Source organism: Vibrio sp. Y51_MX_L26 (assembly GCF_024181935.1).
GTDB lineage: Bacteria > Pseudomonadota > Gammaproteobacteria > Enterobacterales > Vibrionaceae > Vibrio > Vibrio diabolicus.
On sequence record NZ_JAMZAS010000002.1, the window covers coordinates 50,241 to 107,911 of the forward strand.

Below are 57,671 nucleotides of genomic sequence, written 5' to 3' on the forward strand. Positions count from 1 at the left end.
GTTCTTATGTTTAAAGGAAAAACACAAGAAAGAATATGGTGGAGGGGGACGGATTCGAACCATCGAAGGCAGTGCCGGCAGATTTACAGTCTGCTCCCTTTGGCCACTCGGGAACCCCTCCAGGGTGTTTTATACTTAAAAGATAGTTTCCCAACCTAGCTTCCAAGTTATTCTCATGTTTAAAGGAAAAACACAAGAAAGAATATGGTGGAGGGGGACGGATTCGAACCATCGAAGGCAGTGCCGGCAGATTTACAGTCTGCTCCCTTTGGCCACTCGGGAACCCCTCCAGAGGATTTTTATACTTAGCAAGATGTTTTCCCAACTCATCTCCCAAGTGCGGAGCGAATCATAGCAAACTCGCTCAGGCTGTAAAGCGTTTTTCTTGCGTTTTTACGTTGAATGCTGTCTTTTTGGGCAAAGATGGTAGAAAGTCAGCGTTTTGTGTGTCCTTTGAACAGAAGAGAAACGCTCTTTTTACTTGAATTTACACTACTTGACGTTAAACCACGTATCTACTGATAAAATGTAAGCAGTTTAATGACATAAGTTTATTCGTTTAGAAGTCAATATCATGAGCATGAAAGCCACGTTATCGTTATCTGTTTTAACGCTTTCTATATTAATGAGTTCTCCATCAGCTTTCGCAGCTATGCGAGGCTCAGCAGTTACCGTCGTAACTGAACAAGTAGAAACGCACGAGATCAATCAATCCTTATCGCTTATCGGTAAACTAGAAGCGGCGGAGTCTGTGGTTGTTGCATCGGAAGTCGCCGGCAAAGTGAATCAAATCGCTGTTAAAGCGAATCAAAATGTCCAACAAGGTCAGCTGTTAATCAAGTTGGATGATGATAAGGCTCAAGCCGCTTTGATTGAGGCAAAGGCGTACCTTAAAGATGAACAACGTAAGCTAAAAGAGTTTCAACGTTTGGTTAAGCGAAATGCTATCACCCAAACTGAGATCGACGCACAAAAAGCAAGCGTTGAAATCGCACAAGCAAGGCTGGACGCCGCTCAAGCAAATTTGGCCGATCTTCATATTACGGCTCCATTCTCTGGCACTGTTGGTTTCATTGACTTTAGTCGCGGTAAAATGGTTAGCGCGGGTACAGAGCTGTTGACCTTGGATGACCTTTCCGTCATGGAGCTGGATTTACAAGTACCGGAGCGCTATTTATCGATGCTTTCTATTGGTATGGAAGTCATTGCCAAAACCAGTGCATGGGGTGAACAGACGTTTACTGGTCAAGTCACAGGCATTGATACGCGGATTAGCTCAGAAACGCTGAACCTGCGTGTACGTATTGAGTTTGAGAACCCTGAAAACCGCTTAAAGCCGGGCATGTTAATGAATGCATCATTGGCCTTCCCTGCGATTGAAGCGCCAATTATCCCGGTTCAAGCACTAGAATACTCTGGCACCAAGCGTTACGTATACGTCATCGATGGCAACAATAAAGCGACTCGACAAGAAGTCATTCTCGGTGCTCGTGTCGATAACGAAGTCGTTATTGAATCAGGCGTTGAAGTTGGCGACAAAATTGTTGTACAGGGCATCGTTAATATGCGAGATGGTGTTGAAGTTAAGGAAATTGTCGCACCAGGAAAGTCAGAAACAGCTAACGCAACTGGTAATCAAGGTGTTCAAAGTACGCAAGACGAAGCGGCTAAGGAAGCAAACTAATGTTACTTTCTGACGTTTCTGTAAAACGCCCAGTCGCAGCGTTGGTATTGAGTATGCTGCTGTGTGTATTTGGCTTTGTATCCTTTACGAAACTAGCGGTGCGAGAAATGCCGGACATTGAAAGTCCGGTCGTTTCCATTAGTACGCGTTACGAGGGCGCTTCCGCGACGATCATCGAGAGTCAAATTACGTCTGTATTAGAAGATCAGCTTTCAGGCATCAGCGGAATCGATGAGATCAGTTCGACGACGCGAAACAGCAGTTCGCGTATTACGATCACTTTTGAGCTAGGTTACGATCTCAATACGGGTGTTAGTGATGTTCGCGACGCGGTGGCTCGCGCTCAACGTGCGCTACCTGATGAAGCGGACGATCCAATTGTCTACAAGAATAACGGTTCAGGTCAGGCCTCCCTCTATATTAACCTCAGCTCTGCAGAGATGGACCGCACTCAATTGACGGATTATGCCGAACGTGTATTGATGGATCGCTTTAGCTTGATCTCTGGGGTGAGCTCCATTGATCTCTCTGGTGGTTTGTACAAGGTGATGTACGTGAAGCTTAAGCCAGAGCTGATGGCGGGGCGCTCAGTCACGGCTTCGGACATTACATCGGCACTGCGAAGTGAAAACTTAGAAAGTCCGGGTGGTGAAGTTCGTAATGATTCGACAGTCATGTCGGTACGGACAGCGCGTAGCTATAACACGCCGGAAGATTTTCAGTACCTCGTGATTAAAAGAGCAAGCGACAACACGCCTATCTATTTGAAAGATGTCGCTGATGTTTTTATCGGTGCAGAAAACGAAAACTCGACCTTTAAAAGCGATGGCGTTGTCAATGTTAGTTTGGGGGTTGTTCCTCAGTCTGATGCGAACCCGTTAGAAGTAGCAAAATTAGTTCGAGCTGAAGTTGATAACATCCAGAAGTTCTTGCCGGAAGGAACGCGGCTTGCTATCGACTACGATGCGACGGTGTTTATCGAGCGTTCGATAGAAGAGGTATATAGCACGCTATTTATTACGGGCGGTTTGGTTATTTTGGTGTTGTACATCTTCATTGGTCAAGCTCGTGCAACCTTGATCCCAGCTGTTACGGTTCCGGTATCGCTGATTTCCTCATTCATTGCCGCTTATTACTTTGGCTTTTCTATCAATTTAATCACCTTGATGGCGTTGATCCTGTCTATCGGATTGGTAGTGGATGACGCGATTGTGGTTGTTGAAAACATCTTCCACCATATCGAACGTGGTGAATCGCCTTTGCTTGCGGCCTATAAAGGCACGCGGGAAGTAGGCTTTGCCGTTATCGCGACAACGCTAGTGCTGGTGATGGTATTCCTGCCGATTTCCTTTATGGATGGCATGGTAGGTCTGCTATTTACTGAGTTTTCTGTCTTGTTGGCGATGTCTGTGATTTTCTCGTCTTTGATCGCTCTAACATTAACTCCTGTATTGGGTAGTCAGATTTTGAAGGCGAATGTAAAACCAAATCGATTTAATCAAGTGGTCGATCGCCTATTTAGTAAACTGGAGAGTGGTTACCGCTCATTATTGAAAGGCGCTTTGAAAATGCGTTGGGCTGCACCGCTGGTGATTCTGGCGTGTTTGGGCGGCAGTTACTTCTTGATGAACCAAGTGCCAGCCCAGTTGACCCCTCAAGAAGATCGTGGCGTGATGTTTGCGTTTGTACGCGGGGCTGATGCCACGTCATACAATCGTATGTCAGCCAATATGGACATTGTTGAAGACCGATTGATGCCATTACTCGGGCAAGGGTATCTGAAGTCGTTTAGTATCCAAACGCCTGCATTTGGTGGACAGGCAGGCGACCAAACCGGCTTTGTTATCATGATTCTAGAAGACTGGAATGAGCGAGATGTAACAGCTCAGGAAGCGCTTAACAAAGTGCGTGGCGCACTGGCTGGCATACCTGATGTTCGAGTGTTCCCATTCATGCCTGGTTTCCAAGGTGGTTCGAGTGAGCCTGTTCAGTTTGTATTAGGTGGCTCTGATTACGATGAACTTCTCGTCTGGGCTGAAATGTTGAAAAACAAAGCAGAAGAATCGCCAATGATGGAAGGCGCAGAGATCGATTACTCAGAGAAAACGCCAGAGCTATTGGTTACGGTCGACAGACAGCGCGCCGCAGAACTAGGGGTCAGTGTCAAAGACATTTCTGATACGCTAGAAATCATGCTTGGTGGTAAAAGTGAGACGACTTATGTTGAGCGTGGCGAAGAGTATGATGTGTATCTTCGTGGTGATGAAAACAGCTTTAATAATGCTGCGGATTTAAGCCAGATTTATCTGCGAACCAATAGTGGGCAGTTAGTGACGTTAGACGCGGTCACTAAAATTGAAGAAGTGGCAGCTTCTATTCGTCTATCTCACTACAACAAACAGAAATCCATCACTATTACGGCTAATCTGTCAGAAGGCTACACATTAGGAGACGCGCTGAATTACCTTGATCAACAAGCGATAGACAACTTACCAGGTGACATCTCGGTGAGTTATTCTGGCGAGTCAAAAGACTTTAAAGAGAACCAAGCGAGTGTTGCTGTCGTGTTTGCGTTGGCATTGCTTGTGGCGTATCTCGTGTTGGCGGCTCAGTTTGAAAGCTTCGTGAACCCGTTAGTGGTGATGTTTACGGTGCCGATGGGCGTATTTGGTGGCTTCCTTGGCTTGGTTGTGATGGGGCAAGGCATGAACATTTACAGCCAGATTGGCATGATCATGTTGATCGGCATGGTGACGAAAAACGGCATTTTGATTGTCGAATTTGCCAACCAGTTGCGAGACCGTGGTGTTGAATTCGAAAAAGCGGTTATTGATGCAGCTGCGCGACGTCTACGCCCGATCTTGATGACAGCATTTACCACGCTTGCTGGTGCCATCCCACTGATCGTTTCGACAGGGGCAGGTTATGAGAGTCGTATTGCTGTGGGTACCGTGATCTTTTTCGGGATGGGATTTGCGACATTGGTGACCTTGTTTGTCATCCCGGCTATGTACCGATTGATTTCGGCGAAAACACAGGCGCCAGGTCATGTAGAAGCAGAATTGAACAAAGCACTCAGCCACGATACAAAAGGCCGTATTGCTCATCCTTAGCCGCTGTACGTAAAGCTTTGATTGAAAACACCGAACAAAAGTTGTTCGGTGTTTTTTTATATTGAGAGTGATTACTTATAGATCTAATGATTATTTTTGTTTATTATTTCGCCACTTCTTCGAGGGGCACAGGACTCGCTCATCGTATTGACTGAATGTCGGGTCTTGTTAGGTGTCATGCCGGGAAAGCAGCATATACCTATTATTATTTGAGGTGTTCTCTTGAAAAAAGTACGTGGTAGTTACATGGTAGAAATGGTTTTAGTTGCGGGTGTTATGGCGTTGTTAGCGACCACTGCACTTCCGACGTTAACGAATGCACTAAAGGATCGTCAAGATGGCATTTTACACTCTCTCGATGCCGGGCAACCAAGTAGCCATGTGAATCAAGAGACAACAGAAAAGTTCTCCGCTCAGTAACTGATGACACACCGTAGATTGTAAAACAAGCCGAGGTAAAAACCTCGGCTTGTTTGTATTTCAATTCTGGTAACTTGGTGCTACCTAATGTTAGAAGCGTTTCCCTAAGCTAACTTGCACACCTTCGTAGCTGTCGTAAAAATCTTCAAAGCCCATATCTGCGACATTATAGATGTACTCTGCGCGCAACCAGATGTCTTTGCTCATATCCCAATGGACACCAGCACCGATATTGAATAGTGCTCCTGAATCATCTGTGACTTTTTGTTGGTTTGGAACGTACATTTCTGCCTGAGTCCCTAACGCGGTCACGCGGCCGAACAAAGAAAGTGGCGTATCGCCAAGGTTATCACTGGTCAATACAGCTGACATACCCGCTTGGTAATAGTGCAAATCCAAATCTGTTTTCAGTTTGTCGTTCTTAAGTTCGTTTTGGGAATAGCGAAGCACACCTTCAAACGCAAGGTATTGATTGACATGATAGCCCCAACCAACAGTGATATGTGGTGTGGACCACTCATTGTCTCTGTCTGAGCCAAAATAGGGCGTATCAAAACCGACGTTACCAGTACCCAGATAAAAATAAGATTGATGAGTTTGTTCTTGAGCAGCAAAAGTCGGCACACTGATGGTCAAGGCAGACAATAATAGAATGGCGTTTTTCATAACTTGACGATAACCTTTGTAAAAGACCGTTGTAATGAGTTGTGTTAATATTAATTTAATCAATAAGATAGATGGCGTTTATCATATCAGCTTTTACGCAAAGGTAGTCATTTAGACTGGGAATTGTTGCGCTAAAGCAGACTTCCTAGGCTGGAGAACTTACTATTCGGTATGGTGACTAACGTCAATCAAATAAGAGAGAAGGAAAGTGGCTGAATTCAAATATAAAAATCTGACTCAAGAAGAACAAGATAAGTTAGACGCGGCGACATTTCGTCGTTTATTGGCGCATTTAGACGCGAATAAAGACGTGCAGAACATCGACCTCATGATCCTTGCGGGCTTCTGTCGCAACTGCTTTAGCAAATGGTACAAAGCTGAAGCGGAAAATCTCGGTGTGGATTTAGATATTGATGACGCTCGCGAACGTGTTTACGGCATGACTTACGATGAATGGAAACAAAATCATCAGCCAGCGGCAACGCCAGAACAATTGGCGGCGTTTGAAGCGCGTCAGAAAAAGTAATACTCATTTCCAAAAAAACAGCCCGCACATCAGCGGGCTGTTTTTTTACATTCGAATTTACATATTAAGCGGTAATTGGACCGCAACATGCAGGTTCGACACAGCCTTTCGCTTGAATGACTTCAAGTTGCGCGAGGTAAGGTTGAATATCGCCGATGTTCTCTTTTACCCATGTTAAGTCATAATACGTATCTAGGTAACGCTCTCCAGAATCACATAGAAGCGTCACGATAGAACCCTTCTCACCGCGTTGTTTCATCTCACAAGCCAATTGCAGCACACCGTAAAGGTTCGTGCCTGTCGATGCGCCGACTTTACGCCCAATCAGCTGAGATACCCAATGGGCGGTTGCCACACTGGCTGCGTCTGGAATTTTGCGCATTTCATCAATGACACCTGCAATAAAGCTTGGCTCGACACGTGGTCGACCAATGCCTTCAATTTTGCTGCCGGTCTCACCTTTTAATGAGTGATTACCTGACTGGAAAGCGTCGTAAAACACCGAGTTTTCAGGGTCTACGACACAAAGTTTGGTGTCGTATTTTTGGTAACGAATAAAACGGCCAATGGTTGCAGACGTGCCACCAGTGCCTGGGCTCATTACTACCCAATTAGGAATTGGGTGATCTTCTAGTTCCATTTGGCTAAAGATAGAGTTCGCAATGTTGTTGTTGCCGCGCCAGTCAGTCGCACGTTCAGCATAAGTAAACTGATCCATGTAGTGGCCATTTAACTCTTGAGCCAAACGTCGAGACTCGTCATAAATCTGATCTGAGCGCTCTACAAGATGCGCTTTACCACCGTAAAACTCAATTTGTTCAATCTTTTTACGTGCGGTGGTTTTCGGCATAACAGCAATGAACGGTAAGCCAAGCAAGCGAGCAAAATACGCTTCTGAAACGGCAGTGCTGCCTGAGGACGCTTCAATCACTGTGGTTTCAGGACCAATCCATCCGTTACAAATCGCATAAAGAAACAACGAGCGTGCCAATCGGTGTTTCAGAGAGCCTGTTGGGTGCGTGCTCTCATCTTTTAGGTAGATATCGATACCATCAAGAGAAGGCAGTTCGAGTTTAAATAAATGAGTATCAGCAGAACGTTGAAAGTCTGCTTCAATTTTACGCACTGCATTGTTGATCCAGTTGTGGTCAGTACACATGGCGTCTCTCCTTGGAAATCGATAGATAAGCATTAGATGGGAATAATTTACCTATAATATGAGAGAAAAACTTTGCTATAGTTGCTGGTAATGACTATTTTGATAGAAAAGTTTTCTACATTTTGTGGGTTTTATAGTATGAGTTTGGATCGAGTCGATAAGCAGCTGCTTGCGTTGTTACAAACCGACAGCACCTTGTCATTAAATGAGTTAGCAGAGCAGGTTAATCTGACAACAACGCCATGTTGGAAGCGTTTGAAAAGGTTGGAAGAAGAAGGCTACATCGAAAAGCGCGTGGCGTTACTGAGTGCAGAAAAACTCGACCTGTCTTTTATCGCTTTTGTTCAGCTAAAAACCATCGATCACTCTGAAGATTGGTATCACCACTTTGTCACAACAGTGAGTGATTTCCCTGAGGTGATGGAGTTTTATCGTATGGCCGGCGAGTATGACTACATGATGAAAGTGCTAGTCAAAGATATGAAGTGTTTTGACGAGTTTTATAAGCGCTTAGTTAATAGTGTAAAGGGACTGTCTAATGTGACTTCAACATTTGCTATGGAATCCATTAAATATACGACTGAGTTACCACTTCTCAACTAAATAGCTTTATACGAATTTTATTTAATGGTTACTCTATCTGTTAGCATTTTAAATGTTAACAGGTAGCAGGGTTATTCTAACTAAGTTACTTTTTACTGGGTTGGAATAAATATAAACGATATTTATTCTCTCTTCTATTTCCGCATTAACTGTTTGTTTTTTATCCTCCACCAAGCGCTAATACAGCAAAATGCATGAAAAAATAACGCAATTTTTTCTCTTTATTTTTCGTGTTTTATTTTTGTTGAATATTCATTCTTACTAAATTAATTAATTGGTTTAATTTAAACGTTTGTTTTGTGTTGTTTTGTGTATTTTAGTCACCACTTCTGAACATTTATTTTTATGCGTAATACAGTAGCAAATACTTAAGTAACAAAGTACTCAAAAATGGATATAGTGATTAATAAAACATCGTATTATTATCGCTAGCACTTATTTGTGACAAAGTGTTTCTAAAAATGAACAGAAAATATTATTTGCTTTTTCTTGCGGCTTTACTCGCTGGTTGTGGTGGTGGAGGTGACTCTAAAACGAACAATACAAAGACACCAACTACGATAACAAAGCAGAGTCGTCCACAGTTAAAAGCTGAAGACACGTTATTGAAGTTTGAGGGCGTGGGAACCGTTACAGAGGCAAAATTGAGCAATGTACATGGCTCGGTGTCTTATCAAGTCATTGACTCTAATCCGCTAAATGTTGTGAAAATTAATGACTCTGGAATGCTACAAATTTTGCGTCCAGGAACGGCAACAATTCTGGCTACGGATAGCAGTTCTGCTTATGAATCCTCTGAAGCACGATTTTCTATCACTGTGGAACGAGGTATTAACACAGACCTTTCGGTTAGTGATCTAAACTTCAATGCAATCGAATCTGAAGGGAAAGCGCTGACCGTTCGTGGCCAAAAAGGTGAATTGAGTTATGAAGTAGAAAGTGGTCATAACTTGATTCGGGTTGATCAGAACGGTTCGGTATATTCATTAGGCTCAATTGGTCAGGCGTCGGTACTGATTACTGACTCAGGTAACGAGCTTTATCTGCCGAAGCAAGTTCGCGCGACGGTGAAGCTTCATGGAGTAGCATCCGGGCAACTTCAATTCGCCTTGCTGGAAGACGAATATAGAAAAGGGCTAACGTTAGAACCTGCACGTTTAGATAAAGCTCAAACGCAAAGCATCACATACAAAATCATTCGCAGCGAACCAGACAACAAAGTTGCCGAGTTACTCAACCCTGAGTCAGGTGTGCTCCTTGTTCATAATGTTGGGCAGTTAACCGTTGAAGCGACAGCAACTTACAGCGATGCCTTTTTAGATAAGCAGCAAACGGCGCAATTTGTTGTGGATGTAAAACAAGGTCAACGCGAAGCAATCAGCGTAGCGGATGTTGTGAAAACTTATGAGGAAGGTGGCCGAATTTTCCCTAAGGTGACGAACGCTCGCGGCGACTATTCACTGCGAATTATTAGCGGCACAGATGTTATCGCTAAATCTATGAGCAGTGAAGCACTGCTGATCAAAGGTGTAGGTACGGCTGAAGTTGAAATCTACGAGCATGAAATGCGTAATTATCCTGCAAGCAAAGCTCGCTTCAATGTTGAAGTTAATCGCGCGCCTCATCCAGTGATGAACGACATTGAAATGTCGCTTATTTATCAGCCTAGCCTCTCAATTCCTTTGGCATTTTCAGGACAAAAAGGCAACGTAAGCCTAGTCGGTAGTTTACCGGACGGTTTAAGAATGACCGATGGCAAATTAGAAGTAGAGACGGCTGGTGAATATAGTCTTAAGTTTGAAGATGATGGTGGGGATTTATATCAACCAATTCAGTTTAATGTAGTCATCAAAGTAGCGAAAGCTGCGGGACAAGCCATGGTGACACAAGATTATGAAATGGTGTATAGCAAAGACTATAGCTTTGATCTTCGTCGTGACTTTGGTTTAAGTACAAGTAACGATCATGTAGAACTCGTTGATAACACTGCTACAGATGTTATAGAGGTTACTGCGGATGGACGTGCCTATGTTTACAAAGCGGGTAAAGCGACGTTAACAGTTCGCAGACAGGAGAGCGCGAATTATACTGCGGGTCCAGATCAGAAAGTGTACGTTAATATTCTGAGTGCGCCGAGTCGGATTGATGTGCAATCCGAAGTGGAAGAGACTTGGAAAACCAGCCAGCCTTATGTTCAAAAACCGACCATCTCTGGTACGGTTGGCGAAGTTTCGTATCGATTTGCAGAAAATGCAGCAACGGATGTGGTTTCCCTAGACAGCAAAACGGGCGAGATGCGCATCCTCAATGCTGGCAGCACAAGAGTTGTTGTATCGGATGCAGGGGACGATAAATTTACTCCGGGTGAAAGCAGTTTCTCTGTCACGATCAAACAGGGCACAAACCCTGTATCGATTGCTTATCCAACGGTAGACTTTTCAGCGGGTACTATTATCTCACCAGTGATGAGTGGAGGAGAGGCGAAAGCCAGCTATCGTCTTATTAACCAAAAAGATCCTGTGGTTGAGTTAGTCTCTTCTGAAACGGGGCGTTTGAAGATTTTGCACGCAGGCGAGTACCAATTAGAAGTGACGCTAACTGCACGTAACTATACAACTAAAACCGTATTGGTTAACGGCACCATTAATAAAGCGAAGCACCCTGGTTTAAGTACTTCTACAATGAAGGTGGAATTTGAACCATTTAAAAAGGTTAAGCTAGACTTTGGTACACCATTAGGAAAACGCAGCTATCAAATATCCGGCTCAACAACTAACGGTGTCGCTTCATTAGATGTTGATAAGGAAGAGCTGACATTACTTGACCTCCCACCGGTAAAAAGACGTTGGATTTCTCTTGACGTTTCGGAAGGGGAATCTCGAGATTACGAAGCGTTGGAAAGTCAGAAAGTCGAGGTATATCTAAGCTTTGCAGATGAAGGTGTGGCGGATCAATATAAATTGCTTGAGACTGAACAAACGGTGTTGATTAGTACTCTGAATAAGCTTGAATTTTCCAACTTAGAAGAAACTGAGTTTGGTTTGATGAACGTTCGTTCGGTGCGTGAGCCAACGGACGAAGAACTGAGATTATACGGCAAAGGTAAGGTTGCGAATCTTATATTTAAGCCGGTGGGTAATGATGACCAAACTCTAATAAAAGCTGCATGGGTACATTTGGCTCGATTTGATGGATGTACATCAGAACTGTTCGAAGATGATCTCAAGCCTTTTGAAGCAATTGACTATGATGACCCAGGGTACTGCACCAGCGGCAGCACGATTCGTATGACTCGGTTCTTAATAATTGATGACTCGAGGATGGAAAACGTAGAGTATGAGTTAGTAGCGCCAGTGATTATTTATCGCCGCGGCCAACGCGAATTTTTGCCAAGTGATAAAGGATCGTTTTTAGAGAGTAAGCCTGGTGGCTTTTATTTGGAACCTGGTATGATTCATAACGGAAACGAATTTGGACAGCCGAGAACATTGTATGAATGGTCGGTTGTTAACATGAAGTATCAACCAAATTAATTATCGTTTGATACCCACAAAAAAGGAGTGCTGAGCACTCCTTTTGTCGTTTAGGGTTTAGCGGTTACTTGGTATAGCGCATTACACCTTCTTGCACTGCGGTTGCCACTAAATGACCTTGCTGGTTATAGATTTCGCCACGCACTAACCCGCGAGTATTACTCGCCGTTGGGCTTTCTATCGCGTACAACAACCATTCATCCATTTTGAACGGACGGTGGAACCAGATTGAATGGTCAATGGTGGCAACTTGGAAGTTTGGCGTCATTAATGACACTTCATGTGGGTGCATTGCTGTCACGAGGAATCCCCAATCTGATGCGTAGGCCAACAGGTACTGATGTATAAGCAGGTTCTCTGGCATTTCACCATTGGCACGAATCCAAAGATACTGTTTAGGCTCTGCTTTTTTGGGCTTTAGGGGGTTGATGACCGTAACAGGACGGGTTTCAATTGGCTTTTCACCACAAAATGTTTTGCGTAGTCGCTCTGGCAGGAATTCGGCTATATGGCTAGCAAGCTCACTCTCAGAGGCGAAGTTTTCTGGGCCAGGAATGTCTGGCATCTCCTTTTGATGATCAAACCCAGGTTGATCGCCATGGTAAGACGCCGTTAAGTAGAAAATAGGGCGTCCATTTTGAATCGCCTTAACGCGTCTGGTGCTGAAGCTGCGGCCATCCCTTAGGTTTTCTACATCATAAATAATGGGCTTTTCTGGATCACCAGGGTACAAAAAATAACTATGGAAGGAGTGCACCGCGCGTGTTTCTTCAACGGTGTAGCGCGCAGCAGAAAGCGCTTGCCCAATCACTTGGCCACCATACACTTGAGGCAAACCTAGGTTTTCACTTTGGCCACGAAACAAGCCTTCTTCTAATTTTTCGAGTTGTAGTAGGCTGAGCAATTCTCGTAATGGTTTACTCATTGTGTCTCCTCACCGTTGTCTTTCACTCCAACTTACCTCAACAGTCTCACTCTTGTGAAGTGCCATAGTTAAGAACTATTGAGTAACTTAGAAATAGTATTGTTCCGATTATGAAACAAAATCAATTGTTTGATAAATTCTAACTCAGTCAAACTATTGTCAAATAAACTGACAGGAAGCAGACAGTTTTATATTCCACACCTATAATTGCTCCGGTTTAATACTCTTTTCGAGGAAGATATGAAAAAAACACTACTGCTTGTTACTTCTTTACTCTTTGGGGCTGCGTTAGTGGGTTGCCAAACTTCTCAAAATACAGAAATGGAATCTGCAGAGGCGTCAATGAAGACGATTACAGGTACAGTGGCTTACCGAGAGCGTATTGCTCTGCCGCCAAACGCAGTGGTTACCGTCGCGTTAGAAGATGTGTCTTTGGCTGACGCGCCAGCAAAAGTACTAGCAAAACAGACATTCGAAACGGAAGGTAAACAAGTTCCTCTTTCTTTTGAGCTGAACTACGATAACAATGAAATCAAACCAAACCATCGTTACAGCGTTCGTGCGCGTATTGAAGTGGATGGTAAATTGCGTTTTATCAGCGATACACATAACGGTGTAATCACAGATGAAGCACAAACTCACCAGTTGGATATTCGTCTAGTTGGTACGCGTTAATATCAAACTCAGCGAACAAAAAATGGCAGCCTAAGGCTGCCATTTGTATTTTCTTAGCGAAATTTTTCCAATCTCAGATACTTCAATTCCTTCGGCTTCTAATTTCTTTGTTTGTCGTTCTAAATTACTGCCTTTTAAGGATATTTTTCCTTGACTATTTATCACTCTAAACCACGGGAGTTTGCTGTCCTCTGGCAAATTACCAAGCGCCTTACCAACATGTCTTGCGTAGCCCGGGTAACCTGCCATTTTTGCGATTTCCCCGTAGGTGGAGACTTTTCCTTTTGGAATTTGGTGAATTACAGCAAAGATTTGCGCTAAAAATTGGTCCATACTCAAAAGTGTCTATTGTGGATTACTAAGGAATGGTAAACCATCGGACTTGTATATTGCTAACTGTTCTTAACGTTTATATTACCCGCGATTGACTTTTGTTGATCACATTTTCTCTTCAGTCGTGCCGTATGTTAATGAGCGTTAAAAAGCATAAAACAAACACAAGCTAAGCTTGAATCTAGACCCTCTCAACGACTTTTAATCCCAGTTTTTGCCGTTGAGTTACCAAGTAGGTGGGGAAGCCAGGAGGCGCTATGATTTTATCGACACTTCAATTTTTCATTACGACTTTACTCGCAGTGGTGTGCGTTCGAGCGATGAGTTTGAGCGAGGGAGATATTCCCGTTCTTGCACTCATGATCCCGGCGTTGTGGATCTTGCCACAAGGCGGGTTTGCAGGCTTGGTGTTGCTGGGCGCAATGATGGCTTTTGGCGCTACGCTCTCAATGCAGCCAATCGCGCTATCGATTGGTATTTTGATCCTTTTCCCACTTTTAATGGTAGTGTTCTCTCGTAGAAGTTCGTTGGGCGTCCTGCTCACCGCAGGCCTAATCGTACTTACTCTACAAGTCGGTATTATGGTCACGCAACAAGGTGGGAAGCTGGATGGATCCGCTTGGGTTACAGTGGTTCAAACTGTCGCTGTCATGGCGATGTGGTGGTCTGCTGTACATTGGACCCCATCCAATAAGCACAGCTGGTGGCCGATGCTGTTGTTGTTCCCATTATGGATTGCTGGCTTGCCATATGCCGTTCTTGTGGCATTGAGCGTGACAGGAATGCTGGCTTCAATGGAAACCCTCGCGAAGCTTAAACACTCCATTCGTTGGAGTAAACTATTGTGCTGGACATTACCGACCGTTGGCTTTGCTGCCTTAGTGGTAAGTCCGACTACAGATGTACCAAACCCTGTTTTTGTTGTTTGGATCTGTTTGTTAGGAACGGCTTGGATGACGGACTATATCTTACGTAGCAGCGATGAACAGGCAGAATTATGAGTATTTCGTCAGGTAAAAAGTGACACGTGCGGCAGACTATCGAATTGGTTGTGGAACAAAATGAAGATTAGTATATGGTCTTCATTTCATATTTACTAAACTTCCAATAATAATAACCACATTATAAGTGGTTGATTTAAGATAAGTTTGTCATGACTACCTTTGCTCGAACACTGTTGCTTTTTACTTGTTGCCTACTGAGTTTGAATGTAAAAGCTGAATCACCTTTAATTGCTCATTATAAAGTTGCGACAGAAGCGGATGATGTCGTCACCCGTGTTCTTTTTAATGCTGCATCGAAAGAGTTCGGCTTTACCGTTCAATATGTGAACTATTCCAGCTTTGATGCCATTCTAAATTCCGTCGCGAATGGGGAAGCGGACTTTGCTGCGAATATCACTTACACAGAAGAGCGTGCTCAACGCTTTAGTTACTCCCGTCCAACTAATATCGAATATACCTACCTTTTTGGTTTAAAAGACTCGACGTTGAGTGACATTTCACGAGTTGGCGTCCCTAAAGATACGGTTTACGCTGAATTACTTAAACAATACTACCCGGAGCTAAAACAGGTCTCTTATCAAGGTCATGACCAAGCGGTAACGTTACTGAGATCAGGCGTTGTTGAAGGCGTAGTCGATGCCATCAATCAGCTTAAGCCGATGCTGCTGGAGGGCTTTGACGCTAAGATGTTGAATGATCAGATTTCGATAAAGCCAGTATCGATCATCAGTAAAAAAGATCATCATCTCGAAGAGTTGGATACGTTCGCTACGTTTATTCATGGGGAAGGAGTGCAAAAGCAACTTCGTGAAGAGATCTCCCAGTATCAATTTGAACTAAGGCGAGCGGCATTGCGAGAATCTATTCGCTTATTACCTCTCGATTTTAGTGAGCCTATACGGATTAAGCTCGAATCTATCTTTCCATATGTTGTTTACAACGAAGACGGCAGTATCGAAGGGATGACGGCAGATGTCGTCCTGAGAAGCTGTGAAATCTTGGCATTAAACTGCGTGATCATTAGTGAGCCAAATGAAAGTTGGGGTTCCATGTATCATGAGTTTATGCAGGGGAATTTCGAAATTTTAGCGCCGTTAACGGTCAGTCGCGAGCGGCATGAATTTAGTTACTTTCCCAAGCCCCATTACTCACCAGCATCCGTTATGGTCAAGCGTTTAGGTTACAAGCCGAACACTTACTCTCATGTGTCACAGTTGATCTCTGAGCGGATTGGTGTGGTTGAGGACGACTTTTTCGACCAAATGATGACGCAACTTTTACCGCTAAAAGAGCTGAAACGTTATCGTACCCAACAAGAACTCATTCAGGGTTTATTGAATGAAGAGGTCGATTATATTCCGATGGATACCGCGATGCTCAACCACTTTTTACGTCTGAGCGAGTTGGTTCCGATAGAGCAGGACACGGCGATTGGTGAGTTTTACCAGTCACAACTTTCTGTTGGATTGGTGGCGAACGAGAAAGGTGCCATGCTTGCTCCTTTTTTCAGTCGAGCGATAGCAATATTGGAAGTTGATAAGATCATTGCCCAGTACGATCTGCGCCCAGATTGGCGTACCGCGCTTGAATATGAGGTTCGGCTGGCAACGCAAACGCAGGCTGTGTTTTTCTTTGTATTGTTGTTTGCGATTTGCGTTTCGCTTTATCTTTACCGTCAATCGAATACCGACAATTTAACGGGGTTGAGAAATCGCCGCGCGTTGCAGGTAAAACATCGAAAAGGCGTAAACAAAGAGCTATCCATACTTTACTTGGATATTAACCACTTCAAACGAATCAATGATACGTACGGTCATCGTGCTGGTGATGAGGTGTTGCAATTATTGGCGCTAAAAATTCATTATGTATGGTCAGGGAAAAGTTACCGGATAGGGGGAGATGAGTTCATCTTGTTGGGCTACCCGACTCAAGCAGAATTAAATAGGGCAATGAAAGAGCTCAGCAGAATTGATGTAAAAGGCAAACTGTGTAGTGAGTTAGAGTCTGTGGGTATCTCTATCGGTGTCTCTGCAAAAAGAGAACAGCACATGAGCTTAGAGCAAGCCATGCATTTAGCTGATGAAGATATGTATTCAAGTAAGCAGTCAACACGCCGTTATCCTTCTTCGCATCGTTACGTGGCTCAATCATAGAGGAATGAATTGATCGAGTTTTGTCCAAACGGTAATGAAATGACGAAATTCAAGGCTTTTGCTCTTGCATTATGAGGGCTGATACTGAATAATCGCCCCATCGATTGAGGCAAGTCCTCTCGAAAAGAATTATGGGGCTCTGGTCCTCTCGCAACAATAGCTCGTGAACTCGGTCAGGTCCGGAAGGAAGCAGCCGCAGCGGGTGACTTGTGTGCCGGGATGTGGCTGGGGTCCCACCCTTTAAAAGCCCTGCGTATATCGCAGGGCTTTTTTCGTTTTTGAACCCTCTTTTACTGCGTTTGCTCTTCAAAGTCTTCTGATGAATCAAGTTTCTTGAGGTTATTTAGGTATAATTTATAATCTCACGCGCTTGATACCGAACTGTCGTGAAGATTGTTTCGAGTACATTCGCCGAATAACCATTTTCACCTGGGATACTTTAATGATTTCAAAAAACCAATTAAAACTGCTTCGTGCTTTAGGTCAAAAGAAACAGCGTAAAGCGCATGGCTTATTCCTAGTTCAGGGTGAAAAGAACGTTTTAGAGCTGGCAAGCAGTTCATTAAAGGTGAAGCATGTCTTCGCAACCGAGGCATTTCTCGAACAAAACGCTAGTGCGCTAAGTGGTTTTGATTGCATTGAAGCATCGCTTGACGACCTGACCAAAGCGAGCACTCTCGTGAGCAATAACGCGGCCATTGCCGTGGTTGAAATCCCGAGTGTAAAAGTGCCTCAAGCAAAAGGCTTGATGATTGCGCTAGATGGTGTATCTGACCCAGGTAATCTAGGAACGATTATTCGTGTCGCAGACTGGTATGGCATCAAGCACATTATTGCGAGTACAGATTGTGCTGATCCGTATAACCCTAAGACGATCAGCGCGACCATGGGCAGTTTTGGCCGCGTACAAGTGAGTCTGGTGGATTTGCCAAGTTACTTAGAAGAAGCCAATTTGCCAGTTTATGGCGCGTTTCTGGAAGGGGAGAGCGTTCATAAAACGGAATTCGCTGCTGAAGGTATTTTGTTGATGGGCAGCGAGTCCCACGGCGTACGTGAAGACGCTGCTAAGCTCGTGACAAATAAGATCACGATTCCGGCATTTGGTGGTGCTGAGTCGCTGAATGTCGCAATGGCAACCGGTATTATTTTAGACAATATGCGTCGACATCATTGTTAATGTAACTATGCGCCAATAATGAAGCCAGTCAATTTGACTGGCTTTGTTGTATTTACCACCTGTTAAAAATGAGCCCATTTGCAAGTTGTACTCAATTAAACAACAGTGAATGCCGATGATGACTTAATTTTGATTCAGATCAATAGGCTGCACCTATAAATAAAATTACTCATTTCCATTTAGTAAATTCAGGAAATTAGGCGACACTTATCTAAAGGCCGCAATAAAATGCCCTTAAGGAGATAAGAATGCATTCATTAAAAGTAAAAGATTACATGACGTTGCAAGCGGTGACCTTCACTAAAGATATGTCACTTTCGGCTGCTTTGAATAAAGTCATGCAAAGCGTCACATTAGGTGGCCCCGTCATTGATGAGAATGAAAAGGTAGTTGGATTCTTATCAGAACAAGACTTGTTAGATAAATTGGTGAAAGCGAGTTATCACTGCCAAGACACGCATACCGTTCAAGAGTGTATGCATGACGATGTTTTATCTGTGTCTCCAGACATGTCAGTGATTGAGTTGGCTGACATGATGAAGATTGGTAAGCCAAAAATGTATCCAGTGGTTGACGGTAAAGGTAAATTGGTTGGCGTTATCACTAGGCGAGATGTGCTGCGCGCCATCGGGATGACTTTAAATGAGTGTTTTAAGCATCCAGTTTAACCTTTTTGATCAAATATCATAGGTGCTTGATTTTAAATAAGTCATTTGGAAAGACGCTTCGGCGTCTTTTTTATTTTCAATCGACGAGTTTTTAAAAAATCACCTTGACCTTGGAGCTAGCTCTAAGGTTTATCCTTAGTCATAGGCAAAGAGCCTACACCAATAAGGAAAATAAATTATGTGTACGAAACATCAAGGTTGCCAATCTAGCAAAATCAAAACTGCGGTGCCGCTTGGCGCGAGCGAGTCGTGCTGCGCACCAGTAAAATCTTCACTCAACATTTCTCAAGCTGGCGTAGAAGTGTCTGAAAGTTCATGTTGCAGCGGAGGGAGTTGTAGCGCCGACCCAGGTGAGGAAGAAGAGCCCTCAAGGGAGAATGATTCCTCAATTCGAAACTCGTGGCTTGTGTCAGGTATGGATTGCCCTTCATGTGCACAAAAGCTTGAGAAGGCTATTACGTCTTTGGAAGGTGTTAGCCAAGCAAAAGTCTTGTTTGCAACAGAAAAACTGGTTGTCGATTTTGACGATCGCGAGCTGACCTCTACGATAGAGCATACAGCCCAACAAACAGGTTTTCCGCTTTCTTCACTCGATGCTCCAAAACCAAATACCGCAACGAAGGGCTGGCGTGGGGTAGTAAAAGACAACATTCAAATTATCTCTATTGCTAGTGCGATGGTTGTCGCGGCAATAATTTCTAAGATCGACCCTCAAATAAGCACTTGGTTATTCACGTTGACCTGTTTACTGGGTTTATACCCAATTGCGCTCAAAGCGTTCAAGTTGGCGCGTAGCGGTACGCCTTTTGCGATTGAAACGTTAATGAGTGTGGCAGCGCTCGGCGCTTTATATTTAGGTGAAACCGCTGAAGCGGCAATGGTGTTATTGCTTTTCCTTATTGGTGAAAAGTTAGAAGCATATGCATCATCCCGAGCTCGAAGTGGTGTCCAAGCGCTAATGGACTTAGTCCCAGAAAATTCAATTTTAATTATTGATGGTGATCGTAAAGAGGTGCCTGCAGCTCAGCTTAAGCCGGGGGATATTATAGAAGTTGCACCCGGTGGTCGTTTGCCAGCGGATGGTGTGTTGCAAGATGCGCTTGCAAGTTTTGACGAAAGCGCGTTAACGGGAGAACCCGTTCCCGTTGAGCACCAAACGGGTGGCAAAGTGATGGCCGGGGCTGTAGTTGTCGATAAAGTCGTTCGTTTACAGGTGACTTCTCGCCAAGGCGAGAATGCGATTGACCGAATTCTCCATTTGATTGAAGAAGCAGAATCTCGTAAGGCACCATTAGAACGTTTTCTGGATAAGTTCAGCCGTTGGTATACGCCGCTGATGATGTTGGTGTCCCTGATGGTTATCGTCACGCCACCACTGTTGTTTGCTCAACCGTGGGAAACGTGGATTTATCGAGGACTTGCCCTGTTACTGATCGCCTGTCCTTGTGCGTTGGTTATTTCAACGCCTGCAGCGATTACTTCTGGCTTGGCGGCTGCGGCGAAGCGGGGGGCATTAATCAAAGGTGGTGCGGCGCTTGAGTTGCTTGGTAAGGTTGAGTCCGTCGCATTTGATAAAACAGGTACATTGACGCAAGGTAAACCACAGGTGACCGACGTCTTTGCTTTTGATCTAGATGAAGACAAGTTACTTAGCCTGACAGCCTCAATCGAAGTTGGCTCAAGCCATCCTCTCGCGGTTTCTTTAGTTAATAAAGTGCAACAGCAGGGGCTTCCTATTCCTGAAGCGCTAGATAAAACCGCGCAAGTGGGCTCTGGTGTCACAGGTTACGTCGATGGGAAAATAGTCCAAGTAGTCACGCCTTCTAAGGCCGATTTCCCACTTTCTCAAGAAACCGAAGAGCGAGTGGTGACGTTGGAACAACAAGGTAAAACGGTTGTTATTGTGCGTTACGATTACGAGGTCATTGGCGTGATCGCATGGCAAGATACATTGCGCCCAGATGCCCAAGAAGCTATCGCTACGTTGAAGGAGCTTGGGATAACGTCGGTGATGCTAACCGGTGACAACCCGAGAAGTGCTGAAGCAATGGCGACCAGAATAGGCTTGGATTATAAAGCAAGCTTATTACCAGCAGATAAAGTGCATTACGTCGAGAAACTATCACAGCAACACACCGTTGCAATGGTGGGAGATGGTATTAATGATGCGCCAGCGATGAAAGCTTCGAGTATCGGTATTGCGATGGGAGGCGGTACGGATGTTGCGCTGGAAACGGCCGACGCGGCATTAACGCACAATCGTCTGATTGAGTTACCTGCCATGATAGAACTATCGCGTGCGACGTTAAGTAATATTCGTCAGAATGTTGCGTTAGCGCTTGGTTTGAAAGGTGTTTTCTTGGTGACAAGTTTATTGGGCATTACGGGTCTATGGGTGGCAGTATTAGCCGACAGCGGCGCAACTGCACTGGTTACGTTAAATGCGTTGAGATTGCTCCGTTTTGAGTCCAAGCAGGCCAAGTGACCTACCTAACTAGCTAATAAAAAGCCCGAGGCATTCGTGTCTCGGGCTTTTTTAACCGTATCGACGAAATCTAATAATATGTTTTAGTTTGTTTTTGAAATCACGCATCGCTATGCAACAAAATGAGCCAAACTCCCCAAAAGTGTGATCATTGCTTGTTTTGGGTGAAATTATAGTTTCATTACATTCTCTCATTGTGATTGTGATCACTCTATGTTGGTGAAAGGTTCGCTACAGTGCATTTGTACCCAATAACTGATTAATGAGCTTATTGTTCATAAAATAAGCCACAATAAGGAGCGACTTATGTCTCAAGCTGTATTTCATTTAGGTGTTACTGAAGCTGATCTTAATGGTGCGACTCTAGCCATCATTCCTGGTGATCCAGCGCGCGTTCAAAAAATCGCAGAACAAATGGAAAACCCAGTATTTCTAGCAAGTCACCGTGAATACACGCTATACCGTGCCGAATTAGACGGTAAACCTGTTGTGGTTTGTTCTACAGGTATTGGTGGCCCTTCTACCTCTATCGCAGTTGAGGAACTCGCGCAGCTTGGTGTTCGTACTTTCCTACGTGTTGGTACAACTGGCGCAATTCAACCGCATGTAAACGTAGGTGACATGATCGTAACGACGGGGTCAGTTCGCCTTGACGGTGCGAGCCTGCACTTTGCGCCAATGGAATTTCCAGCAGTTGCTGACTTTGAAGTAGCAACTGCAATGAAAGCGGCAGTAGAAGAGTCTGGCGCTGCGGTTCACATGGGTGTGACAGCTTCAAGTGATACGTTCTACCCAGGTCAAGAGCGCTACGACACGTTCTCTGGTCGCGTTGTTAAGCGTTTCCAAGGTTCTATGCAAGAATGGCAAGACATGGGCGTACTTAACTTTGAGATGGAGTCTGCAACATTGCTAACAATGTGTGCGAGCTCTGGTCTAAAAGCAGGTTGTGTAGCGGGTGTAATCATCAACCGTACACAAAAAGAGATTCCAGATCATTCAACTCTGAAAGAGACGGAAGCTCGTTCAATTAAGGTGGTAGTAGAAGCAGCGCGTAAAATGCTGTAAGCCGCGATAATTGGCATTTTAAACAAACGTAAAAACCAGAGGCACGCCTCTGGTTTTTTTCTACCTACTAAACCCACACTTAAAAATTAGGTATGAAAAAAGCAGCCTGTAACGCTGCTTTTGATCATTTTGAATTCTAGCTTTTATCGCTGATACTAGATCTCGTCCGAGCCACCTGCGTCTTTAAACCAAGCCGTTAGGTGCGTTCTTAAGTCTTTAAGCTCATCAGGGCCAATCAGAGCTAGCCCCAAATCTTCTGCACGAGTAATGTCATTGTGACGAAGCGGTCGGAAGCTCACCAGCATTGCACGTGCTTGTAAACCACCTAGCAGATCTCTGAGGGACTCTAGCTTGTACAAGGTGTCATCGCCGTCATCTCGCATGCCTTTGGTTTTACACTCAATGATGTGGAGCTTGTTGTTTACCACTGTTGCAACATCCAACTCATTGCGTACTTCACTTTCACCAAGTTTGCGATAAACCTGAACATTCAAAGAGCGATCTTGAATCGTCGGCATCGTATCTTGAATTTGCTTGACCGTACTGTGTACCAGAGTCTCTAACCATTCACCGTTTGAAAAGCGGCGTGCATCTTCATCTGCAAACGTTAGAACGCCATTCTCATAAGTGGCGATTTGCGCTTCCACTAAGTCCGAAAGCAGCATGTTGAGCTCACGGTAGCCTTGTTGCTTTTCAGAAAGCTCCACATCAAGTTTTTGCTCTTTGCGGCATGTGGTTGCAAGGTAGTTAAGAGTCGCTAAGCCTGGACCAAGCTCAAGCGCATTTGAGGCCCAGCGTTCACCAAGTTCATACAGTTTTTTATCAAGAAGAGGAGGTAAATCAACGTGGTGGAACTCGCCGCGTGCGCCGAAGATGGTGAGGTAGTCAGCAATCGTAATGTGGTCTTCGACTTGAGTATCTTCTTTGCCATCTGGGTATAACCAGCAAAGCTTATCGCTACTTGGCTCAACCACAAAAATTGGCCAGCGATAGGTACGGAAAACCTCGTACACAGACAATAAGCGATGACGAAGACCGCAACTGGCGTTCAATTTCACATCTTCGCCGCGTTCATGGAGATCTTTTGCCAGTTTTTGAATAGCTTGTTTGATCAGCGAAGTATTGACGGCGGATGGGATTTCAAAAAATTCGGAAGTAATGTCTCGTTGCTCTAAAACGGCACTCAGTCGGTCAAATATATCTAACTGGCTCTTGTCTCCGATGAAGACGATATGTGTGCTTAGCGTACGATTATCTAATAGAGGAGTGACCAATCTCACTGGGTCTTGGTCGATAATACCAACATGAACAGCCATAGATTTTCCTTTTTATGAGGCCGCTCGAAAAGAGATGTGCAAGGGGATGAGCTGGCCATATTAATCATATGTAGACATGGCTGATAAAAAACAAGGGCGACTTAACAAAAAGTCGCCCTTATACAGTTGATTGCACTGATTAATGCTCAAATTTATAAATTATTTATAACTTAAAGCGGTGAACCAATTCATTCTGTTGATGAGCCAAGTGAGTCAGGGATTCACTGGTCTGTGCGATGCTCGACATAGCTTGGAAGCTTTCATCGGCGATACTATTGATATCTTCAATACTGCGTGCAATGTCTGCTGAGGTTTCACTTTGCTCTGCTGCCGCTTGCGAAATATGCGTACTCATTTGGCTGATTTCGATGATTAGCGCTTGAATCTCTTCCATTGAGCTGTTCGCTTTTGATGCTTGCTCAACAGACATCTCCATATCGCTCATACAGCTTTGTATTACTTGATTTGCTGACTGAGAGCTGGATTGCAGATTACTGATCATCGATTCAATTTCAGTGGTGGACTGAGTGGTTCTGGATGCAAGCACACGCACCTCATCGGCCACTACCGCAAAGCCGCGACCTTGCTCGCCAGCGCGAGCCGCTTCAATTGCTGCATTCAATGCCAATAGGTTAGTTTGTTCAGCAATGTTGCGAATCACATCGAGGATAGAACCAATTTGACCACTCATTTTTTGCAATTCAGAGACAGCGGAAACGGATTCGTTCAAACGCGTTTCCAGTTGATTTATGGTCGAGATATTGCTGCTCATGACATTTCTGCCTTCTTCAGAGGCAGATTCGACACGCTGCACCATTTCTAGTGAGCCTTGTGCACTTTGAGCGACTTCTTGCACTGAGTGAGACATTTCCGTCATTGCGGTCGCAACGTTTGCTGTTTGCTCGCGTTGTGAACTTAATTTGCTTTGCGCTTGCGAAGACGTGCTTTCGTTTGTTGCTGCGGTCGAAGATAGGTTCTCTGACGCTTCGTTGAGTTTCACTAAGATCTCGTGAAGACTGTCGGCGAGTGAGTTAATGTGTCCACTTACTCGGCTGAACTCGTTGTTATAGCGAATATCGATACGTTGTGTCATGTCACCTTCAGTCAGGCTTTCAAGCACTTTTAGAATACGAGTCAATGGCTCGCGAACGCTGTGCGCGATGTGGTAGCCAATCGCTGTGGCAAGTAGCACGACAACAACGCCAATGATGATGGCTTTCGTCACACCCGCAGAATAAATGTCACCAGCGTCTGCTAACGACTCATTAAGTTTATCCGTTGCGGTTGTCGTAAATTGCTCAAGAATCGCCATGGTTGAATCAACTTTATTCGCTAGGTTGGCGATGTTGTTGTATAGCGCTGCACGAGCATTTAGGTAATTATTGTGCTGGTCTAACACCCCTCCACGCATTCCCACGTCGCGTGTGAATTGTTCTACCGACTCACCAAACGCTGTTTTTAGTTCAGGCAATTGAGTAACTAAACCACGGAAAGCATAGTTCAAATGAGTCACTGCTTTGCGGTTTTTGGTCACGGCTTGCGTAACAAACTCAGGATCAGAGCTGGCGAGGGCATCAGAGGTTATAACTTCGGCATCTTTTAGCTTAATGAAGTAACTCTTCGCCATGACTTTGACAGAAATGCTGGTTTGATCTGCCACATATTCTTTAAGGCCGACCGACAACTCGGTATTCAGCTTTTGGAAGCGACGTGACGATTTTTGCACTTTTTCTTGCGCAGCGAACATCGCTTCGTAGTTGTCCATGGCTTCAAGAGCTTCAGTAAAATAGCTCTGCTCTAACGTTTTTAATTGTGAAAACGGTTCGGCAAGAGAGGGGTAGATTTGGCTTGCAGTTTCCAGTTGAGCCAAAGTGGATTCGAAACGTTGTTGAGATCTAGCAAATTCCTGACGCATTTCATCCATGCGTTGTTTATTCTCTGTCGTCAGAAAATCTTTAAACGATTTGTCGGCAGAAAGCAGTTCAACACTGGTTTGGTTAGATAACGATACCAGTGGTAGGGATGATTTAGACACGGTGCCAAACTTCCCGTGAATATCACTCATTCCTCCCATCATAATGGCAATTGTGACGGCAAATAGGATGATGATCAGAGCAAAGCCCGCATACATCCTTTTAATAACTGAACCTCGCATAAGTGAGCTTCCTCTCCCAAAATAGACAAGCTACCCAAGAGTTTTGAGCTTACTTGGGTATAAAAATAATAATTGTCTTAAAAAAGTAACAAAATTCATTGGATTGTATTGAGTTTGTGACGCGCATTTTATGACGCACACGACAAAAAAAGCTTCGTTAATTAGCGTTTGATTAATAATGTTAAGTGAACACTGTTTTTATTGAGCTCCGCTTTTGGTTGGCGCATACTAATCGGGGTCTAATTACCTTTATAAAATGGAGTCCTCATGGCGGAAGAAACGATCTTTAGTAAAATTATTCGTAAGGAAATCCCTGCCGATATTCTTTATCAAGATGAGTTGGTGACTGCGTTTCGCGATATTAACCCGCGCACACCGAGCCATATTCTCATTATTCCGAATAAATTGATCCCAACAACGAATGATGTTGAAGCTGAAGATGAAGCAATGATGGGGCGTTTGTTCACTGTTGCTAAAAAACTGGCGAAAGAGGAAGGCATTGCGGAAGACGGCTATCGCCTGATCGTTAATTGTAACCCGCACGGTGGCCAAGAGGTTTACCATATTCACATGCACCTATTAGGCGGTCGTCCTCTAGGTCCAATGGTATTGAGCTAAGCTTTAAAAAGTGGGTGGCGCAGTTCACCCACTTCTTTTTCCTGTCGAATGACACATTTGTGGAGATAAATGTGAAACTAGGTGTAAAGCTGTTAGGGCTGATGAGCTGGGCTTTAATGGCCTCTGGCTGCGCGAATTTGTCTGCGGGCAACCTGTTTAGTCACTACAGCAACCAGAATCAAGAAGTTTATCAAGCCGTTGTTGCAGGGGAATATGCGAAAGCGAAACAACTTCAATCGAGCGAAGTGGGTGGCGAGATACTTGGCAACTTTGAAAAGGGCCGTATTTCTTTTCTTGCTGAAGATTACCCGACAAGTTTGAAAGCGCTGGAAAATGGTGATCGTGCCGTTCGTGTTCAGCAAGATCGCGCGACTATTTCTGTGTCAGAAACGGCAACGAGCGTCGGCTCTCTCGCAGTGAACGACAATCTCCAAGATTATCATCCCGCCGATTATGAACTTGGCTTTCTGCACCTTTATCTCGGGCTAAACTATTTACAGAAAAATGATTTGGAAGGGGCGCTTGTTGAAGTGCGTCGAGCCAATCAAGTTCAGGAAGCGGCCAGAAAGGCGCGTGAAAAAGAACTAAAAGCAGCAGAAAAAGACCTGAAAAAGCAAGGCATGTCTGCCAATTTAGGCAGTGTGTTGGCGAGCTACCCTGATGCTGGTAAAAAACTAAGCGCAGTACAAAACGGCTATTTGTTCTATCTTTCTGGCTTGTTATATGAAGCGTCACGAGATTTAAACAGTGCTTATGTTGATTACCGACGAGCACTCGCTGTGATGCCAGACAACAAACAAGTTGTTGAAAGCACGTTGTACGCCGCTAAGAAACTAGGCATGCGTGAAGACTTACGCATGCTAGAGAAACGGTATGGTAAAGCACCTTCTGGGTTAACTCAGTCTCAAGGTCGAGTCATCGTTATTGATGAACAAGGCGTTGTGGAGGCTTTGAAAGGTTGGCGTATTGATCTACCGATTTACGACAGTCGCGATAATGGGGCCATTTATTCGTTGGCGCTTCCTTATTATCCGAATCGGGGTGCTCAACGTTTTAGCGATGTGGTTTTAAATGGTCAGGTATTGCCTTCTAGCACGCTGACTGATGTTAATGCGATGGCACAAAACGATCTTAATGAACGTCTGACTACAATGGTGATCCGTCAAGCTCTTCGCGTTTGGGCAAAAGATCGAATCCGAAAAGAGGCGGCGAAAAAAGGCGATGATGTGGGTAACATACTTTTCAATGTATGGAACACATTGACCGAGCAGCCGGATACGAGAAGTTGGCAAACATTACCAGCGCAAGTGAAAACGGCATCAAAAGTCGTGAAACCGGGAACACAAAGTTTAAACTTGGGTGATCAAACCTATCAGTTTGAAGTGCCTGCACAGCAGACTACATTGGTATGGGTATCTCGTCAGGGAACACACTCAACCGTGTGGCATAAACAGCTAGGGAGACTGTAATGAAAGCATGGCTTATTTGTTTAGCAATGGCTATTGGTTTAGTTGGATGCGCCGAAAACACGGCTGGTATTCGAATTGATGGTCAAACGCAAAAAGTATTTTTTAATGATAACGTTTTGGGTAGTCGCTTATTAGTTGACAACATCACCACCACTTACGTTGATGATCGTCCACGTGGAGTGGTGCAACTAAGCAGTAACTATAAAGGTGACCAGCACATTCTTTACCGCTTCTATTGGTATGACAATAATGGTTTAGAAGTGAATACCAAGCCTGGTCCATGGCGCAAAATGATTGTGCGAGGGTTTGAGCAAGTCACGTTATCTGAAGTTACTGTGAATCCAAATGGCACCAAATTCCGTGTTCAAATTAGAGAAGCACAAGACAATTAATCTTAACGGCTTTGCCGAAGCTGCCGCGCTAACGATGCGCTGGTATTGAAAAACTAAGGAACTCTCATGAAAAAAAGTATTATTGCTCTTTTAGGTCTTGCCGTCATTTTGGGTGGCTGTTCTAACAAAGTCTCTTACGGCGATGCGCAAGCAACAGAAACCACAACTATCGATTTTGGCTCAACAGATTTACAAAAAATCGCGGCTGAAATGGTGGATAGCATGATGATGTCGGGTTCTGTAGCAGCAATTACTCGTGATCAACGTCCTATCGTTTTTGTTGAGCGAATTAAGAACAAGACCAGTGAACACATTGACACTGAATCCATTACCGACACTATTTCTACTAAGATGCTGAACTCTGGTAAGTTCCGCTTTGTTGATATGGACCGTGTTGAGTCTGTGCGTGAACAGCTTAACTTCCAAAACACGGATGAGCTGGTTAACCAAAGCACAGCGATCCAATTTGGTAAAATGGTGGGTGCGCAATACATGCTTTACGGTAACCTATCTAGCATCGTCAAAAATGCAGGTAGCGATAAAGATGTATACTACAAGATGACCATGCGCCTAATGGACCTAGAAACAGGTTTGATTGAGTGGGCGGATGAAACGGAAATTCGTAAAGCGCAATCGAAGAGCTTATTCGGTCTTTAATCGATACTGATGGAGAAGTCATCAATGGCATGGTTTTCTTGGCAACAAGCAAAACAGTTAGATCCGAGTCTTAATGCTCTCGATGGCTTCTTTACTGAGCCTCCGGTAAAAGTTCAAACCGTTACCGGGGGGCTAACCAACCGTTGTTGGTGGTTGGAATCCTCTCAAGACCTTGTATACATCTGGCGACCGACCAGTAATGTTTGCAAGGCTTTTTCAATTTCTCGCCACAATGAATATCAAGTTCTGAATGCTATCTCTTCATTAGAAATTGGTCCTAAGCCAGTGTTTATCCACGAGCAAGGTTTACTGGTGGAATGGATCGAAGGGCAAGCACTTTCGGATGTAGGGCTACCAGTAAGAGATTTATTATCCATTGCGGCGACCATTCATCAGCACCCGATCAGCGCGCTCCCTTTGGTTCCATTTTCTTATATTTCTCGCATCGATCATTATTGGCTTGAGCTTGATGGTCAGTATGCGGATACGGAATTTGAGGCTCTATACATGAAGTGGCGCACGGAACCGAGTGTAGCGCCGGTTCCACTAGCTCTTTGTCACTTTGACCTGGGGTGTTACAACCTCGTTCGGGGAGAGAGTGGGGTGAAAGTCATTGATTGGGAGTATGCTGGTATTGCTGACCCTAGGCTTGATTTGACCTTGACTATTCAAGTCGCGGATGCGCCTGTGGAAGAGGCAGTGAAACAGTATTGCCAAATTCGAGGTATCGACGATACGTCTCTTTGGTTAAGTGGTGTACAGGAGTGGCAGCCAAGAACCCTAGTGATGGCGATGCTTTGGTATCTACTGGCCTATAAATTGTGGGGAGATGAACAATACTTAAACAGTGCGCATGAGTTGAAAGGCTCATTGTGTATGGAAGATCACTGTTTTGAGAACTCGTGATATTTTCCCCTTTAACAGTAAGGAAATAGTGGTAGTTTTAATAAAAGTACCAGATACACACAGGGAGAGGTACACATGATTATTTACTTACACGGCTTTGACAGTACAAGCCCGGGTAACCACGAAAAAGTTCTTCAACTGCAATTCATCGACGACGACGTTCGTTTTATCAATTACAGCACCCTTCACCCAAAGCACGACATGCAACACTTGTTAAAAGAGGTGTCTAAAGTTATCGATCAATCTGATGATCCAAACCCGTTAATCTGTGGGGTTGGTTTAGGTGGTTATTGGTCTGAACGAATTGGTTTTCTATGCGGTATCAAACAAGTGATGTTTAACCCGAACTTGCACCCAGAAAAAACGATGGCTGGTCGAATCGATCGCCCAGAAGAGTACGAAGATATCGCAACAAAATGTGTTGATCAGTTCCGAGCGAAAAATCAGGCGCACTGCTTGGTGATTTTATCCAAAGATGATGAAGTGCATGACAATGCGAAAACTGCAGCTGAGTTAGAAAAATACTATCAAATCATTTGGGACGAAACGCAGTCCCACAAGTTCAAAAAGATCTCTCACCATTTACAAGCGATGAAGGCATTTAAAAATACTTAAGAGTGTCTGAGTGTGAACAGTAAAGCGGCATTTTTTATCGGCTGCTTTGCTGCGCCCCCTCTTGTGAGTATGCCGAGTCACTTTCTCTTTAAAGGCCTCATTTTCTTGGTTTAGCGCTTAGAATATTGTGTTCTCCTTACCGTTTTCTTACTTCCATCCTATGTGGCACGAATACCTTGTTGTAGAGTAGTCGAAAAGTAGTCAATCCGTACTCGTCACACGGATTTTGGTTGCCTTCAAAGTACGTCTCTATATAATGAACCAGACTAAAATAATTTGATAAATATCAAAAAAAATTGAGAGCGAGTAATAAACTTGCCCAAAAATCTCTGGCGTCGTATGCGTACCAGACAAATATGCTGATTCCTAACAAGTTATTGATAGATAAAGAATAAAATTAGGCAGCAGTTTTTAATCCAAATAAATTGAGACACCTCTAAGAACCAAGAATTCATCGGTTGGATGTACGGCACAGCATGTCTGTGAGCCATATGTCGAGCTGAACCCCATATATTCATTTTTGTAGAGGAAAATCATTGTGACACGCATTATCGTTGTAGGCGGCGGTGCTGGTGGTCTTGAGTTGGCAACTAAGCTTGGCCGAACTCTAGGTCGCAAGAACCGTGCGCAAATTACGCTAGTAGATCGTAAAGCGAGCCACTTATGGAAGCCATTATTGCATGAAGTTGCAACTGGCTCTTTGGACGAAGGGGTGGATGCTCTGAGTTATCGAGCTCATGCAAAAAACCACAGCTTCGATTTCCAAATGGGTAGCCTTCAAGACATCGACCGCGAACGTAAAGTGATCATCTTAAGTGAGCTTAAAGATGAGCATGGTGAGCTTCTGATGCCAAGCCGCGAGCTAGAATACGACATTCTGGTCATGGCGATTGGTTCAACATCAAACGACTTCAACACTCCTGGCGTTCGTGAGAACTGTATTTTCCTAGACAGTCCAGAACAAGCGCACCGTTTCCGCACAGAAATGAACAATGAGTTCCTAAAACTGCACGCGAAAAACGGTAACGGTACGGTGGATATCGCGATTGTTGGTGCTGGTGCAACTGGCGTTGAGCTATCTGCAGAACTACACAATGCCGTTAAAGAGCTGCGTACTTACGGCTTTGGCGATCTTGACTCTAGCAAGCTGAACGTCAACCTGATTGAAGCGGGTGAGCGTATTCTACCTGCGCTTCCTCCACGTATTTCGGCTGCTGCTCATCAGGAGCTGGTGAAGTTGGGCGTAAACGTACGCACGGCAACCATGGTGACTAAAGCTGAAAAAGATGGCCTCACCACGAAAGATGGTGAGAAGATCCCGGCACAAATCATGGTTTGGGCTGCGGGTATTAAAGCACCAGATTTTATTAAAGATATCGCCGGTTTAGAAACGAACCGTATCAACCAGCTGGTAGTGAAAAATACACTACAAACGACGCGTGATGATGACATTTTCGTTATTGGTGACTTAGCACAGTGTACTCAGGCTGATGGTTCGTTTGTTCCACCACGTGCTCAAGCTGCGCACCAAATGGCAAGTCAAGCATTCAGCAACATCGTTGCGAAAATCAATGGACGAGAGCTGAAAGACTATGTGTATAAAGATCACGGCTCATTGGTGTCTCTAAGCCGTTTCTCTACCGTTGGTAGCTTGATGGGCAACCTAACCAAAGGGTCGATGATGGTAGAAGGCCGTATTGCACGTGTCGTTTATATCTCGTTATATCGAATGCACCTGATGGCGTTGCACGGCGTATTTAAAACCGGACTGATGATGCTCGTGGGCCGTATCAACCGAGTACTGCGTCCAAACCTTAAGCTTCACTAAGACGCCAAATTCACATCTACGCGGATTGCGCGGATGCTGTATCTTCGAAATATAAAAAGCCACCGCAAGTCGGTGGCTTTTTATTTATGTTAGATCTGCCGGTAAAAGTGAGTACACAACGCCATCCTTAGGCTTACCATGAAAAATAAACCGATTTCTGGCGATGGTTTCTTTTTGTGCACCGACTGACTCAATTAAGGTTTGGCTTGCTTCGTTGTCGGGGTCACAGACAATTTCCAGTCGAGTTAAACTCAGTTTTGCAAAGCAGAATTCAGCCAAGGCTCTAACGGCTTCTTGAGCATAGCCCTGTCGTTGATAGCGGTCAGCAACCCAGTAGCCAATACTTGCCATATTAAACGTGTGATATAACTCGTTTACGGCGGCCATTCCTACTAGAGTGTTACTTTGTCGTTCATAGATACCGAAACCGAAAGCTTCTGTTTTTACCCAGTTAAGTCGGGTTGCCAACAGGAAGTCCTGTGCATCTTTCAACGTAACGTTTTGATTACACCAATCTAGCCACTGGTGTAGGGAAGGGGATTCTGCAAGCAAACGTTGTAGTGAGTGAGCTTCTTCAGAAGGGATGAGCTTGAGCGCTAAGCGGGGCGCAATGATTTCAAAATCTGGACTCATGAACTGATACGACTTCCATGTTGAGTTTAAGTAATTTGAAAACTGTCTACTTCATACTGTAACGCAGTTATTTTCCTTGCTCTGCGTTGGTTAGGAATAACTGAGGACATAACAGATAAAAACAAAGCGCAGCAAATGCTGCGCTTTGTTGAATCACTCGTGCTTATCGAACGCGACGAACTTGAATGATCATGCCCATCAATGGGTTGTCTAGGTAATGAGTCTCACTACTACGCATACGGCGTTTTTGATCCATTCGATAGCTCTTGAGGAACTTTTCTTCTGTTATTGTAGGAGAGATTTCCGCCAAGTTACCCACTTGAACATTACCATCGACCTCACCTAAATCATCCGCCAATTGCTCGGTTGAAGTTGGTTCAAAACGCACTTCTCTAACACTTGGCTCGCGCAGGTCTAGTGTCGTTTCAGCGAATAGATAATGCTGCACGTAAATTTGGAATCGGCCATCTAGTTCATACAAAGGACCGTTGACTGTCTCCTCACTGTAACCGTCAGTGGAAAATGTCTGAGTACTGCCATTGATTGGACTACCATCTGCGTGATAAGAATCAGAGAAATCTCGTCCACCAACAATACGGAAAATTGGGGCGCTAGATTTGCCTCGGTCACCTTGACGCCATGCTACGTGTTTAAGCACTTTAAACCCAGCGTGGTTGTTTAATGCTGCTTCTTGCGCATTCAGGCGGAAAGATGAGCGTGGCAGTAGTGTTACACCTTTAGAGCGACGGTATGATTCACTCTCTAAGCTGCCGACATTTTCCATATCGATTTTTGGCAGTTGATTCGGCCAAGATTCAGTGGTGCTTTCAGCGTCGACTGCTCGCTTGAAAATGATCACTTCAATATCAAATTGACGCTGTGCCCAAGAAGGCATTGAGACACATAGAAGCAATAACGGGATCAGTATTCTCATTCGACTATTAGCTCGTTGGTAATAAATTCTGTTTAAAATCATTCAATAAGTCTTGAACAAACTGAATGCGTTTACGTCGGTCCGCCAATGGTACGCTAAACTTGAACTTAGTTGGACCTTCCATTGCAAATTTTTGCGGCTGTGATTGCAGCAGTTTAACCAAATACGCTGGATTTATGTCAGCATCAGGGTAAAACTCGATAAATCCGCCTTTATCATGGGCTTCTATCTTTTTCGCTTTTAGGCTACCAGCCGAAATTTTCAATTCTGAGACAGCAAGTAAGTTCTTCGTCGCGTCTGGAAGCAGTCCAAATCGATCGATAAGTTCCACTTTGAGCTCTGAGAGTTCTTCACCACTCGTAACGCTCGCAATACGTTTGTACATCGACAGTCGTGTATTCACATCCGGGATGTAATCGTCTGGCAAGAGCGCTGGGATTCGCATTTCAACTTCAGTTTGTTCACGAAGCAGCTCGTCCAAAGAAGGTTCTTTACCTTCTTTCAATGCTTGGACTGCTTGTTCCAGCATTTCCATGTACAGTGTAAAACCAACCGATTGAATTTGCCCACTTTGCTCGTCACCAAGCAGTTCACCAGCCCCACGGATTTCCAAGTCGTGAGTTGCTAGAGTAAAGCCTGCGCCTAAGTCTTCCAGTGAAGCAATCGCATCAAGACGCTTGATAGCATCTTTGGTCATGGCTTTTGGATGTGGCGTTAATAAGTAAGCATAGGCTTGATGATGAGAGCGTCCAACACGGCCACGCAATTGGTGCAGTTGCGCTAAACCAAGGTTGTCTGCACGATCCATAATAATGGTATTCGCCGTTGGTACGTCGATACCGGTCTCGATAATAGTTGTACACACCAACACATTAAAGCGCTGGTGGTAGAAATCATTCATGATGCGCTCCAGTTCGCGCTCACGCATTTGACCATGTGCCACGGTAATTCGTGCTTCAGGAATCAGTTTTTGCAAGTCTTCCGCGGTTTTCTCGATAGTCTCTACCTGATTGTGCAGGAAGTAAACCTGACCACCACGCATGATTTCACGCAGTACCGCCTCACGGACTACAGATTCTTCTCTTTGACGAACAAAGGTTTTGATGGCTAAACGACGCGCTGGAGGTGTCGCGATGATAGACAGATCGCGCATGCCACTCATTGCCATATTCAGTGTACGTGGAATTGGTGTTGCGGTGAGGGTAAGAATATCCACATCCGCACGCATTGCTTTGACTTTTTCTTTTTGACGAACTCCGAAGCGGTGTTCCTCATCAACGATCAACAAACCTAAATCTTTGAATTTAATGTCGCTCGAAAGCAGCTTATGCGTACCAACGACAATATCGACTTTACCATCTGCAACGTCTTGCAAAATGACTTTTTGTTCTTTGGCCGATTTAAAACGAGACAGTACTTCAACTCGGATTGGTAAGTTGGCAAAACGGTCACGGAAGTTTTCGAAATGCTGCTGAGCAAGCAGGGTTGTCGGTACGAGTACGGCGACCTGTTTACTGTTATCCGTTGCGACAAATGCTGCGCGCATAGCGACTTCCGTTTTACCAAAGCCCACGTCACCACACACTAGACGATCCATCGCTTTTGCTTGGCACATGTCAGACAAGACGGCATTGATGGCCATCGCTTGGTCATCCGTCTCTTCAAATGGGAACGTTGCTTTAAACGTTGCGTATTGCCCACGATCTAGCTCAAATTTGAAGCCCGGTTTTAATTCTCGTTTAGCGTAAACATCCAGCAACTCAGCCGCGACATCACGCACTTTTTCTGCCGCTTTACGACGTGCTTTTGCCCAAGCCTCGCCACCCAATTTATGCAGTGGTGCACTTTCTTCAGCACCGCCTGAATAGCGGCTAATAAGGTTTAGTGATGAAACTGGTACGTAGAGCTTGGCATCGTTTTGATACTCAAGGGTGACGTATTCCGTTTTCATGCCACCAGCTTCAAGTGTTTGCAAACCGATGTAGCGGCCAATGCCGTGATCAATATGAACCACGGGTTGACCGGGTTTCAATTCCGCAAGGTGGCGAATAACGGTGTCACTGTTGACTGCTTTTTTATCTTTGCGGCGTCGCTGTATAACGCGGTCACCGAGAAGATCACTTTCACAGATCAGAGCGAAGTTCAGCTCTTCGTGAATGAAACCATGCTCTGCAGCGCCTAAGATCAAACTGAAGCGATCACCCGAATCTAGTGCTTGGTAAAGTGAGCCATGTACGACTGGGCGAACTTTGATGCCTTGCAACAGTTCCGTTAGTGCTTCACGACGACCCTCTGACTCTACCGAGAAAACAATTTTTCCGCTGAATTGCTCACTGAATTGACGAAGACGCGAAAGCGGTTCTTTATTTTGTTGTTGAACGCCAAGCTCGGCTAACGATTGTACTGGTAGGTTTTGACGACCAGCACGCTTAACCACTTTCTCTAGGCTCAATTGAGCCATAGGGAGCTGTTTTAGTTGGCTGAAGAGTTCGTCTTTTTTCAGCCAAAGTTGTTCAGGAGTCAAAAGAGGACGTAGTGGATCAACTTTTTTCTGGTCGTACCGATATTCGACATCGGTTAAGAAAGTATCGACCGCAGATTCAATATCACCATATGTGATGACTTGAGAGTCTTCTGGCAAATATTCAAATAAAGTCTCGGTATGGTCAAAAAACAGCGGTTGCCAATACTCAATACCAGCGGGCCAAGTGCCTTTGGTCACTTGCATGTAGATCGATTCTGGCTCTCGGCGTGCTTCAAATTGGGTGCGCCAACGTGTACGAAAATCCTCAATCGCTTCTTTAGTGGTTGGGAATTCATGTGCAGGCAGCAATTGGATTTGCTTAATATCGTCGATAGAGCGTTGGTTCTCTGGAGCAAACGTGCGAATGGTATCTATCTCATCATCAAAGAAGTCGATGCGATACGGGTCATCGCTGCCCATAGGAAAGAGATCCAGAATCGACCCACGGCTCGCGTATTCACCTGGCCCAAATACTTGGTCTACGTGGCGGTAGCCCGAATTTTCAAGTTGTACACGTAGTTTCTCAAGCGAGAGTCGATCACCAGTTTTCACCATTAAAGTGTGTTGCAACAGAAAATCACGTGGCGACTGTCGCTGCAGCACCGTACTGACCGGCACGATGGTAATACCATTGCGTTGGCTTGGCAGTTGGTATAGGCGCGCGATACGTTCAGAGATAATTTCTTGATGCGGAGAAAAGTTATCGTAAGGCAGCGTTTCCCAATCAGGGAACAGGCTTACTGTTTGGTCGGTGAATTGTTCAATCTCCGCTTGAAGCTTTAAAGCGATTTGCGGGTCAGGCACGATGAGTAGCGAGTGACTCGAATGCTGCTTGGCTAGCTCAGCAATAGCTAGAGGTAGAGCCGCGCCCGGTAAATTACCTAGCTGTTTTTTGTCGCCACGCTCAGAAGGATTGGTGACGGAAAGAATCGTTGCTTTTGTCATAGGAGTTATTTTTTATCTCGCTCCATCGAGCGCTGACGTAAAAGTTTTTGTTGTTGATATAGTGCCGCTTTTATCAGCAAATCTTGGTCAGATTCACGTAGCATCTTATATCTAAGAGTGATAATGAAATCTTGCTCTGAAGCCTCACATTCTTTTACTTGAGCGTAACCGTAAATCGCTGCAGCAGGATGATCGAGAAACAGTTTAACACGAACGAGTTGTTGGGCAGATAGCGCTGTATCTGAACGGTAACTGAGTTGGCTGGCGCCAAACTTTGTGGTTTGGTATCGAATGGAGGCGTCATCTTGTTGTGAAAGCATAAAGCTCAACAAGAGGTTAAGTTTCGCGTTTTGCGTATCAAGCAAGTTGATCACATGCTTTAACTCTTTGTTTTTCAGCTCTAGACGCGCGTTGTCTGCCAACATATCTAGATGGCTAAATTCGCTGGCAACAATAAACGGTGCTGGAATTTCGGAGACAAAGGTTTCTTCATCTGGCAAAGCAAAATCCGCACTCAACGTTTCGACGTTGATAGTGAGATTATGATGGACGGTAAAGTATTCTTGCTCTGTCATATAGTCGGTCCTTTTGCCAGCGAGCGCTCCCTGTTTACTCAACAAACAAAGAGAAGTAGGGCACTGATTATCGCTAACTGAATGAAGTTATCAAGTTTACCTGATTTGTCCTTGAACTTTTTGCCCTAAATACAGACTTATTGCATGTCGTTGACAAATTTAGCGATTCTCTTGTCTTCTTAATGAGAATAGTAAGGTAAGATAATCTGCTAAAGCTTTATATCAAAACAACCAGTTGGTTTGTCTTATATGTATCATCCTATCTCATTATTTATTGGTTTGAGATATCTTCGGGGACGCTCTGGGGATAGGTTCAGCCGATTTGTTTCTTATATGTCGACGGCGGGTATTACTATCGGTGTAATGGCGTTGGTGACGGTTCTTTCTGTGATGAATGGGTTCGAATCGCAGTTAAAAGAGCGCATTTTAGGTGTGCTGCCTCATGCCGTTGTTTCGCAACACGATGGAAAAACGCCGTTGACCAAGTCTGCCCCTCCATTTGTTCAAGCGATGTCGAGTGAATCTGAACCGGAGCCTATCGTTCGTGGAGAGGCTGTAATTCAGAGTTCTGCGCAACTGACGGCAGGTTACCTCATTGGCATTGAACCAAAGAAAGGCGACCCGATTAGCAACCATTTGATTGCTGGGCGATTATCGTCACTTCAAGCGGGCGATTACAATGTCTTTTTAGGTCATAGTTTGGCGCGCTCTCTAAAGGTATCAATGGGGGATAAAGTGCGCTTAATGGTGACCAACGCGACGCAGTTTACCCCACTTGGCCGTATTCCTAGCCAGCGCAATTTTACTGTCGCTGGTATTTTCAACACGGGATCGGACGTTGATGGTCAATTAATGATTGTTAACATGACGGATGCATCTAAGCTGATGCGCTTTCCGAAAGACACGGTTTCTGGTTGGCGTGTCTTTTTCTCTGATCCATTTATGGTGACGGATTTTGCTGATCAACCCATGCCTGACGGGTGGCAATGGAGTGATTGGCGCGAACAGCGTGGTGAGCTTTTCCAAGCGGTGAAAATGGAAAAGAACATGATGGGACTTATGCTAGGTCTAATTGTGGGCGTTGCTGCATTCAATATTATCTCCGCCTTAATCATGGTGGTGATGGAGAAACAATCAGAAGTCGCAATATTGAAAACTCAAGGCATGACTCAATCTCAAGTGATGACCATTTTCATGGTACAAGGGGCAAGCAGTGGTGTAATTGGCGCGATTGTCGGTGGCGCTGCGGGCGTGATCTTGTCACTTAACCTGAATGCGATTCTTGAATCTGCCGGTGTGGCGCTATTCAGTTTCGGTGGTCATCTACCTATTTTGATTGATTCACTGCAAATTCTTTTAGTGGTGGTGTTGGCGATTGCTCTTAGCCTTGCTGCTACGCTTTATCCTTCTTATCGAGCATCTTCTGTTAAACCTGCTGAGGCACTTCGCTATGAATAAGCTATTAGAATGTCGTGATATTCGTAAAGTCTACCGAGAGGGTTCGTTAGATACGGAAGTGTTGAAAGGCGTAAGTTTCGATATCGATAAAGGGGAGCTGGTTTCTATTGTTGGCTCTTCTGGTTCTGGGAAAAGTACCTTATTGCATATTTTAGGGGCGTTAGATGACGCAACTCATGGTGAAGTTGATTTTCTAGGGCAAAACCTATCGGCTTTAAGTTCGAATAAACAGGCGGCTTTACGCAACAAGCACCTTGGTTTTGTATACCAGTTCCATCACTTGTTAGCTGACTTTACTGCGCTTGAAAACGTGGCGATGCCACTGATGATTGGCGGCGCTAAAGTAGCGGATGCAAAACAGGCGGCTAAAGCGCTGTTAGATAAAGTGGGTTTGAGTCATCGGATGCAACATAGACCTTCCGAGTTATCGGGCGGTGAGCGTCAGCGTGTTGCGATTGCGCGTGCATTGGTGAATAAACCTGATCTGGTCTTGGCCGATGAACCTACGGGGAACTTAGATCACAATACGGCACTGTCTATCTATGATTTGATGCGCGAGCTCAATAAAGAGTCAAACATTGCATTTTTGGTTGTCACGCATGACAAAGATCTGGCGGCGAAAATGGATCGTCAAATGCACATGCAAGATGGTTTGCTCGTAGATCGTTTTGTGACTGATACAGCATCTGCGGAGGGCTAATTTTGTTTTCATCTTTAGCATTGATGATTGGTGGTCGCTTCAGTCGAGCGAAAAAGCGCAACAAGATGGTGTCTTTCATTTCGCTTTCTTCAACGATTGGCATTGCGGTTGGTGTAGCCGTGATCATTATCGGTCTTTCTGCAATGAATGGCTTTGAGCGCGAGCTGCAATCGCGTGTGTTGTCAGTTATTCCACACGGCGAGTTGGAAGGTGTTAATGGACCGCTTCATAACTACACCAAAACGATGAATCAAGCCCTAAACCATGAACATGTTGTTGCGGCAGCACCGTACGTTCGTTTTACGGGCTTAGCAGAAAAAGGCAATAAGCTAAAAGCGATAGAAGTTCGTGGCGTAGAGCCTACTTTCGAGCAAGCGGTGTCGAGCTTATCGAATTTTATTGACCAAGAAGCTTGGCAAAACTTTTATGCTGGTCAGCAGCAAGTGATCTTAGGCCGAGGTGTAGCAAACGAGCTAAATGTCGCCGTGGGGGATTACATTACGTTGATGATTCCGCAAACCGGCGGCGCAAACAAAGTGCAGGCTCCTAAGCGTGTGCGGGTGAAGGTGTCTGGGTTCTTAACGTTGAATGGCCAAATAGACCATTCTTTAGCGTTAGTGCCATTAGCGGATGCTCAGCAATACGCAAGGTTAGGGGAAGGGGTTACTGGCATTTCACTAAAAACTGACGATGTTCTCAATGCGCCTTCTATTGTTCGTGAGGTAGGTAGCATGGTGGATGTTTACGTGTATTTGAAAAGCTGGCAGCAAAAGTTTGGTTTTTTGTATCGCGATATTCAGCTCGTACGCACCATTATGTACTTGGTGATGGTACTGGTGATTGGTGTGGCGTGTTTTAACATTGTGTCTACGCTGATGATGGCAGTGAAAGATCGAGCCGCAGAAATTGCAATTTTGCGAACAATGGGAGCAAAAGATAGCCTAATCAAACGTATCTTTGTTTGGCAAGGCGTGTTCTCTGGTGTATTTGGCAGCCTCGTCGGCAGTGTTATTGGTGTCTTAGTGGCGTTAAACCTGACTCCGTTAATTAAAGGGTTAGAGAGCTTAATCGGTCATCAGTTTTTATCGGGTGATATTTACTTCGTCGACTTCTTACCATCACAGTTACACTGGCCAGACGTAGCATTGGTGTCGGTGACGGCGATCGTTTTGAGTTTGCTTGCAACGTGGTATCCCGCTTCTCGCGCCGCGAAGTTAAATCCGGCAGCGGTGCTGAGTTCTAAATAACCAACCGTTTTACAATACGAGAAAAGCAAAAAGGACCGAATTCGGTCCTTTTTTGTATTTATCCAACTTGAGCGACATCGTGTTTCATTCTAACTGTTAGGTGCCCCTCAACTGATAGCGCAAATGCTGATTTTTATGCAGTAACGTCTTATCTTATTTTGCGTTTTTGCCAGCTCCGAACCACTGAGTAGCGCCAAAGTCCTCTAATGCCGAAGTAGCCAATAATCGCGGATACGACACCACAGATAGCACAGCCTAATAAGAATGGAGGGCCAATAGTGCTCATCTGTTGCATGATGAATTCCCACGAAAGTTCAAAGTGGAAAGGTTGCGGAGGAACATGCATCACTAAAGCGCCAAGCTTATACGCAAAATAAAATAACACAGGCATGGTGATGGGGTTGCTTATCCATACCAAAGCGACGGAGAGAGGTAAATTGACGCCAAGCATGATTGCCAAACCTGCAGCCATGATCATTTGGCTTGGTAGCGGAACAAATGCCATAAATAACCCGACAGCAAAAGCCCCAGACGCCGAGCGACGATTTAAACACCACAAGTTCGGGTTGTACAACACATTGCCGAAGACCTTCAATGCTTTTTGGCGTTTGATCAATTCATGATCTGGCATGAAGCGTTTTATCAGCTTTCTAGGCATAGGACAGCATGACTCTCTCAGAAAAAAGTTGGACCTTGGCGTTATTTGTAGCGAGCGTAATTTCGTCAGCTTGGTGGCCGACAATACCAGATTGGCGTTGGCTGCTGCTGGGAATAATAACCACTGGCTCAATAATCAAATTACGTCGTGGCTTAATTAGCATAGGCGCAATTGCGGGCTTTATGGTTGTCATCGTCCACGGCAATGTATTGGAGTCTCAGAGACAAGCCCTTTTTCAAGCAGGGGAGAATATTACCATAATTGGTAAAGTTGACAGCCCTTTTACGCAAATAAGTCACGGATATGAAGGCATTGTGGCTCTAAAAAAGGTAAATTCTCAAACTCTGTTACCTTTTCTTAAACCTAAAATCCGTCTTATTACGCCTTTTCCACTCGATGTTAACAGTGAGTTTACGACATCCGTCTCGTTAAAGCCGATTACAGGCCTACGCAACGAAGCTGGTTTTGATGCCGAAAAGCACGCAATGGGTAAAAGCATTATCGCACGCGGTGTTGTTAACAAGGATGTTACCTGGATTATTCGCTCTACTACATCTTTGCGCCAAGCCATTATCGCTGATGTTTCGGAGGATGTGTCCTCCCTTCATCATTTCTCGTTAATAAATGCGTTAGTTTTTGCCGATCGCTCTTGGTTATCTAAGGAGGATTGGCAAGCACTCAGAGACAGTGGTTTACTGCACTTGGTCTCGATTTCGGGCTTACATATTGGTATGGCGTTTACTTTTGGGCTAATGGTGGGCGGTGCCATTCGTTATGCGTTACCTCAATACCAGCTATTGCCTAGCTTATGTGGGCTGATGTTTGCCGTTGCCTATGCTTGGTTAGCGGACTTCTCATTACCTACTACCCGCGCGGTGTCGGTATGTGTTATTTACGTCGTTCTCAAATATACCTTAGTGCACTGGGCTTCCTGGCGGGTACTTTTGCTCGCGGTAGCGCTACAACTGCTTGTTCAACCTTTTGCATCGTATAGCATGAGTTTTTGGTTATCGTATTTGTCAGTTTGCGCAGTGTTGTTCGCAATCAATTTGATTCGGCATCAAAACGGGGGCTGGAAGGCGAAGTTAAAAGTGCTATTGATTACTCAATTGATGTTGAGTGTGTTAATCGTGCCTATTAGTGGCTATTACTTTTCTGGTTTCAGTTTGTCATCAATTGCATACAACTTGGCGTTTATTCCTTGGTTCGGGTTTATCGTTGTGCCTTTGATGTTTCTGGCCCTGTTCTCATCTTTATTTCTTGAAATGATAGCAAAGTCTCTGTGGCAGTTGGTGGACTGGTCATTGCAGCCATTGAGCACGTCAATTCAGTACGCGATAGGCTCCTGGCAACCCATTAGTATAGAAATGACAGGGTTGATTCTGGCGGGAATTGTTTGCTTGGTGTTTCAACGATTCATGTTTCAGTACGCGTGGTGTTTGTTACTTGGCATTGTAATTAGTATTAAGCTCACATCGGAATATGATCAGCAACATTGGCGCATTGATGTACTAGATGTGGGCCATGGCCTTGCGGTGATTGTAGAAAAAGACGATAAAGTGTTGCTCTATGATACAGGTAAAGCATGGCAAAATGGCAGTATTGCGGAGCAGGTCGTCACTCCGGTCTTGCATCAACGAGGTTATGAAAGCATCGATACGATGATCCTCAGCCATTCCGACAATGACCATGCAGGAGGACGCTTGTTCATTGAAGATGCCTTTTCGCCACAGCGCAAACTCAGTAGCCAAAATTTTATCGGATATGAGTCTTGTACTCGCGGCGATCATTGGAAATGGCAAGGGTTAAATATAGAAGTACTTTGGCCTCCTGCTCTTGTTCAACGCGCATATAATCCGCACTCTTGTGTGCTACGTCTTACCGACCCTATTTCTACGTTCAGTATGCTTTTTACTGGTGATATTGAGACCATTAGTGAGTGGATCTTGCTCAGGGAGCCTGAAAAGTTAAAAAGTGATGTGATGTTGGTCCCTCATCATGGTAGTAAAAGTTCGTCGAATCCTCGCTTTATTGAAGCGGTAAATCCGAGTGTGGCCGTTGCTTCTTTGGCAAAAAATAATCAATGGGGAATGCCGGCAGAACATGTTGTTGCAGCATATCGCAAGCTTGACATTACTTGGCTTGATACTGGGGAATATGGTCAGGTAAGCTTCTCTATTCACCGTGATAATTGGCGCTCAGAAACCAAACGTAGCGATACATTTGAGCCTTGGTATAGGCAGATGCTGCGTAAGGGAGTAGAATGAGAGTCTTAATGTAAGAAAATAAAGCACTTCTATGTCGATAAATACTGATGAAACGACTTGGCAGACGTTTAAGCGTCTATGGCAATTTATTCGCCTTTACAAGTCAGGTCTTGTCGTTGCAGTCATTGCATTAGTTATTAATGCTATATCAGATACCTATATGATTTCCCTATTAAAACCATTACTAGATGAAGGTTTTGGGAACGCTGAATCTGATTTTCTACGCACGCTTCCATTGATTATTTTTGCCATGATGTTTGTCCGTGGCATAAGTGGATTTGTCTCCACATACTGTTTGAGCTGGGTATCCGGCAATGTGGTTATGCAAGTCCGCCGCATGGTATTCAATCACTTTATGCATATGCCAGTGTCTTACTTCGATAAGGAAAAAACGGGCAATTTATTGTCACGTATTACCTACGATTCAGAGCAAGTATCTGCGGCAACCAGCCAGGCGTTAGTGAGCATCGTTCGCGAAGGTGCAAGTATCATTGGCCTGTTAGTCCTGATGTTTTACAACAGCTGGCAGTTGTCGTTAGTGCTGTTTGCTGTTGCTCCCGTTGTCGCGTGGGGTATTGGTGTCGTTTCTAAACGTTTTAGAAAAATATCCAAAAATATGCAGACAATGATGGGCAACGTGACTGCGTCAGCAGAGCAGATGCTGAAAGGCCATAAAGTCGTGTTGAGCTACGGCGGCCAAGATATCGAACGTAAACGATTTGAGAAGGTCAGCAACCAAATGCGTCAACAAAGCATGAAGTTGGTGACGGCTCAAGCGGCGGCTAACCCTATCATCCAAATGATTGCGTCACTTGCTATTGTTGCCGTTCTTTACTTAGCAAGTATTGACTCGATTAAAGAGCAACTGACTCCAGGTACATTTACCGTTGTCTTCTCTGCGATGTTTGGTTTGATGCGTCCGCTTAAAGCGCTTACTAACGTTACCTCTCAGTTCCAACGTGGTATGGCCGCGAGCCAAACGCTCTTTGCGTTGATTGACCTTGAGCCTGAGAAAAACGAAGGTAAGTTGACAGTTGAACGCGCAAATGGCGATGTTTCAGTTAAAAACGTAAGCTTTACTTATACTGGCGCAGAAAAGCCAGCATTGGAAAATGTCAGCTTCGATATTCCAAGAGGGAAGACCGTTGCGCTGGTTGGTCGTTCCGGTTCCGGTAAAAGTACCATCGCGAACTTGTTCAATCGTTTCTATGATGTTGATAGTGGCTCCATCACATTAGACGGACATGATATTCGTGAATACGAGTTAAAGAACTTGCGTCAGCAGTTTGCGCTAGTATCACAAAATGTTCATTTATTTGATGACACGATTGCAAACAATATTGCTTACGCAACGGATGGAAAATACGAGCGCAGTGATATCGAGAAAGCGGCAATACTCGCGCATGCTATGGAATTCATCAGCAAAATGGATGATGGACTTGATACCATGATTGGTGAAAATGGCGCGAGTCTATCTGGCGGTCAACGTCAACGTGTCGCTATTGCACGTGCTCTATTGCGTGATGCACCGGTATTGATTCTTGATGAGGCAACCTCTGCTTTGGATACAGAATCAGAACGCGCTATCCAAGCTGCATTAGATGAGCTGCAGAAAGACAAAACGGTACTCGTGATTGCGCACCGCTTGTCAACTATCGAGAAAGCCGATGAGATTCTTGTGGTTGATGATGGCGCCATCATTGAGCGTGGCAACCATGCCGATCTTATTGCAAAAAATGGTGCGTATGCACAATTGCACCGTATTCAGTTTGGTGAATAGACGCGGTGGTTGAAAAAATCTGGTTTGAAAACCATCCAATAAAATACCTCTTGTGGCCGCTTTTGTGGCCACTGAGTGTATTATTTGGAGCAATAAGTAAGTCTAAGCGAAAGCAATATCAAACAGGCCGTAAGCAAGCCTACAACGCGCCTATCCCTGTTATTGTTGTCGGCAATATCACGGCTGGTGGTAATGGCAAAACACCAGTTGTGGTTTGGCTTGTTGAGCAACTGCAACAGCTTGGACTTAAGCCAGGGGTCGTTTCTCGTGGCTATGGAGCAAAAGCTCCTGCCTATCCGTTAGTGCTAAAAGAAGGTACGCCTGCGAAACATTGTGGTGATGAACCTAAGTTGATTCATCGACGCACAGGAGCGCCTGTTGCGGTAGACCCGGTGCGTTCAAATGCAGTGAAAGCACTGCTTGAGTCAGGTGTGGATATCATTATTACGGACGATGGGTTACAACATTATGCGTTAGGCCGTGATATTGAGTTAGTGATTGTGGATGGGAATCGCCGATTTGGGAATGAAAGCCTCATTCCGCTTGGCCCACTGCGTGAAGGGGTCGAGCGTCTTGCTGAAGTCGACTTTATCATCACCAATGGCGGTCAAGCACATACGGGCGAAATCGCAATGACTTTAGCGCCATCTAAAGCCATTAACCTCAAGACTAAGCAACTTGTGGACGTTTCTGAGTTAAAAGAGCTAGTGGCATTTGCAGGGATTGGGCATCCACTACGATTTTTTCATACACTAAACTCGATGAACGCAGATGTTAAAGTCACAAAAGGTTTTGCTGACCATCAAGACTTTGACCAACAAGAATTAGAAGCATTGGCTCAACAAGGGGCCAATGTGATTATGACCGAGAAAGATGCTGTCAAATGCAGCCATTATGCGCAAGATAATTGGTGGTATCTGCCTGTATCTGCCCAGTTTGAACCAAACGATGCAGAGCAAATTTTAAAGAGAATAAAAGAGGTTAAAGCGGCTTATGGATCACCGTCTGCTTGAGATTGTAGCTTGCCCTGTTTGCAAAGGTAAGCTGACGTACGATAAAGAGAATCAAGAGTTGATCTGCAAATTGGATCGCTTCGCTTACCCGATCAAAGAGGGTATTCCCGTTCTGCTCGAGCCTGAAGCTCGTACTATGAGTATGGATGAGGGACGCTAATGTCTTTTACGGTTGTCATTCCTTCGCGTTACGCATCGAACCGTTTGCCTGGTAAACCGTTGGCGGATATTGGCGGTAAGCCAATGGTTCAGTGGGTTTACGAGCAAGCGCTACAAGCGGGTGCGGAAGATGTTATCGTGGCAACTGATGACGAGCGTGTTGCAGATGCTGTTTCGTCGTTTGGTGGTAAAGTCTGTATGACCTCTCCTAACCACGAATCAGGTACTGAACGCCTTGCTGAAGTTGTTGAAAAGATGGCTATTCCTGCAGACCACATTATTGTTAATGTGCAAGGGGACGAGCCTTTGATTCCACCGTCTATCATTCGTCAGGTTGCTGATAACTTATCGGGGTGTGACGCTCCGATGGCGACATTAGCCATAGAAATAGACTCGGAAGAAGAAGTGTTTAATCCGAATGCAGTTAAAGTTGTGGCTAATGAGCAAGGCTATGCGATGTACTTTAGCCGAGCAACTATCCCTTGGGATCGCGATAACTTTGCCAAACAAGACAAAATCATTGCCAACCCATTAATGCGTCATATTGGTATTTATGCTTATCGAGCTGGTTTCATTAATACGTATGTAAATTGGGCTCCGAGCGCATTGGAGCAGATCGAGTGCCTTGAGCAACTAAGAGTGCTTTGGTACGGTGAAAAAATTCATGTAGCGGTAGCGAAAGAGGCGCCAGCAGCCGGCGTTGATACGCCAGAAGATCTAGAGGCGGTGCGCGCTATTGTGGCGAAGCAAGCATAACTAAAGGTCACATTGAATTAAGAACGAGAAAGGCTCCTGAATTAGGAGCCTTTTTGTTGCTTATGCACAAGTATTAGTTAGATGTTTGTGTCATATTGATTCCGTTTAGGGCAGGTCGCTAAGACTTCTCGGTGACCTGTGTCTTTTACTTCTTGCAGAATGACATCAAATCCCCACAATCGGTACACGTGTTTCAGAACTTCTTCATAACTGTCATCAAGTGGGATTCGGTTATGAGGTACGTATTGCAACGTGAGTGAGCGATCACCACGAACATCGACATTAAATACCTGAATGTTTGGCTCAAGATTAGATAAGTTGTACTGAGCGGCTAAGGTTTCTCTAATGCGTTTATAACCCATCTCATCGTGTATCGCGGCGACTTCAATAAAGTTTTTATGGTCATCATCGTTGATCGCAAACAGCTTGAAATCACGCATTAATTTCGGAGAAAGGTATTGGCTAATGAAGCTTTCATCTTTGAAATTATGCATCGCGAAATGTACCGCATCTAACCAATCCGTTCCTGCCAAGCCCGGAAACCACTCCTTGTCCTCATCAGTTGGTTCTTCACAGATACGTTTAATATCCCGGAACATTGCAAAGCCCAAGGCGTATGGATTAATACCATTAAAGTAAGGGCTATTATAAGGCGGTTGAGCTACCACACTGGTATGGCTATGTAAGAACTCTAGTATGAACTTTTCGGATACCAAACCCTCATCGTAAAGATGGTTGAGAATGGTGTAATGCCAGAATGTTGCCCAGCCTTCGTTCATGACCTGCGTTTGTTTTTGCGGATAAAAATACTGACTGATTTTGCGTACAATCCGCACGACTTCACGTTGCCACGGCTCTAGTAGCGGGGCATGCTTTTCGAAAAAGTAGAGCAAGTTTTCCTGAGGCTCGCTTGGGAAACGCTCTTTAAGATCTTCCTCTTTGGTTTTGGCTCTTGGTACTGTGCGCCACAATTCATTCACTTGAGACTGTAAGTATGCCTCGCGTTCTTCTTGTCGCGCTTTCTCTTCGGTAATGGAGATTTTTTCTGGTCGCTTGTAACGATCCACACCAAAGTTCATTAAGGCGTGGCAGGAGTCGAGCAGTTTTTCCACTTCCTGTACTCCATATCGCTCCTCACATTCAGCCAAATACTTTTTGGCAAACAGCAAATAATCGATGATGGAGCTAGCGTCCGTCCAGGTTTGGAACAGATAATTACCTTTGAAGAAAGAGTTGTGCCCGTAACAAGCGTGAGCAATCACTAGCGCTTGCATTGTCACGGTGTTTTCTTCCATCAAATAGGCGATACACGGATTGGAGTTAATGACAATCTCGTAGGCTAACCCCATTTGACCATGCTTATAGTTCTGTTCCGTTTGGATGAACTTTTTACCAAACGACCAGTGGTTGTAATTGATGGGCATACCAATACTTGAGTAGGCATCCATCATTTGTTCGGAAGTAATCACTTCTATCTGGTTAGGGTAAGTGTCTAGGCGATAGTGTTGTGCGACACGCTTAATCTCTTTGTGGTAGCGTTCCAACAGCTCAAATGTCCAATCCGGTCCATCTGGCAGCATTTTACTATTACGCTTCTTAGGCGCCTCTCCTGAGAGGTTTTTCGTTGCGGTACTCATCGCTAGCCTCCTTACGCCGTTTCTTTTTGGAATAGTTCACGGAAGACTGGGAAAATATCCTCCACAGAGCGAATGTTTTTCATTGCGAAGTTCGGAAATTCATCGGTGAGTTTTTCGTACTCATGCCATAGAGTTTGGTGCGAGCGTCGCGTAATTTCTATGTAGGAGTAGTACTGACAGTTTGGCAGTAGTTTGTTCACTAATAGATCGCGGCATCTTGGCGAGTCATCTGCCCAGTTATCGCCATCAGATGCTTGCGCAGCATAAATGTTCCATTGTCCAATTGGATAGCGCTCTTTTACGATTTCGTCCATCAGTTTCAATGCGCTGGATACAATAGTGCCCCCGGTCTCTTGCGAGTAGAAGAACTCGTGTTCGTCCACTTCTTTCGCTTGGGTGTGGTGGCGAATAAAGACGACGTCTACATTCTCGTAAGTACGAGTTAAAAACAGGTATAACAGAACGTAAAAACGTTTTGCGATGTCTTTCGTTGCTTGATCCATCGAGCCCGATACGTCCATCAAACAAAACATCACAGCTTGACTAGATGGTACAGGGCGTTTTTCATAGTTTTTAAAGCGTAAGTCGAAGGTGTCAATAAATGGAACCCCCTCAATTTTCTTACGCAGCTCTTCAATTTCAGCCTTCAAGCGGTTCTCTTCAAACTGCTGAGCGGGTTCAATGTTTTTGATACGAGCAAGTTCATCTTCTAGCTCTTTGAGAAGACGTTTCTTACCTGCGGTCATTGCCGTACGTCGAGCAAGAGATTGTTGTAGCGAACGTACTACCGCAATGTTTGAAGGGATACCAGCAGTTTGAAAGCCTGCGCGGTGCGTTTTCCATTCAGTAATTTTGGCAATTTGGTTTTTTTCTAGATTAGGCAGCTCGAGATCTTCGAACAAAATATCGAGGTACTCATCTTTTGATATTTGGAATACAAATTCGTCTTGGCCTTCTCCATCTGGACTGGCATTGCCTTCTCCCGAGCCACTACCTTGACCGCCACCTTTAGGACGCTCAATTTTATCACCAGTAATGAACTGGTCATTGCCGGGATGAACTCGTTCGCGAACACCACCTTTGCCTTGATGAAAGATCGGCTCATTGATGTCTTTGTGAGGGATAGAGACGTCTTCGCCCGTTTCCGTATTCGTAATCGAGCGTCGATTCACTGCGTCTGCTACCGACTCTTTTATTTGCTCTTTGTGGCGCTTCAAGAAGCGCTGTCGATTAACAGCGCTCTTGTTCTTGCCATTGAGCCTTCGGTCTATAAATTGCGCCATGAAATAGCCCTCTTCATGTTTCACAAGCGACCTAACTCAATACTGGGTTAGGATGACTTACGTACTCGTAGGTACCACTCAGAAAGTAGGCGAACCTGTTTCTCGGTATAGCCTTTTTCCATCATGCGAGCGACAAAGTCGTCATGCTTCTTCTGATCTTCAGAAGAGGTTTTCGCATTAAATGAGATAACCGGAAGTAGCTCTTCGGTGTTGGAGAACATTTTCTTCTCGATTACTGTGCGCAGTTTTTCGTAGCTGGTCCAAACCGGGTTTTGACCATTGTTATTCGCTTTCGCACGAAGCACAAAGTTAACGATTTCGTTTCGGAAATCTTTCGGGTTAGAAATGCCAGCTGTTTTTTCGATCTTCTCTAGTTCAGCATTCAGTGAAGAGCGATCAAATAGCTGACCAGTTTCTGGATCTCGGTACTCTTGGTCTTGAATCCAGAAGTCTGCATAGGTGACATAGCGGTCGAAGATATTCTGACCGTATTCAGAGTAAGACTCGAGATAAGCGGTCTGAATCTCTTTACCGATAAATTCAACGTAGCGAGGCACTAGATAGCCTTTCAAGAACTCGAGATATTTCTCTGCCGTTTCAGCAGGGAACTGTTCACGTTCAACCTGTTGTTCAATCACATAGAACAGGTGTACAGGGTTGGCTGCCACCTCTGTTTGATCAAAGTTAAATACGCGCGACAAAATCTTAAAGGCGAAACGTGTAGAGAGACCATTCATGCCTTCATCGACACCCGCATAATCACGATACTCTTGATAGCTTTTTGCCTTTGGATCGGTGTCTTTGAGTGTTTCACCATCGTAGACGCGCATTTTTGAGAAAATGGATGAGTTTTCAGGCTCTTTCAGGCGTGAAAGAATACTGAATTGCGCTAGAGTTTCGAGCGTGCTTGGAGAGCAAGGAGCTTGAGACAGCTCACTGTTTTCAAGCAGTTTTTGGTAAATTTTCACTTCTTCGGATACGCGGAGACAGTAAGGTACTTTTACAATGTACACACGGTCGAGGAAGGCTTCGTTATTTTTGTTGTTACGGAAAGTCTGCCACTCAGATTCGTTCGAGTGAGCCAGAATCATACCGTCGAATGGAATCGCAGATAGACCTTCAGTACCGTTGAAGTTACCTTCTTGCGTTGCCGTCAAAAGTGGGTGAAGTACTTTGATTGGCGCTTTGAACATCTCAACGAATTCCATTAAACCTTGGTTTGCTTTACACAGCGCACCGGAGTAGCTGTAGGCATCTGGGTCGTCTTGCGAATAATGTTCGAGTTTACGGATATCGACTTTACCAACCAGTGATGAAATATCTTGGTTGTTTTCATCCCCAGGTTCTGTTTTAGCAATACCGATCTGATCGAGAATTGAAGGGCGAACTTTCACTACCTTAAATTTAGTGATATCGCCGCCAAATTCATGAAGGCGCTTAGCGGCCCATGGCGACATAATCGAGCGAAGATAACGTTGCTCGATGCCATATTCTTTTTTCAAAATATCGCCGTCTTCCGTGGCTTTGAATAGACAGAATGGATGGTCATTCACTGGGCTACGTTCGCCATTGGCAGTAAGAACATAGATAGGCATCTGTTCCATCAGAGCCTTAAGTTTTTCAGCAAGTGAGGACTTACCACCGCCGACAGGACCGAGTAGGTAAAGGATCTGCTTACGTTCCTCTAAACCTTGCGCCGCGTGTTTTAGGTAAGACACAATTTGCTCTATGGCATCTTCCATACCATAAAAATCTTTAAAGGTTTCATAACGAGAGATAACACGATTCGAGAAGATGCGGCTCAATCTCGGGTCTTTTGCCGTATCGATTATCTCTGGTTCACCGATCGCCATCAGTAGGCGTTCTGCTGCATTAGCATAAGCGCTTTTGTCATCCTTACACAGGGCTAGAAACTCCTGTAACGACATCTCTTCATCTTTTGCAGCTTCATATCTTGATTGATAGTGGTCGAAAATACTCATGTCGCTTTCCCCTTTAATAGTCAGTCTACCGACGAACGTTGATTCAGGCTTTCCCACCTATTGTTATGCTCCTTGTTGTTTGAATATACGTCCTGTTATCGCATTTGGTTCGTACAGAATGTAAGATTGGCGACACCAAAGACTTTGCTTTATGGACAGTTTTTTCATTACAACGGTGAGCGGTGGATATGAATCTTTCAATCACAGCCTTTCTCTACTTAAGCCTAGTCGGGGATTTGCAATTTTGCTTAACAATTATGAATTTATTGCAAAAGTGACATTTGAATCACTCTTTCACTGAAGATGAATTTATGTCGTGAATAGGTGCAATACAAATCAAATATTTGGCAAAGACAGAAGAGTCTCAGTGATTCATTGCTCTACATCGCATAAGGTAAGCGTAAGAAGACGGAAAAGCAGCGGTAAGGTTGTGACAGGGCAAATAAAAAAGGAAAGCGAGTGCTTTCCTTTTCGTAGACGAATATTTTATGCGCTGAAGATTTGTGCAAGCTCGTTTTCGCATAAATGGTACTGACGAGGGCAGTTGCGCCAAGTTTGTAGCATACGACGGTATTTATCCAGCATTGGCATTTGGCTGTTAAAGTGATGGTCTGCTTTATCAAATTGAGGGTACAGACCTTCAGAATCAATAAGGAAGCGTACGTAATGGACTTGTTGGGCCTCCGAAGCAATATCAAACCCAAGGAACTGCAAGCGGCGCTGATCCACTTTGTTACGATCTTCGGTATCGAGCATGTTGTAAGATTCTTGCATCGCGTGATACATCTCCATAACGTCGATGATCTCACGACACTCCGCTTCTGACAGACAGCCGAAATCTTTATTCAACTCACGCATTTGTAGCTCATAGCCACGTTCAACGATCGTTTGTAAGCGTTTGTATTTGGCCGCATTACTTGGATCAAGTTGAGACATAAGGTTGTATTGGTTTGATAGAATCAAACGTTGAGCGTTTGACATTTCCATGATGACCTCACTAGATATCTAATACATTTTTAATGTGCTTAGGTTAACGCTTAAGACATGAGTGAAACATGATCTCAACACATATTTAATACTAAAAAATGGCAAGAACTGTCACTTTTGACCAGTTTAAAAACACTTATTTATGGTAATGATTGTATATGTAGTCTCGGTCTGAAAATACTCTTAGCCACTCTGGCTTGAATACGGTTAAAACCGCCAGTGACATACCATTTAATAGGCCCTCAGGGAAGGCAAGCAACGGTACAAAAATAAAGTAGTTATGTTGAATGGTTTCCCAATCGTAATGACCAACCGATAAATGGTAAAAGGAGTTAATCAGCAGATGCAGGCTTCCTGTTATCGCGCCGTTGAAAAAACCTGCAACGAAGATGAATACAAAAATGTTTCTTGGCAAGTAGTGATAACTCAAAAGAAAGACGAGGTAACTAATGAAGATAGGAAGCAGGGCAGACAATACTAAAGATGTGGGTAACTGCAACAACGACACATCATGTAGCAGGTGGTTGACCAGCATTGCGGGGATACTGATTAGAAAGGCCATACGCCAACCATACATCATCGTCAGCGTTGTTAGCGCGAGAAAATGAATCTGTAGTCCTTCTTTTACGCCAGCTTGAGTTGCCCATAAGATGCTGAAAAAAAAGAGTGTTGCGAAAACGAGGTGCTGAAATGCTTTTTCCTTTTCAAGCTTGGGCCAAACGACTTTTTTCCAATCTGGTAGACAGTAGGCGAGCACTATCCAAAGTATGACAACCAGAGAGCCCAAGTTAAACCAATCCATGTTACTTCCTTCCTATGCGATCATGACGCAATCATTTCTATTGTTCTTTTTATACCTAAATCACCTCATAGAGATTCATTGAAGGTACTTAGGTATAGTTAAAAAAATACCAGCATATTGCTGGTATTTTAAAGAGGTTAGTCTTGCTGTTCACTTAGTATTTTACGTTATCGTTGTACTGCGCAAGAATGGATTGAACCTCGTCCATCGTTTCTTTCGGTGGAGGGTTTACCCCTTCGAGTGGGTATTCTAAGCCCAATGCCTCCCATTTATGGGCACCCAATTTGTGATAAGGAAGTAACTCGACCTTTTCGATGTTATCCATATCTTTAATAAACTCACCAAGCATGTGTGCTGCTTCTGGGTCATCTGTGTAACCAGGCACGACTACATAGCGAATCCACGTTTTCTTTCCGATTTTTTGCAAGTAACGAGCAAAGTCCAATGTACGTCGGTTCGATACGCCGATGAGATCTTGGTGCACTTCATCTTTCATGTGCTTGATATCAAGCATTACTAAGTCTGTTACATCCAGTACTTCATCGATAACATCAGTGTGTTTACGAACATAACCGTTCGTATCTAGACACGTATGAATACCTTCTGCTTTAGCTGCGCGGAAAAAGTCCCGTACAAATTCAGGCTGAAGCATCGCTTCGCCGCCAGAACAAGTAACGCCACCACCTGATGCATTCATGAAGTGGCGGTAACTTTTCGCTTCGGAAATGATCTCTTCAACCGTAACTTCTTTGCCATCATGCGTATCCCATGTATCGCGATTGTGGCAATACTTACAGCGCATCAAACAACCTTGCAAGAAGACGATAAAACGAATACCAGGTCCGTCTACGGTACCACATGACTCAAATGAGTGAATACGACCAGTTGTTGACATCTTTTGCTCTCATTACTAGTAAATTCTAGCTGTTATTTTATTACAAAAAGCAGGGTTAAAACAGCTTTGTCGGTACTAAAGGCAAGGTTATGTGAAGAAAGAAAATAGATAGACCAATCTAAATAAATGCTTGATCACAGGGTTGGTTAATACCAAACAAGAGAACTTGCCTTGTATTTAGATTGGTGTGGATACAGGGATAAGTCAGCTTTTAGAAAAAGGCGAACACAGAGAAGGAGCCTGTCCCATAAACATCAGTTTGGGATTCTTCATAATCTGGCGTTTTTATCGTAAAGGTTAGGCTTGCACCGTAATTTTGGTTATACCAAGTTGCACCTGCTACGGCGCTTGCTTGCCAATTTTGCAGTGTGACGTCGTATGGCGCTGATGGCTCAGGAATACCAGGGCGATCGCCTTCGATGGTCATGTCATTGAAACGGTAACGACCTTCAAACCCCGTAAATAAGAACCAGCTTGAAGTATCCTGTGCGAGCATACTCGCTGAGAACGGGCTCTCAACACTAATATTGGCGGCTCCGATGCTGCTTGCTAGGTTTGTACCCCAACGAAACATGACGCCTTGAGAGACATCACTACGGAAGTTACCCGCATTGATGTCGTTAATGTTGGTGATTTCCCATTGCGTTTTTTGTTCTTCGCTGCGCATCAATTTATTAAATACGCGGTAGCCAAGGCTAAACGCTACTTTATCGTCGATCTGGTAATCCCAACCTTGTGGGTCAGTCGAGCCTGTTATGCCGTGAACGATTTCTTGCGCTTTTTCTGAAAGCGAACTTTCACCTGTTGCACCGATGGTGAAGTTGTAGCGGACGGCCTTATCATCAGTCAAAGAAAGATAGTTGATCTCAGTATGTAGATAACCCGCATATGGGCGATCATTGACCAGTGGATAATCCGCTTCAATGTCGCTCGGAGTCCACATTTTGTGGCCAAGAACCAACTCTATTTTATCGATATTGGCGTGTTCTGAGTCAGCCAGACTCAGCCATTTCCATTGGCTTTCTTGTTTCAGTTGGCCTGTTGCGTAGGAAAGAAAAATACCATTTGTGTAGTCTTGGTCGACGCCGAAAATACCATCATTGTCGAGTGTAAAAGAGACCGTAGACTTAGTGGATGCCATCGCAACTGGAGAAAGAAGAGTAAGAACAATTAATTTACTGAGTTTCATATACTTTATTTACTAACTTTTTTCGCATCATACGTAAGAATGTGGGCAAAATCTTTCGTAATATCACAACTTTCATTCAAGAAATAAAAAAAGGCTGATGCTTAGAAGCATCAGCCTTTGTTGTATCACTAAAACGTTATTTCATTAAAGTCTTATAGAGACTCTGTGAATGTACGTGCGATTACGTCAGCTTGTTGCTCTGCAGTTAGAGAGTTAAAGCGAACAGCGTAACCAGATACACGGATTGTTAGCTGAGGGTATTTCTCTGGGTGCTTAACGGCGTCTTCTAGAGTTTCGCGGTTAAGAACGTTCACGTTTAGGTGTTGACCACCTTCGATACCCGCTTCGTGGTGGAAGTAACCATCCATCAGACCAGCAAGGTTAGCGCGTTGTGAACCCTCATCTTTACCTAGTGCATTAGGTACGATAGAGAATGTGTAAGAGATACCATCTTGTGCGTCAGCAAACGGCAGTTTTGCAACTGAAGTTAGTGATGCTACGGCACCTTTCTCATCGCGACCGTGCATTGGGTTAGCACCTGGAGCAAATGGAGCACCAGCACGACGACCGTCAGGTGTGTTACCAGTTTTCTTACCGTAAACCACGTTTGAAGTGATAGTAAGAATTGACTGAGTAGGGATTGCATCACGGTAAGTCTTAAGCTTACGGATTTTGCCCATAAATACAGAAACAAGTTCACATGCGATATCATCAACGCGTGGGTCGTTGTTACCAAATTTAGGGTAATCACCTTCGATTTCGAAGTCGATTGCTAGACCGTCTTCGTCACGGATTGGCTTAACTTTTGCGTATTTGATTGCAGACAGAGAGTCAGCCGCAACAGATAGACCAGCAATACCACAAGCCATAGTACGTTTAACGTCACGGTCATGTAGAGCCATTAGTGCCGCTTCGTAGCTGTACTTGTCGTGCATGAAGTGGATAGCGTTTAGTGCAGTCACGTACTGCTTCGCTAGCCAATCCATGAAGTGGTCCATTTTCTCCCACAACTCATCGTAGTTCAGTACATCGCCTTCGATCTTCGGCATTTGTGGACCAACTTGGATTTTTAGCTTCTCATCCACACCACCGTTGATGGTGT

Annotated in this window: 47 protein-coding genes, 2 tRNA genes and 1 other RNA gene (1 of these 50 only partly in view); 29 read left to right on the forward strand and 21 right to left on the reverse strand. The window is 44.5% G+C overall.

Annotated features, from left to right (window positions below; translation table 11 throughout):
• Window positions 1-36 precede the first annotated feature (36 nt).
• Together NL645_RS06415 and NL645_RS06420 are read right to left on the reverse strand one after the other, a co-directional pair.
• A tRNA-Tyr gene (locus NL645_RS06415) sits at window positions 37-121 on the reverse strand.
• Window positions 122-205: 84 nt separating this feature from the next.
• Window positions 206-290 (reverse strand) — tRNA-Tyr (locus NL645_RS06420).
• 284 nt (window positions 291-574) lie between these two features.
• On the opposite strand from NL645_RS06420, the gene NL645_RS06425 reads away from it, so the two are divergent.
• From NL645_RS06425 to NL645_RS06435, 3 genes are all read left to right on the forward strand, one after another.
• The gene (locus NL645_RS06425; protein ID WP_253651443.1) at window positions 575-1,684 is read left to right on the forward strand and encodes an efflux RND transporter periplasmic adaptor subunit; all 1,110 of its coding nucleotides are present in this window, start codon (window positions 575-577) and stop codon (window positions 1,682-1,684) included.
• A complete protein-coding gene (gene vmeF, locus NL645_RS06430; protein WP_139059750.1) occupies window positions 1,684-4,797 on the forward strand; it encodes a multidrug efflux RND transporter permease subunit VmeF in 3,114 nt (1,037 codons plus the stop codon). The genes NL645_RS06425 and vmeF overlap by 1 nt, the downstream gene beginning before the upstream one ends.
• Before the next feature lie 222 nt (window positions 4,798-5,019).
• Window positions 5,020-5,217, forward strand: coding sequence for a type II secretion system protein (locus NL645_RS06435; protein ID WP_005390570.1), 198 nt, complete (start codon window positions 5,020-5,022; stop codon window positions 5,215-5,217).
• Between the two features lie 90 nt (window positions 5,218-5,307).
• On the opposite strand, the gene NL645_RS06440 is transcribed toward NL645_RS06435, so the two are convergent.
• Entirely contained in the window at window positions 5,308-5,883 is a 576-nt protein-coding gene (locus NL645_RS06440; RefSeq protein ID WP_012842010.1) for a porin family protein, read from the reverse strand.
• 208 nt (window positions 5,884-6,091) lie between these two features.
• On the opposite strand from NL645_RS06440, the gene NL645_RS06445 reads away from it, so the two are divergent.
• The gene (locus NL645_RS06445) at window positions 6,092-6,409 is read left to right on the forward strand and encodes a DUF1244 domain-containing protein (protein WP_005390574.1); all 318 of its coding nucleotides are present in this window, start codon (window positions 6,092-6,094) and stop codon (window positions 6,407-6,409) included.
• 64 nt (window positions 6,410-6,473) lie between these two features.
• On the opposite strand, the gene NL645_RS06450 is transcribed toward NL645_RS06445, so the two are convergent.
• Complete coding sequence (locus NL645_RS06450; RefSeq protein WP_253651444.1) at window positions 6,474-7,568, reverse strand: PLP-dependent cysteine synthase family protein; 1,095 nt, start codon at window positions 7,566-7,568, stop codon at window positions 6,474-6,476.
• Window positions 7,569-7,706: 138 nt separating this feature from the next.
• Between NL645_RS06450 and NL645_RS06455 the strand changes: the two genes are divergently transcribed.
• A complete protein-coding gene (locus NL645_RS06455) occupies window positions 7,707-8,171 on the forward strand; it encodes an Lrp/AsnC family transcriptional regulator (protein WP_005390577.1) in 465 nt (154 codons plus the stop codon).
• A 461-nt stretch (window positions 8,172-8,632) separates the two neighbouring features.
• On the forward strand, window positions 8,633-11,704 hold the full coding sequence (locus NL645_RS06460) for a cadherin repeat domain-containing protein (protein ID WP_253651445.1): 3,072 nt from the start codon (window positions 8,633-8,635) through the stop codon (window positions 11,702-11,704).
• A gap of 64 nt (window positions 11,705-11,768) precedes the next feature.
• Here NL645_RS06460 and tesB read toward each other — a convergent pair whose 3' ends face one another.
• A complete protein-coding gene (tesB, locus tag NL645_RS06465) occupies window positions 11,769-12,629 on the reverse strand; it encodes an acyl-CoA thioesterase II (protein ID WP_005390581.1) in 861 nt (286 codons plus the stop codon).
• Between the two features lie 240 nt (window positions 12,630-12,869).
• Between tesB and NL645_RS06470 the strand changes: the two genes are divergently transcribed.
• Window positions 12,870-13,304, forward strand: coding sequence for a YbaY family lipoprotein (locus tag NL645_RS06470; protein WP_012842007.1), 435 nt, complete (start codon window positions 12,870-12,872; stop codon window positions 13,302-13,304).
• Window positions 13,305-13,334: 30 nt separating this feature from the next.
• Here NL645_RS06470 and NL645_RS06475 read toward each other — a convergent pair whose 3' ends face one another.
• Window positions 13,335-13,637: a DNA base-flipping protein gene (locus NL645_RS06475; protein ID WP_005390592.1), complete on the reverse strand. Its 303-nt coding sequence runs from the start codon at window positions 13,635-13,637 to the stop codon at window positions 13,335-13,337.
• Between the two features lie 257 nt (window positions 13,638-13,894).
• On the opposite strand from NL645_RS06475, the gene NL645_RS06480 reads away from it, so the two are divergent.
• The 7 genes from NL645_RS06480 (at window position 13,895) to udp (ending at window position 22,189) form a co-directional block, all read left to right on the forward strand.
• Window positions 13,895-14,638, forward strand: coding sequence for a hypothetical protein (locus NL645_RS06480; protein WP_046874702.1), 744 nt, complete (start codon window positions 13,895-13,897; stop codon window positions 14,636-14,638).
• Window positions 14,639-14,790: 152 nt separating this feature from the next.
• Entirely contained in the window at window positions 14,791-16,794 is a 2,004-nt protein-coding gene (locus NL645_RS06485; RefSeq protein WP_253651446.1) for a GGDEF domain-containing protein, read from the forward strand.
• 137 nt (window positions 16,795-16,931) lie between these two features.
• Window positions 16,932-17,028: signal recognition particle sRNA small type (ffs, locus tag NL645_RS06490), an RNA gene on the forward strand.
• A 208-nt stretch (window positions 17,029-17,236) separates the two neighbouring features.
• Window positions 17,237-17,971, forward strand: coding sequence for an RNA methyltransferase (locus NL645_RS06495; RefSeq protein ID WP_048626169.1), 735 nt, complete (start codon window positions 17,237-17,239; stop codon window positions 17,969-17,971).
• 248 nt (window positions 17,972-18,219) lie between these two features.
• On the forward strand, window positions 18,220-18,639 hold the full coding sequence (locus NL645_RS06500) for a CBS domain-containing protein (protein WP_005390603.1): 420 nt from the start codon (window positions 18,220-18,222) through the stop codon (window positions 18,637-18,639).
• A 178-nt stretch (window positions 18,640-18,817) separates the two neighbouring features.
• Entirely contained in the window at window positions 18,818-21,124 is a 2,307-nt protein-coding gene (locus tag NL645_RS06505) for a zinc/cadmium/mercury/lead-transporting ATPase (protein ID WP_253651447.1), read from the forward strand.
• A gap of 306 nt (window positions 21,125-21,430) precedes the next feature.
• A complete protein-coding gene (gene udp / locus NL645_RS06510; protein ID WP_012842006.1) occupies window positions 21,431-22,189 on the forward strand; it encodes a uridine phosphorylase in 759 nt (252 codons plus the stop codon).
• Window positions 22,190-22,344: 155 nt separating this feature from the next.
• Here the strand turns inward: udp and NL645_RS06515 are convergent, their stop codons facing one another.
• Both NL645_RS06515 and NL645_RS06520 read right to left on the reverse strand, forming a co-directional pair.
• The gene (locus tag NL645_RS06515) at window positions 22,345-23,505 is read right to left on the reverse strand and encodes a DUF1887 family protein (RefSeq protein WP_005390608.1); all 1,161 of its coding nucleotides are present in this window, start codon (window positions 23,503-23,505) and stop codon (window positions 22,345-22,347) included.
• A gap of 163 nt (window positions 23,506-23,668) precedes the next feature.
• Window positions 23,669-25,660: a methyl-accepting chemotaxis protein gene (locus tag NL645_RS06520; RefSeq protein ID WP_005390610.1), complete on the reverse strand. Its 1,992-nt coding sequence runs from the start codon at window positions 25,658-25,660 to the stop codon at window positions 23,669-23,671.
• Between the two features lie 267 nt (window positions 25,661-25,927).
• On the opposite strand from NL645_RS06520, the gene hinT reads away from it, so the two are divergent.
• From hinT to NL645_RS06555, 7 genes are all read left to right on the forward strand, one after another.
• The gene (hinT, locus tag NL645_RS06525; RefSeq protein WP_005390611.1) at window positions 25,928-26,278 is read left to right on the forward strand and encodes a purine nucleoside phosphoramidase; all 351 of its coding nucleotides are present in this window, start codon (window positions 25,928-25,930) and stop codon (window positions 26,276-26,278) included.
• Between the two features lie 71 nt (window positions 26,279-26,349).
• Window positions 26,350-27,747 (forward strand): COG3014 family protein, encoded by a 1,398-nt coding sequence (locus tag NL645_RS06530; protein ID WP_048626171.1) that lies wholly within the window; start codon window positions 26,350-26,352, stop codon window positions 27,745-27,747.
• Complete coding sequence (locus NL645_RS06535) at window positions 27,747-28,139, forward strand: YcfL family protein (protein ID WP_005390620.1); 393 nt, start codon at window positions 27,747-27,749, stop codon at window positions 28,137-28,139. Before NL645_RS06530 ends, NL645_RS06535 begins: the two co-directional genes overlap by 1 nt.
• 66 nt (window positions 28,140-28,205) lie before the next feature.
• Complete coding sequence (lpoB, locus tag NL645_RS06540) at window positions 28,206-28,796, forward strand: penicillin-binding protein activator LpoB (protein ID WP_005378467.1); 591 nt, start codon at window positions 28,206-28,208, stop codon at window positions 28,794-28,796.
• Between the two features lie 24 nt (window positions 28,797-28,820).
• Window positions 28,821-29,702 carry a thiamine kinase gene (thiK, locus tag NL645_RS06545; RefSeq protein WP_253651448.1) on the forward strand — a complete coding sequence of 294 codons (882 nt, stop codon included), beginning with the start codon at window positions 28,821-28,823 and terminating at the stop codon, window positions 29,700-29,702.
• Between the two features lie 75 nt (window positions 29,703-29,777).
• Window positions 29,778-30,317, forward strand: coding sequence for an alpha/beta hydrolase YcfP (gene ycfP / locus NL645_RS06550; RefSeq protein ID WP_012842003.1), 540 nt, complete (start codon window positions 29,778-29,780; stop codon window positions 30,315-30,317).
• 538 nt (window positions 30,318-30,855) lie between these two features.
• Window positions 30,856-32,145, forward strand: coding sequence for an NAD(P)/FAD-dependent oxidoreductase (locus NL645_RS06555; RefSeq protein WP_006742157.1), 1,290 nt, complete (start codon window positions 30,856-30,858; stop codon window positions 32,143-32,145).
• A gap of 84 nt (window positions 32,146-32,229) precedes the next feature.
• Here NL645_RS06555 and NL645_RS06560 read toward each other — a convergent pair whose 3' ends face one another.
• The 4 genes from NL645_RS06560 to NL645_RS06575 form a co-directional block, all read right to left on the reverse strand.
• Window positions 32,230-32,778, reverse strand: a complete 549-nt coding sequence (locus tag NL645_RS06560; RefSeq protein ID WP_047008529.1) for a GNAT family N-acetyltransferase — start codon at window positions 32,776-32,778, stop codon at window positions 32,230-32,232.
• A gap of 163 nt (window positions 32,779-32,941) precedes the next feature.
• Window positions 32,942-33,712 carry a peptidoglycan binding protein CsiV gene (locus NL645_RS06565; RefSeq protein ID WP_074191059.1) on the reverse strand — a complete coding sequence of 257 codons (771 nt, stop codon included), beginning with the start codon at window positions 33,710-33,712 and terminating at the stop codon, window positions 32,942-32,944.
• A gap of 7 nt (window positions 33,713-33,719) precedes the next feature.
• A complete protein-coding gene (gene mfd / locus NL645_RS06570) occupies window positions 33,720-37,181 on the reverse strand; it encodes a transcription-repair coupling factor (protein WP_253651449.1) in 3,462 nt (1,153 codons plus the stop codon).
• A 5-nt stretch (window positions 37,182-37,186) separates the two neighbouring features.
• Entirely contained in the window at window positions 37,187-37,756 is a 570-nt protein-coding gene (locus NL645_RS06575; protein WP_253651450.1) for a PilZ domain-containing protein, read from the reverse strand.
• Between the two features lie 249 nt (window positions 37,757-38,005).
• Between NL645_RS06575 and lolC the strand changes: the two genes are divergently transcribed.
• Genes lolC through lolE form a run of 3 tightly spaced genes read left to right on the forward strand, consistent with a single transcriptional unit; the run spans window position 38,006 to window position 41,161 of the window.
• On the forward strand, window positions 38,006-39,214 hold the full coding sequence (gene lolC, locus NL645_RS06580; RefSeq protein WP_048626174.1) for a lipoprotein-releasing ABC transporter permease subunit LolC: 1,209 nt from the start codon (window positions 38,006-38,008) through the stop codon (window positions 39,212-39,214).
• Entirely contained in the window at window positions 39,207-39,914 is a 708-nt protein-coding gene (gene lolD / locus NL645_RS06585; RefSeq protein WP_145474289.1) for a lipoprotein-releasing ABC transporter ATP-binding protein LolD, read from the forward strand. The genes lolC and lolD overlap by 8 nt, the downstream gene beginning before the upstream one ends.
• A 2-nt stretch (window positions 39,915-39,916) precedes the next feature.
• The gene (gene lolE, locus NL645_RS06590; RefSeq protein WP_203342236.1) at window positions 39,917-41,161 is read left to right on the forward strand and encodes a lipoprotein-releasing ABC transporter permease subunit LolE; all 1,245 of its coding nucleotides are present in this window, start codon (window positions 39,917-39,919) and stop codon (window positions 41,159-41,161) included.
• Window positions 41,162-41,309: 148 nt separating this feature from the next.
• Here lolE and NL645_RS06595 read toward each other — a convergent pair whose 3' ends face one another.
• On the reverse strand, window positions 41,310-41,819 hold the full coding sequence (locus NL645_RS06595; protein ID WP_005390643.1) for a DUF2062 domain-containing protein: 510 nt from the start codon (window positions 41,817-41,819) through the stop codon (window positions 41,310-41,312).
• A gap of 8 nt (window positions 41,820-41,827) precedes the next feature.
• On the opposite strand from NL645_RS06595, the gene NL645_RS06600 reads away from it, so the two are divergent.
• The 5 genes from NL645_RS06600 to kdsB are packed head-to-tail and all read left to right on the forward strand — an operon-like array spanning window position 41,828 to window position 47,794.
• Complete coding sequence (locus NL645_RS06600; RefSeq protein ID WP_253651451.1) at window positions 41,828-44,086, forward strand: DNA internalization-related competence protein ComEC/Rec2; 2,259 nt, start codon at window positions 41,828-41,830, stop codon at window positions 44,084-44,086.
• Window positions 44,087-44,117: 31 nt separating this feature from the next.
• Window positions 44,118-45,866: a lipid A ABC transporter ATP-binding protein/permease MsbA gene (msbA, locus tag NL645_RS06605; protein ID WP_046874716.1), complete on the forward strand. Its 1,749-nt coding sequence runs from the start codon at window positions 44,118-44,120 to the stop codon at window positions 45,864-45,866.
• 5 nt (window positions 45,867-45,871) lie between these two features.
• Window positions 45,872-46,879, forward strand: a complete 1,008-nt coding sequence (lpxK, locus tag NL645_RS06610) for a tetraacyldisaccharide 4'-kinase (RefSeq protein WP_253651452.1) — start codon at window positions 45,872-45,874, stop codon at window positions 46,877-46,879.
• Window positions 46,860-47,039: a Trm112 family protein gene (locus NL645_RS06615; protein WP_046874718.1), complete on the forward strand. Its 180-nt coding sequence runs from the start codon at window positions 46,860-46,862 to the stop codon at window positions 47,037-47,039. Before lpxK ends, NL645_RS06615 begins: the two co-directional genes overlap by 20 nt.
• The gene (gene kdsB / locus NL645_RS06620) at window positions 47,039-47,794 is read left to right on the forward strand and encodes a 3-deoxy-manno-octulosonate cytidylyltransferase (RefSeq protein WP_046874719.1); all 756 of its coding nucleotides are present in this window, start codon (window positions 47,039-47,041) and stop codon (window positions 47,792-47,794) included. Before NL645_RS06615 ends, kdsB begins: the two co-directional genes overlap by 1 nt.
• Window positions 47,795-47,871: 77 nt before the next feature.
• Here kdsB and NL645_RS06625 read toward each other — a convergent pair whose 3' ends face one another.
• From NL645_RS06625 to pflB, 8 genes are all read right to left on the reverse strand, one after another.
• A complete protein-coding gene (locus NL645_RS06625; RefSeq protein WP_046874720.1) occupies window positions 47,872-49,431 on the reverse strand; it encodes a SpoVR family protein in 1,560 nt (519 codons plus the stop codon).
• Between the two features lie 11 nt (window positions 49,432-49,442).
• On the reverse strand, window positions 49,443-50,714 hold the full coding sequence (locus NL645_RS06630; RefSeq protein WP_005390656.1) for a YeaH/YhbH family protein: 1,272 nt from the start codon (window positions 50,712-50,714) through the stop codon (window positions 49,443-49,445).
• A 47-nt stretch (window positions 50,715-50,761) separates the two neighbouring features.
• A complete protein-coding gene (locus tag NL645_RS06635) occupies window positions 50,762-52,696 on the reverse strand; it encodes a PrkA family serine protein kinase (protein ID WP_005390658.1) in 1,935 nt (644 codons plus the stop codon).
• A 486-nt stretch (window positions 52,697-53,182) separates the two neighbouring features.
• Window positions 53,183-53,683: a YfbU family protein gene (locus NL645_RS06640; protein ID WP_005390659.1), complete on the reverse strand. Its 501-nt coding sequence runs from the start codon at window positions 53,681-53,683 to the stop codon at window positions 53,183-53,185.
• Window positions 53,684-53,819: 136 nt separating this feature from the next.
• Complete coding sequence (locus NL645_RS06645; protein WP_006742143.1) at window positions 53,820-54,485, reverse strand: energy-coupling factor ABC transporter permease; 666 nt, start codon at window positions 54,483-54,485, stop codon at window positions 53,820-53,822.
• A 154-nt stretch (window positions 54,486-54,639) separates the two neighbouring features.
• Window positions 54,640-55,380 (reverse strand): pyruvate formate lyase 1-activating protein, encoded by a 741-nt coding sequence (gene pflA / locus NL645_RS06650; RefSeq protein WP_253651453.1) that lies wholly within the window; start codon window positions 55,378-55,380, stop codon window positions 54,640-54,642.
• Window positions 55,381-55,591: 211 nt separating this feature from the next.
• The gene (locus tag NL645_RS06655) at window positions 55,592-56,569 is read right to left on the reverse strand and encodes a lipid A deacylase LpxR family protein (protein WP_167394145.1); all 978 of its coding nucleotides are present in this window, start codon (window positions 56,567-56,569) and stop codon (window positions 55,592-55,594) included.
• A gap of 152 nt (window positions 56,570-56,721) precedes the next feature.
• Window positions 56,722-57,671, reverse strand: partial view of a formate C-acetyltransferase gene (gene pflB, locus NL645_RS06660; RefSeq protein ID WP_005390666.1) — the 3' end only. The gene runs 1,327 nt beyond the window's last position; the window shows 950 of its 2,277 coding nt (coding positions 1,328-2,277); its start codon lies off the right edge, out of view — the gene reads right to left on this strand; the stop codon is at window positions 56,722-56,724.

Coding starts and splice junctions, on each gene's coding strand:
- NL645_RS06425 (WP_253651443.1), top strand. CDS start 575: ATGAGCATGAAAGCCACGTTATCGTTATCTGTTTTAACGCTTTCTATA.
- vmeF (WP_139059750.1), top strand. CDS start 1,684: ATGTTACTTTCTGACGTTTCTGTAAAACGCCCAGTCGCAGCGTTGGTA.
- NL645_RS06440 (WP_012842010.1), bottom strand. CDS start 5,883: ATGAAAAACGCCATTCTATTATTGTCTGCCTTGACCATCAGTGTGCCG.
- NL645_RS06450 (WP_253651444.1), bottom strand. CDS start 7,568: ATGTGTACTGACCACAACTGGATCAACAATGCAGTGCGTAAAATTGAA.
- NL645_RS06455 (WP_005390577.1), top strand. CDS start 7,707: ATGAGTTTGGATCGAGTCGATAAGCAGCTGCTTGCGTTGTTACAAACC.
- NL645_RS06460 (WP_253651445.1), top strand. CDS start 8,633: ATGAACAGAAAATATTATTTGCTTTTTCTTGCGGCTTTACTCGCTGGT.
- tesB (WP_005390581.1), bottom strand. CDS start 12,629: ATGAGTAAACCATTACGAGAATTGCTCAGCCTACTACAACTCGAAAAA.
- NL645_RS06470 (WP_012842007.1), top strand. CDS start 12,870: ATGAAAAAAACACTACTGCTTGTTACTTCTTTACTCTTTGGGGCTGCG.
- NL645_RS06475 (WP_005390592.1), bottom strand. CDS start 13,637: ATGGACCAATTTTTAGCGCAAATCTTTGCTGTAATTCACCAAATTCCA.
- NL645_RS06480 (WP_046874702.1), top strand. CDS start 13,895: ATGATTTTATCGACACTTCAATTTTTCATTACGACTTTACTCGCAGTG.
- NL645_RS06485 (WP_253651446.1), top strand. CDS start 14,791: ATGACTACCTTTGCTCGAACACTGTTGCTTTTTACTTGTTGCCTACTG.
- NL645_RS06495 (WP_048626169.1), top strand. CDS start 17,237: ATGATTTCAAAAAACCAATTAAAACTGCTTCGTGCTTTAGGTCAAAAG.
- NL645_RS06500 (WP_005390603.1), top strand. CDS start 18,220: ATGCATTCATTAAAAGTAAAAGATTACATGACGTTGCAAGCGGTGACC.
- NL645_RS06505 (WP_253651447.1), top strand. CDS start 18,818: ATGTGTACGAAACATCAAGGTTGCCAATCTAGCAAAATCAAAACTGCG.
- udp (WP_012842006.1), top strand. CDS start 21,431: ATGTCTCAAGCTGTATTTCATTTAGGTGTTACTGAAGCTGATCTTAAT.
- NL645_RS06515 (WP_005390608.1), bottom strand. CDS start 23,505: ATGGCTGTTCATGTTGGTATTATCGACCAAGACCCAGTGAGATTGGTC.
- NL645_RS06520 (WP_005390610.1), bottom strand. CDS start 25,660: ATGCGAGGTTCAGTTATTAAAAGGATGTATGCGGGCTTTGCTCTGATC.
- hinT (WP_005390611.1), top strand. CDS start 25,928: ATGGCGGAAGAAACGATCTTTAGTAAAATTATTCGTAAGGAAATCCCT.
- NL645_RS06535 (WP_005390620.1), top strand. CDS start 27,747: ATGAAAGCATGGCTTATTTGTTTAGCAATGGCTATTGGTTTAGTTGGA.
- lpoB (WP_005378467.1), top strand. CDS start 28,206: ATGAAAAAAAGTATTATTGCTCTTTTAGGTCTTGCCGTCATTTTGGGT.
- thiK (WP_253651448.1), top strand. CDS start 28,821: ATGGCATGGTTTTCTTGGCAACAAGCAAAACAGTTAGATCCGAGTCTT.
- ycfP (WP_012842003.1), top strand. CDS start 29,778: ATGATTATTTACTTACACGGCTTTGACAGTACAAGCCCGGGTAACCAC.
- NL645_RS06560 (WP_047008529.1), bottom strand. CDS start 32,778: ATGAGTCCAGATTTTGAAATCATTGCGCCCCGCTTAGCGCTCAAGCTC.
- NL645_RS06565 (WP_074191059.1), bottom strand. CDS start 33,712: ATGAGAATACTGATCCCGTTATTGCTTCTATGTGTCTCAATGCCTTCT.
- mfd (WP_253651449.1), bottom strand. CDS start 37,181: ATGACAAAAGCAACGATTCTTTCCGTCACCAATCCTTCTGAGCGTGGC.
- NL645_RS06575 (WP_253651450.1), bottom strand. CDS start 37,756: ATGACAGAGCAAGAATACTTTACCGTCCATCATAATCTCACTATCAAC.
- lolC (WP_048626174.1), top strand. CDS start 38,006: ATGTATCATCCTATCTCATTATTTATTGGTTTGAGATATCTTCGGGGA.
- lolD (WP_145474289.1), top strand. CDS start 39,207: ATGAATAAGCTATTAGAATGTCGTGATATTCGTAAAGTCTACCGAGAG.
- NL645_RS06595 (WP_005390643.1), bottom strand. CDS start 41,819: ATGCCTAGAAAGCTGATAAAACGCTTCATGCCAGATCATGAATTGATC.
- NL645_RS06600 (WP_253651451.1), top strand. CDS start 41,828: ATGACTCTCTCAGAAAAAAGTTGGACCTTGGCGTTATTTGTAGCGAGC.
- msbA (WP_046874716.1), top strand. CDS start 44,118: ATGTCGATAAATACTGATGAAACGACTTGGCAGACGTTTAAGCGTCTA.
- NL645_RS06615 (WP_046874718.1), top strand. CDS start 46,860: ATGGATCACCGTCTGCTTGAGATTGTAGCTTGCCCTGTTTGCAAAGGT.
- kdsB (WP_046874719.1), top strand. CDS start 47,039: ATGTCTTTTACGGTTGTCATTCCTTCGCGTTACGCATCGAACCGTTTG.
- NL645_RS06625 (WP_046874720.1), bottom strand. CDS start 49,431: ATGAGTACCGCAACGAAAAACCTCTCAGGAGAGGCGCCTAAGAAGCGT.
- NL645_RS06630 (WP_005390656.1), bottom strand. CDS start 50,714: ATGGCGCAATTTATAGACCGAAGGCTCAATGGCAAGAACAAGAGCGCT.
- NL645_RS06635 (WP_005390658.1), bottom strand. CDS start 52,696: ATGAGTATTTTCGACCACTATCAATCAAGATATGAAGCTGCAAAAGAT.
- NL645_RS06640 (WP_005390659.1), bottom strand. CDS start 53,683: ATGGAAATGTCAAACGCTCAACGTTTGATTCTATCAAACCAATACAAC.
- NL645_RS06645 (WP_006742143.1), bottom strand. CDS start 54,485: ATGGATTGGTTTAACTTGGGCTCTCTGGTTGTCATACTTTGGATAGTG.
- pflA (WP_253651453.1), bottom strand. CDS start 55,380: ATGTCAACAACTGGTCGTATTCACTCATTTGAGTCATGTGGTACCGTA.
- NL645_RS06655 (WP_167394145.1), bottom strand. CDS start 56,569: ATGAAACTCAGTAAATTAATTGTTCTTACTCTTCTTTCTCCAGTTGCG.